Origin of the sequence: Kribbella turkmenica, assembly GCF_004348725.1 — a bacterium.
GTDB classification, from domain to species: Bacteria; Actinomycetota; Actinomycetes; order Propionibacteriales; family Kribbellaceae; genus Kribbella; species Kribbella turkmenica.
The window spans coordinates 1-45,411 of sequence record NZ_SMKR01000039.1 but is presented as its reverse complement, the minus strand read 5'-3'; the positions used below and the strand labels follow the sequence as shown (position 1 = coordinate 45,411).

The window sequence follows — 45,411 nt, the reverse complement described above, 5'->3', positions numbered from 1 at the left end:
GAGGACGCCGGAGCGGCCGAGCCAGCGGAGGGCCCGTTCGCGGTCGATCTCCGACTGGGTCGGCGGCGTGCTGAGGCGACCGGTGCGGTAGCCGAGGTTGCGGACGTCGGCCGCGACGGACGGTTCGGCGAAGGCCCTGAGGGCGAACGCCAGTGCGGCCGGCGTGACGTCGTACCGGCGTTCGAGGTCGAGGGCCAGCTGGACGGCGGCCAGGTCGCGGTCGTCGTACTGGCGCTGGCTGGCGTGCCCGGCGCGCGAGCGCGGGAGCAGGCCGAGGGCCTCCCGGTAGCGCAGCATGCGCGGGGTGGTTCCCAGGTGGCGAGCGGCCTCGGTGATGCGCATGAGGCTAATCTTGACATTTCAGTGTCAGAAACACCTACCAGGCGATCAAACCCGTGGGTTCGGCGCTCTAGGCTCTGGCAGGCAGGATGCAATCACAGTCTTCAGGGGAGCGGGAAGCGGATGACGTTCGACTACAAGGTGGCGGACCTCGGGCTGGCCGAGTTCGGCCGCAAGGAGATCCGGCTGGCCGAGCACGAGATGCCCGGCCTGATGGCGATGCGCAAGCAGTACGGCGACAGCAAGCCGCTGGCCGGGGCCAGGATCGCCGGCTCGCTGCACATGACCGTGCAGACCGCCGTACTGATCGAGACGCTGGTCGCCCTCGGTGCCGAGGTGCGCTGGGCGAGCTGCAACATCTTCTCCACCCAGGACCACGCGGCCGCCGCGGTCGTCGTCGGCCCGGAGGGTACGGTCGACAACCCGGCCGGCGTCCCGGTGTTCGCCTGGAAGGGCGAGACCCTGGAGGAGTACTGGGCCTGCACCGAGCAGATCCTCACCTGGCCGGGCGGCCCAGGATCTGACGCTGGCCCGAACATGATCCTGGACGACGGCGGTGACGCCACCATGCTCGTCCACAAGGGCACCGAGTTCGAGAAGGCCGGCGCCGTGCCGGACCCGTCGACGGCGGAGTCCGAGGAGTACGGCGTCGTCCTCAAGCTGCTGACCCGCTCGCTGGCGGAGTCCACGTCGAAGTGGACCACCATCGGCCAGGGCATCAAGGGTGTCACCGAGGAGACCACCACCGGCGTGCACCGGCTGTACGAGATGCACAGGGCCGGGTCGCTGCTGTTCCCGGCGATCAACGTGAACGACTCGGTGACGAAGTCGAAGTTCGACAACAAGTACGGCTGCCGGCACTCGCTGATCGACGGCATCAACCGGGCCACCGACGTACTCATCGGCGGCAAGGTCGCGGTCGTCTGCGGGTACGGCGACGTCGGCAAGGGCTGCGCGGAGTCGCTGCGCGGTCAGGGTGCCCGGGTGATCGTCACCGAGATCGACCCGATCTGCGCGTTGCAGGCCGCGATGGACGGCTACCAGGTCAGCACCGTCGACGAGGTCGTCGGGATCGCGGACATCTTCGTCACCGCGACCGGCTCGAAGGACGTGATCACCGCCGACCACATGGCGGCGATGAAGCACCAGGCGATCGTCGGCAACATCGGCCACTTCGACAACGAGATCGACATGGCCGGGCTGTACAAGCGGTCCGACGTCGAGCGGGTGAACATCAAGCCGCAGGTGGACGAGTTCCGGTTCCCGGACGGCCACACGGTGATCATCCTGTCCGAGGGCCGGCTGCTGAACCTGGGCAACGCGACCGGGCACCCGTCGTTCGTGATGTCGAACTCGTTCACCAACCAGGTGCTGGCCCAGATCGAGCTGTTCGTGAAGACGGCCGACTACCCGACCGATGTGTACGTCCTGCCCAAGCACCTCGACGAGATGGTCGCCCGCCTCCACCTCGACGCCCTCGGCGTCAAGCTCACCGAGCTCACCAAGGAACAGGCCAACTACCTCGGCGTCCCGGTTGAGGGCCCCTACAAGTCGGACCACTACCGCTACTGATCCCCACAAGGACGCCCCACCGACCCCCGGTGGGGCGTCTTGTGGTGTCAGCGCCCAGATGTGCGGCTCGGTACTACGGCTGCCGCCAGCGCTTGTACACCAGCGCCGCTCGGCAGCCGCGTCGCCGTCGAAGTCGCTGCCGACCTCGCCCGTCGCGCTGCTGACCACGAGACTCGCGAGGGACGGCTCGTTCCGGCGGAAGCAGTCCTCGGAGAGCAGGTCGAGCAGGCGCCCGAGGCCGCGCGGCAGGTAAGGCAGACCCACCTCGGCCTGCAGTCCGCCGTAGGTGATCGTTCCGCGCGCCTGCGCGACGTCGACCAGATGGCCGCGGACCGGGGGGAGCCACTCGGCGGCGGTGGGAGTCACCGTCAGCAGGCGGCCCTTCACCGGGATTATCTCGCCGGCTCGCAGCATGAGGTCCATCTGTCGATGGACGGCTGTCCGTCCGAACCACCAGGGTGTCAGCGGATGGCGGTGAGGAGGTGTTGTCGGCTACCTGGGCGAGGACGGCTACTTCGGTGAAGCCGGCTTTGCGGAAGGACTCGACGGCGTCGGTGAAGGTGATGTCGCGGCCCTTGGGGCGGTCGGCGAAGCGGTGGTTGCGCTCGGCGAGGAGGTCGGTGAAGGCGGGTTCCCGGGCGGCGGCGTCCCACCACATCTGCCAGTCCTCGACGCCGGCGGCGTGCGAGTCGGACCAGATCTGGTTGCGCAGGTCGACGGCGAGCGCGTCGAGGCGGGGGACCTCGGTCGGGCCGAGGCGCATCGTGTCGGCGTTCAGGAAGACACCACCGGGGCGGATCCGGTGTGCGAGCGTCTGCGCCAGTGTCGCAGGTCCGCGGGGTCGAGCCAGTGAGCCAGTGCAGAGCCGTGGCCGAGCAGACCGCGTCCACCTGCCCATCACCCGGTACGGCGTCCCACCCCGCGGCCCGCAGATCCGCCTCGGCGAACCGTGCTCCGGTGACCGCGTGCCGCGCGATCTCCAGCAGGAACGGGTCGAGGTCCACCCCGATGATCTCCGCCGACGGGAACCGCTGAACTGCCCGCGCCGAGATCGACCCCGGCCCGCACGCGAGATCGACGAACCGCGCCGGCTCACCGGCCAGCCGGCCCACGATCTCCAGCATCTGCGCGAACTGCTCTTCCCGATCCGGCAGGTACCCGGCCTGCTGCTCGTCCCACCGCTCCAGCCACCCGGCCCAATCCGCTATTGCGACATGGTCGCAAGACTAGGACCACTGCCCGGCTTCGTTGCTGCCAGGTGCCGCCCAACCCTGGGGATTCACCACAGCAGGCCGGTACGGCGCCGGCGGAGCCGCCGCAGGGAACGGGCCGGCCGGGACCGAAGCACCCGCCGCGGGGAAGCCGCTCGCCGGACCAGGCGCGCCCGGAGCCGGACCGACAGGCGCCTGAGCGCCGTACGGGCTGGGTGGGGCGGAGGGACCGGCAGGCACGGCATACGGGTTCGGCGGGCCGAACGGGCCGGTGTGCGCCGGCCGAGCGGTGGCCAGCCGGGTGAGCTCACGCCGCCGGCGTTCGGCCAGTACGGCGGACAGGAAGGCCGGAGCCACGATCGGCGCCGGCTGCGCCGGTGCGGTCACCTCGCTGACTCGGTAAGCCAATGCGTCCCCAAGCGCCGCGCGAGCGTCCGGGAGCAGTTCGGTGTACCGCGCCAGGTACTCGCGGGCTGCGTTGGCGAGCTCGTCCGACAGCCGCGACAGTTCGAGCGACTGCGCCCACTGCACCAGGTGACCCGGCACGAACAGCGGCGGCGACGCCATCGGCTGGTGGCGCTCGCGGATGACCACCGTGCCGGCGACCATGTCGCCGATGCGCTTGCCCTGCTTGTTCATCAGGCTCGCGACGATTCCCGGGCTGGCCGCGAACCACGGCGCGAAGTCGACGAAGAACCAGAACAGCGTCCGCACCAGCGCGTGCCGGAACCGGATCGAGCTGCCGTCGTCGCGGACCACCTTGAGGCCGAGCACCATCTTGCCGAGCGTCCGGCCGCGGGTGAGCGTCTCCATCACCACCCGATAGCCGACCACGACGACCAGGACGGTGACGAAGATCAGCGCCACCGCGAGTGCCTCACTCGCGTCGCCGCCGATCAGGAACCCGGCCAGCAGCCCGATCAGCACCCCGAGCACGATGGCCTGCAGGATCACGTCGATCGCACACGCCAGCGCCCGGGTGGGCATCCGGGCGATCCGCACCTGGAGGACGACTGCCTCGCCCGTGACCAGCTGGGACACTGGGTCGCCCCCTCCTGCCGAGACACTGCGTCCGGCTAGTCTGCCAGCGCGGGGAGCCAGAACCGGGAGGAGGGCCACTGTGGACGTCGAGGCGTTCGTGTCGGTGCATCAGCCGCAGTGGGACCGGTTGGCGTACCTGACCCGTCGGCAGCGCCGCCTGAGCGGCGCGGAGGCCGAGGAGCTCGTCACCCTTTACCAGCGCGTGGGCACGCACCTGGCCGCACTGCGGGCCGCCGGGGCGGACCCGGTGTCGATTGGACGGCTGTCCGGTCTGATCGCGGACGCACGCGGCGCCGTGACGGGTGCGCAGGCGCCGGTTTGGCGTGACATCTCGAAGTACTTCCTGGTGAGTTTCCCGGCCGCGTTGTACGCGTCCAGACGCTGGTGGCTGACGATCGGGCTGCTCTTCTACCTGGTCGCGGCCTGGGCCGCCTGGCGGATCATCGCGCATCCGGAGGTGGTGGGTTCGTTCGCCACGGCCGCGGCGGTGCAGGAGTTGGTCGACAAGGACTTCGCCGCCTACTACTCGGAGAACCCGGCCCAGGACTTCGCGTTCCGGGTCTGGATCAACAACGCCACCATCAGCGCCGCGGTACTCGCTCTCGGCATCCTGCTGGTGCCGTCGGTCTTCATCCTCTGGGACAACGCGCTCAACCTGGGTGTCAACGCCGGGCTGATGATCGGTCACGACCGGGCGGAGGTGTTCTTCGGCCTGATCACGCCGCACGGCCTGCTCGAGCTGACCGCGGTCTTCGTCGCGTCCGCCGCCGGTCTGCGGCTCGGCTGGGCTTGGATCGTCCCCGGGCCGCGGACGCGTCTGCAGGCGCTCGCACAGACCGGCCGCGCCACCGTCGGCATGGCCATCGGCCTGGCCGCGATCCTCCTGGTCACCGGCGTGATCGAGGCGTTCGTCACGCCGTCCGCACTGCCGACCGCAGTCCGTGTCGGCATCGGCGTACTGGCCGAGATCGGGTTCGTCGTCTACGTCTGGACACTCGGCCGCCGGGCCTTCCGGACCGGCGAGTACGGCGATATCGACGAGGCCGACCGCGAGGCCGCCGCACCCGTGTCCGCCTGAGCTCTGTTTGTCTCCTGGGTATAGGAGAGCAATGAGGACCGCCCAGGAAGTACGCACGAGTCGCTGGTACGACTACGCGATCACCGTGGGTTTGATCGGGTACGGCGTCGTGCATCTGCTGATCGCGTGGATCGCCCTGCAACTCGCGTGGGGCAAGTCCTCGCAAGAGGCGTCACAGCAGGGTGCGCTCGAGGAGCTGGCCGGCAAACCGCTCGGCGGCGTCCTGTTGTGGACGATCGCGATCGGCCTGTTCGCGCTGGTGATCTGGCGTGCGCTCGAGCTGACGTACGGCGGCCTGGACACCGAGAAGAAGGTGTCGTCGGCCGGCCGGGGCGTGGTCTACCTGGTCCTCGGCATCAGTGCGGTGAAGGTCGCGACCGGGTCCGGTGGCTCCAGCAGTGGCGGTCAGCGCACGTTGAGTGCCCGGCTGATGGAGCACGGCGCCGGCCGGGCGCTGATCGTCGTGGTCGGCCTGGTGATCGTCGGGATCGGGGTCCGGCAGATCTCCAAGTCGGTGACCAAGAAGTTCACCGAGGACCTGGTCGGCGGCGTCTCCGAGGTCACCATCCTGCTCGGCCGGATCGGGTACGCCGCCAAGGGGGTCGCGTTCATCGTCGCCGGAGCCTTGTTCTGCTGGGCCGCGATCGGCTACGACCCGGAGAAGGCGGGCGGACTGGACACCGCTTTGCGCACGATCAAGGAGCAGCCGTTCGGCTCGGTGCTGCTGACCGTGCTGGCCCTCGGCATCGCCGCGTTCGGCGTGTACGCGTTCGCCTGGTCGCGCAACGCCAAGCACTGATCAGCGACCGGTCGTCGTACGATTCAAAAATTTATCACCGTCGTTGGAAACGGTCGTGTGACAAATTTCCGCAAGTCGTTGACAGGAGAGCGCTCGCTGGTGTGGTTTCTTCCCCAATACACATGACTGGGCGGAAGGTGTGTGGGGCGGATGAGGAAGGTCCTGGCGGCGCTGGCTGCCATCGCACTACTGGCACTACCGGGGACGGCGGCCGTCGCGGCCGAGCCCTCCGAGAAGGTCATCCGGGTCGGCGTCACCCAGTCGGTGGACTCGATGAACCCGTTCCTGGCCGTCCGGCTGGTGTCCGGATCGCTGCAGCGCTGGATGTACGGGTTCCTGACCGTGCCCGACTCCAAGACGCTCCAGCCGAGCGCCGACCTGGCCGAGTCCTGGACGACGTCGCCCGACGGCCTCACCTGGACCTTCAAGATCCGGGAGACGAAGTGGTCGGACGGGCAGCCGGTGACCGCCGCCGACGCGGCCTGGACGTTCAACAAGATGATGACCGACGACGGCGCCAAGACCGGCAACGGCCCGGCGGTGGAGAACTTCGCCAGCGTGAGCGCGAACGGCCAGGAGCTGACCATCAAGCTCAAGAGCCCGCAGGCGTCGATGCTGGACAACCCGGTGCCGATCATGCCCAAGCACGTCTGGGAGAAGGTCCCCGACATCTCGAAGTACGAGGCGGACGTGTACCCGACCGTGGGCAGCGGCCCGTACATCGCGGTGGAGAGCAAGAAGGACCAGTACGTCAAGCTCGAGGCGAACCCGAACTACTGGCGCGGCGCCCCGAAGATCGACGAGCTGCAGATGATCTTCTACGACAACCCGGCGGCCGCGATCGTCGGGCTGAAGAAGGGTGACATCGACCTGATCGGCCGGCTCGCACCGCCGGACTTCGAGTCGCTGAAGGGTGACGAGAACATCGTCCAGTGGAACACCGACGGGCGGCGGGCGACGTACTTGCAGATCAACCACGGCGCGACGACCAGCGACAACAAGCCGATCGGTGACGGTCACCCGGCACTGAAGGACCAGCGGGTCCGGCAGGCGCTGCACTACGCGATCGACAAGCAGAAGCTGGTCGACGAGGTGCAGAACGGCCTGGCCAGGCCGGCCGACGGCTCGATCATCCCGCCGATGTACAAGGACTTCTTCTGGGAGGCGAGCGGCGACCAGAAGGTCACGCACGACCTTGCCAGGGCCAACAAGATCCTGGACGACGCCGGGTACACGAAGGGTGCCGACGGCATCCGGACGATGCCGGACGGGTCGAAGAAGCTGGCGTTCCGGTTCAGCATCCACACCGACGCCCCGATCGAGGACAAGCTGGCCGAGTACCTGACCGGCTGGTTCAAGGAGATCGGCATCCAGCTGTCCACCAAGCGGCTCGACTCCAGCAAGTTCAGCGAGGAGACCGGGACGACCGCGCTGTTCGACATCGCGATCAGCGGCTGGTCGGTGAATCCGGACCCGGAGGAGGTGCTGGCCACGCACCTGTGCAGCCGGCGGCCGACCGCGTCCGGCGAGGGCGGCGGCACCGAGTCGTTCTACTGCGACCCGCAGTACGAGGACCTCTACAAGCAGCAGCAGAAGGAGCTCGACCGGCCGAAGCGCGCCGAGATCATCAAGAAGATGGAGGAGCGGCTCTACACCGACGCGCCGGTGATCGCGCTGTACTACCCGAACAACCTCGAGGGCTACCGCAAGGACCGGATCGCCAGTGTCACCCCGATCCCGGAGGACAAGGGCATCCTGTACGGCGGCAGCGGCTACTGGCCGTTCTACACCCTCGAGGCGGTGACCACCGAGACGGCCGCGGCCGAGGGTGGGTCGAACACCGGTGTCATCGCGGGGGTCGCGGGCGGCGTCGCCGTACTGGCGATCGCCGGGTTCTTCGTGCTGCGGCGTCGTCAGGGTGCCGCCGACGAGCGCGAATGACAGCAACACCGCCGGTCAGCCAACCGGCTGTCGAGGCGCTGGAGGAGACCCGGGCCCGCCACGGTCTGCTGCGGTACGCGGCGACCAAGGCGGGCGGGGCCCTGGTCAGCATCGCGATGGTGATCGTCGCGACGTTCTTCCTGTTCCGGCTACTGCCGGGTGACCCGGTGCGGGCGCTCGCGCAGGGCCGGAACATGACGCCGGAGCAGCTCGATCTCGAACGGGCCCGGCTCGGGCTGGACAAGTCCCTGCCGGAGCAGTTCGTGCAGTTCGTCAAGCAGACGCTGCAGTTCGACCTCGGGACGTCGTACGAGTACAAGCGGCCGGTGCTGGACCTGATCGGTGAGCGGATCGGGTCCACGCTGCTGCTCACCGGGACCGCGCTGGTGATGGCGGTCAGCCTCGGGATCTGGCAGGGCGCGCGGGCGGGCTGGAAGCCGGGCAGCCGGTTCGACAAGTTCTCGACCGCGATCTCACTGGTGCTGTGGTCGGTGCCGACGTTCTGGCTCGGGCTGCTCCTGCTGATGGTGTTCGCGGCCGGCGTCGGGCCGATCCCCGGCGTCTTCCCGACCCGCGGAATCTCGAGCGTGGACGCGCCCGAAGGTTTCGCCTATGTTCTGGACGTCGCGCAGCACATGGTGTTGCCGTGTCTGACCATGGTCGCCGTCGTCTACGCGCAGTACCTGCTGGTGATGCGGTCGTCGGTGCTGGACGAGGTGGGGCAGGACTACATCACCACGGCGCGGGCGAAGGGTCTGCGGGACGACGACATCCGGCGTAGGCACGCCGTACCGAACGCGCTGCTGCCGACCGTGACGCTGGTGTTCATGCGGATCGGGTTCGTCGTCGGCGGTGCGGTCACGGTCGAGGCGATCTTCAGCTGGCCGGGGCTCGGGCAGCTGTTCTACGAGGCGATCCGGGTGCCGGACTTCACCTTGATGCAGGGCACGTTCCTGTTGATCACGGCGTCGGTGATCGTGATGAACACGCTCGCCGACGTCGTCTACCACCTTCTGGATCCGCGCGTGAGGTCGGCATGAGCAATGTGTCGTGGATACGGCGTCGGCGGGCCGGTGCCCGTTTCTGGGGTAAGTTCCGGACCCGTACGGCTGGGATGGCGGGCCTCGTCATCCTCGTGCTGGCGGTGGGGCTGGCGCTGATCGCGCCGCTGTTCATCGACTCCAGCGTGACGAACGTCGTCAGCGGGACCAGCGAGAAGATGGCGCCGCCCAGCCTGGACGACCCGCTGGGCACCGACGAGTCCGGGCGCTCGGTGCTGGAGATGGTCTGGTGGGGTTCGCGGACCTCGCTGCTGATCGGGTTCCTCGCGGCCCTGCTGAGCATGGTGATCGGCACCGTGCTCGGGATCGCGGCCGGGCACTTCCGCGGCTGGCTCGGTGCGATCATCCTGCGGATCACCGACTGGTTCCTGGTGCTGCCGTCGCTGGTCACCGCCCTCGTGCTGGCCGCGATCCTCGGCGGCAGCACGGCGACCATCATCGTCGCGATCGGCGTGACCTCGTGGCCGTCGACGGCCCGGCTGATCCGGGCGCAGACGCTCGCTGTCGAAGCACGCCCGTACATCGAACGGTCGCTCGCCCTCGGCGCCGGCCACTGGCACATCACCACCCGGCACGTGCTGCCGAACGTCGCACCGTTGCTGTTGGCAAGTACGACGCTCGAGGTGGCGAGCGCGATCGTCACCGAGTCGACGCTCGCGTTCCTCGGCGTGAGTGCGAACAAGACTTCCTGGGGGACGATGTTGCGCGGTTCCTACGACTGGGGCGCGGCCACCGCCGGTGCGTGGTGGTACATCCTCGTGCCGGGTCTGTGCATCGTGATCGTGGTGCTGGCGTTCACGTTGTGCGGCCGGGCGCTGGAGACCGTGCTCAATCCCCGGCTGCGGACGAGGGCGGCGTGATGAGTCTGCTCGAGGTGGACGACCTGTCCGTCACCTACCGGATCGCGGCCGGCGACGTTCCCGCCGTACGCGGGGTTTCGCTGTCGCTGGACGCCGGTGAGGCGCTCGGGCTGGCCGGGGAGTCGGGGTCCGGGAAGTCGTCGGTCGCGATGGCGTTGCTGCGGCTGCTGCCGCGGTCGGCACGCTTGGACGGGCGGGTGCTGCTCGACGGTGAAGACGTGCTGGCGATGAAGTGGGGCCGGCTGCGCGCGGTCCGGTGGTCGGCGGCGTCGATCGTGTTTCAGGGCGCGCAGCACGGGCTGAACCCGGTGCAGCGGATCGGGGACCAGATCGCCGAACCGCTCCTCGTGCACCGGTTGGCCTCCGGCGCGCAGGCTTCCGCGCGGGTGCGGGAGTTGCTGGAGCAGGTCGGGTTGCCGACCTGGCGGGCACGGAGCTACCCGCACGAGCTGAGTGGTGGCCAACGGCAACGAGTGATGATCGCGATGGCGCTGGCGTGCTCGCCGCGCCTGATCATCGCGGACGAACCGACGACCGCGCTCGACCTGATGGTGCAGGCGCAGGTGCTCACGCTGATCCGGCGGTTGATCGCCGAGCACGACATCTCGCTGCTGATGATCTCGCACGACCTGTCGGTGCTCGCCGACGTATGCGACCGGCTGGCGGTGATGTACGCCGGCCGGCTGGTCGAGGCGGGTCCGTCGTCCGGTGAGTTCCGGCACCCGTACAGTCAGGCGCTCGCGGCCGCCTTCCCGACGGTCGGCGACCCGGCCTCGCGGCTGGCTCCGCGCGGGCTGGCCGGCGATCCGCCGGATCCGCAGCAACTGCCGGGCGGCTGTGCCTTCCACCCGCGCTGCCCGGTGGCGCTGGAGTCGTGTTCGAGTACGCCGGTCGACCTGCGACCAGCGGGTGAGCGCCGTACCGCGGCCTGTGTTCTGGTGGGGGAGGATCGTGCTCGAGGCAACTGAGGTCGCAGTCGAGTTCGCGTCGCGCGGGCGGCGTGCCCGGGCGGTGGACGGGGTCAACCTGTCCATCGGCGCCGGTGAGATCGTCGCGCTGGTCGGCGAGTCCGGGTGCGGCAAGACCACGCTGGCCCGGACGTTGCTCGGTCTCGAACGGCCGACGTCCGGGCAGGTCTCGTACGACGGGACGCCGCTGAGCTACACGGGCCGACGGCTGCGGGCCTTCCGCCGGCAGGTCCAGTTGGTGCTGCAGGACCCGATGGGCTCGCTCAATCCGCGACAGACCGTCTACGAGGCGGTCGCCGAAGGACCGCGGATCCACGGGTTGCCGGACGAGGAGGAGGTGGTCGCGTCAGCGCTGTCCCGCGCCGGGCTGCGCCCACCTGAGCGGTTCTTCCTGCGGTACCCGCACGAGTTGTCGGGCGGTCAGCGGCAGCGGGTCGTGATCGCGGGGGCTCTGGCCCTGAGCCCTAAGCTGCTGATCGCCGACGAACCGGTCGCGTCGCTGGACGCGTCCGTGCGGGGGGAGATCCTGGCGTTGCTGCTCCGGTTGCGCGACGAGCTCGGCCTGGCGGCGCTGGTGGTGACGCACGATCTCGGGCTGGCCTGGAACATCGCGGACCGGGTCGCGGTCATGTACCTGGGCCGGATCGTCGAGTCCGGGTCGACCGAGGAGGTGCTGACGAACCCGCAGCATCCGTACACGCAGGCGTTGCTGTCGGTGCTGCCCGAGTCCCCGCAGCGGATCGTGCTGAGCGGCGAGCCACCGGACCCGACCCGCATCCCGACGGGCTGCCGGTTCCATCCCCGCTGCCAACTGGTCGCCGCGGGCAAGGGCGCCGACGCCTGCCACACCACGCCACTTCCGGTGCTCCCGCCAACCACCACCGGCTCCGAGGTCGCCTGCCACCTGGCCCAGGTACCCACACCCCGTTGACCCCGCCGCCCACGCCGTACCCGAAACCGCACCCCGAGTGGCATTCGAACGGATAACCCCTGGGGTTGCCGGTTCTCCCCCGATGACACGAGGGGAGAACCGGCAAGTCGCGCGGATAACCCTTGATGTTGCGGGGTGGGTCAGACCTCGGCGGTGCCGGCTTCCGGTGCTTCCTCGGCGTCGGCGAGGGACCACTTCAGCTGGAACTCGACTTCTTCCTCGTCCTCGCTGCGCTCGTGCTCGACGCTGATCCTCGCATTCCGCGGAACGGTGAACCGCTCGCCGGCGATCTGGATCCGGAACGGCTTGCCCGTCTCCAGGGCGTCCGCGAGCCGCCGCAGCTTGGCCGCGAAGTCGGCGACCGAGTAGTCCTTCTCGACATCTCTCTCACTCATGCCGCCCATCCAACCACCGGACGAGGCCGACGAAGACTGTCTGCGGAGGTGGAAGGTGCTTCCAGCCATTGACAACAGTTAATGAAACCTAGAACTATTGCGGCATGGTGGAAGATCAGGTCGACCGGTTCTTCGAGGTACTGGCTGATCCGACCCGGCGGCAGGTCGTCCGGTTGCTCGGCGAAGGACCGCAGCGTGCCGGTCAGCTCGCCGCGGCGACCGGTTCGTCGTCCCCCGCGATGAGCCGGCACCTGCGCATCCTGCTGTCCGCCGGTCTGGTCGCCGACGAGCGCGGCCCGGACGACGCGCGGGTGCGGATCTTCCGGCTGAATCCCGAGCCCGTGGTCGCCGTGCAGGCCTGGCTGGACCAGGTCCAGGCGCACTGGCGCGACCAGTTGGGCTCGTTCAAGCGACACGTCGAGCAAAAGGAGTCGTCATGACGCAGGAGCCATTGCCGCGATCGGCCACGGCGTCGGTTGAGGTCGACGTCGATCCGGCGACCGCGTTCCGCATCTTCACCGAGGAGATCGACCTGTGGTGGGTGCGTGGCCCGATCAACTTCTGGGACTCCGCCCGGGTGGTCGAGGTGCGGATCGAGCCGGGGGTCGGCGGCCGCTATCTGGAGGTGTATGCGACGCCCCCGGGGGATGCCCTGGAGCGGGGCCGGATCACGGTCTGGGAGCCGGGTGCGGTGTTCGCCTACCGCAGCTCGGTCGACGACACCGAGACCCGGATCACCTTCGACCCGGTCGACGGCGGCACCCGTGTCACCGTCGTGGAATCCCTGGTCGAGGGCGGCACCAAGGCCGTCTACGCCTGGCCGAACGTCTTGCACTGGTTCCCCGCCTGGGTCAGCCGGCGCGATTCCGCACCCCGGACCCCCCGCGAGCTCGACAGACTAGCGATCGCCTTGCACTACGGAGATCCCGCGGCCGCGGCCCGCTGGCTGCACACAGTCTTCGGCCTCGACTCGTGGGACAAGATCCCGGCCGAGGGCCAGAACCCGTCCTGGATCGAGCTGCACGTCGGCTCGGCCGCGATTCTGCTGTTCAAGCGCACCGAGAACCGCTCCGTCGGCCTGGACCACGAGACCTGGGTGTACGTCGACGACCTCGACGCCCATTTCGCCCGCAGTACGTCCAGCGGCGCCAAGATCCTCTCCGAGATCCACCAGCACGGTTACCGCCGGTACGAGGCCGAAGACCACGAAGGTCACCGCTGGGTCTTCGCCCAGGCCCGCCCGGGGCAGTGAGCACAGCGCTGACCGGCGGCCGGCTGACGAAGGGCGTCGTCCGGGTCGGCGACACCGTCCGCCGACCCGCGTCGCCGTTCACCGGGGACCTCCTGAAGCTGCTCGAGGAGCGAGGACTCCACATCGTCCCTCGCCACCTCGGGCAGGACGAGGAGGGCCGGGACATCCTCACGTACCTGGACGGCTGGGTCCCCACCAAGTTCCAGCCCTGGGCCGACGAACAGGTCGCCGCCGCCGGCCGGCTGCTGCGGGCCTTTCACGACACCACCCGCGGCAGCCGACTCGCCGGCCACCGTGAGGTGGTCTGCCACCACGACCCGGGTCCGAACAACTTCGTCTTCCGCGACGGTCAACCGGTTGCGATGATCGACTTCGACCTGGCCGAGCCTGGTGACGCGCTGGAGGACATCGGGTACGCCGCCTGGACGTGGTGCATCGCGTCGAAGCGTCCGCTGGAATCTCAGCCTGCACAGGTGAACGTGCTCGTCGACGCCTACGGCCTCACCGGTCCACCACGCCACGCAGTCGTCGACGCGATCCTCGAACGTCAACTCCGCAACGCCCGCTTCTGGACCTCGACCACGGTCGAGGTGACCGACGACCAACGAGCCGGCCGCGTCACCTGGTCCCGCAGCGAACACGCCTTCACCGCAGCCAACCGCGAGGCCTTCGAGCGGGTTCTGCTCCAGAGCTCGCGGGCTTAGGTGTCGACAATCCACTCAAGCGTCGATCGCGCGGTGGCAGCCGGTTGCACGGGCGACAAGCCTGAACGAGAGCCGGGTGGGCGGGACCGCGTGGCACGCGTGGTTCGTGCTGAGGGGTTAGAGGCGACCGGCCCTTTTGAGGGCAAGGTAGGTGTCGGCGAGGGCGGGGGCGATCTGGTCGGGGTTTTCGTCGACCACGGTGACGCCGGCTCGGGTGAGGATGGCGGTCACGCGTTCGCGGTCGAGGCGGGTGCGGGCGGCGGAGGCGGCGCCGTAGACCTCGATCAGGTCGGATCTCGTGGACTCGAGCTCGGTCAACCGCGGGTCGGCGACGGAGGCGAGCACGATGACGTGCCGGCGCAGCAGCGGGCCGATGACCGGGAGCAGCGACTCCTCGATCACGGCCGGGTCGAGGCCGGTCAGCAGTACGACGAGCGACCGCTGACCGAGACGTTCGAGGACTTGGGACACAACGACCCGGAAGTCCGTCTGCACCAACTCGGCTTCGACGTTCGCCAGCGCGTTGACGAACGACGGCAACACGTCCTCCGGCGCAGGTCGCCGTACGTCGGCCCGCACCGCGGAATCGCAGGCCAGCAAGGAAACCCGGTCACCCGCACGAGTGGCCAACGCGGCCAGCAGCAACGCCGCGTCCATCGCATGGTCAAGACGCGGAGCGTCGCCGACGCGTCCGGCAGACATCCGCCCGGAGTCGATCACGATGGCGACCTGGCGATCGCGTTCGGGCCGCCACGTCCGCAGTACGACGTTGCCGCGCCGGGCCGTCGCCCGCCAGTCGATGCTCCGCACGTCGTCACCGGGCACGTAGTCCCGCAGCGAGTCGAACTCGGTGCCCTGGCCCCTCACCAGCAACGCAGTCCGCCCGTCCAGCTCCCGCAACCGGGCCAGCCGCGACGGCAAGTGTTTGCGACTCTTGAACGGCGGCAGCGCCCGGACAGTCCACGGCACCCGGTGCGACCCCTGCCGCCCAGCGAAGCCGAGCGGACCGATCGACCGGATCGTCACGCGGTCAGCCTGCCGGTCACCACGCCGCGTGGGCAGCAGATGCGTCGTCAGCCGCCGACGCTCCCCGTGGGGCAGATCCAGCTTGTGCGGCGGGTCCTGTACGCCGGCCGACGGTGGCCACGCGTCACGCAGCAGCCCTTTGACCCGCCGACCCGGGTTGGCGACCAGCAACTGCACTACAGCCGGCTCACCCAGCCGTACGGCGTTGTCACCCACGCGACTGAGCTGTAGCCGCCGGGGAGATCCTGCCAGCAGCATGTCGACCAGGCAGACCATCAGCACGACCGCGACGACGATGCCGACTCCAGCCCAGCGCGGCGTCACCACAGCGACGAAAACGACGCCGACCGCGGCCAGCAGCCCGGCACGACCTGTGAGCACCATCAGCCGGACGCGATCATCGGGGCACCGGCACCGTCGCCAGCACGCTCTCGAGTACGGCGTCCGCGCTCACGCCCTCGAGCTCGGCCTCCGGACGCACCTGCACTCGATGCCGGAGGCATGGACGCGCCATTGCCTTCACGTCGTCCGGGATGACGTAGTCGCGTCCGGACAGCCAGGCCCACGCACGGGACACCGCCAGCAAGGCCGTCGCCCCTCGCGGCGACACCCCGAGCTGCAACGACGGCGACTGCCGCGTGGCCCGGCACAGGTCGACGACGTACGCCAGCACGTCCTCCCGCACGGCCACCCGACGTACTGCGGACTGCGCGGCCAGCAGGTCCTCGGGCCCGGCCACTGGACGCAGGCCGGCGGCGGCGAGGTCCCGCGGGTCGAAGCCCTGCGCGTGCCGGGCCAGTACGGCGATCTCGGCGTCGCGCGGCGGGATGTCGAGCGTGACCTTGAGCAGGAACCGGTCGAGCTGGGCCTCAGGCAACGGATAGGTGCCTTCGTACTCGATCGGGTTCTGGGTCGCGGCGACCACGAACGGGACCGGGAGCTTGCGCGGCTCGCCGTCGATGGTGACCTGCCGTTCCTCCATGGCCTCCAGCAGCGCGGCCTGGGTCTTCGGCGGTGTCCGGTTGATCTCGTCGGCCAGCAGGATGTTGGTGAACACCGGGCCCGGCCGAAATTCGAACTCGCTCGACTTGGCGTCGTACACGAGCGAGCCGGTGACGTCACCGGGCATCAGGTCCGGGGTGAACTGCACCCGCTTGGTGTCCAGCCGCATGGCCATCGACAGTGCGCGCACCATCAGCGTCTTCGCGGTCCCGGGGACGCCTTCGAGCAGCACGTGGCCGCGGCAGAGCAGGGCGAGCACCAGGGCGGTCACCGCGGTGTCCTGGCCGACCACCGCCTTGCCGATCTCGGTCCGCAGCGCAACCAGCGCCTGCCTCGCCTGGTCGGCGCTGATCTCGGTGCTGGTCACGGGGCCTCCCGGCGTGGACTGACGAGTGGAGGGAGCGCGGCCGTGGCGCCTCCCTGCCTGGGCTGAGGAGCGGAGGGGACGAAGCGAGTGGAGCGACGAGGGAAGACCGGGAGCAACAACCCCATGGGCTGGCGCGCCGGAGGCGCGGCACGGTGCACAGTCATGGGTGTCGTACCTCCTGCGTCAGTACGTCGAGTTCATGGGACAAGGACATCAGGGCGGCGTCGCTGAGCGGCGGGAGGCCGTACAGCAGTTCGTACAGCATGGCCGGGTCGCGGCCGGTGCGTGCGGCAACGGTCGCGACGACCGCGGACGGCTCGGCCCGGCGGGGGATGCCGTGCGCCTTGTGGAGCTTGCCGAGCGCGGACTCTCTGAGCGCGGCGGCGGCCCGCTCGCGCGCACGTGATCGGCGGTAGAGCCGCGCCCGGCCCTCCGTGGTCTCGGCGGCGTGCACGATGACCGGCAGCCGCTCGGCAACCACCGGCCCGAGCCGGCGTCCTCTCCACAGCGCCACGACGAGTACGGCGAACGCGAGCGCCCAGCCGATGTAGCGGACGCTCGGCGGGATCAGCGGGGGCGCGTCCTCGTCGGGACCGTCGTACCCGCTGGACTCCCACTGCGGCAGGTACCAAGTGAGGTCCTGGTGGGTGCCTATCAGGTTGAGCGCGAGCGCCGCGTTGCCGTCGTCCGCGAGTTGGGCGTTGGTGAACGAGCGCTGCGACCCCACGACGTCGATGATCCGGCCTCCGGTCTCCAGGCGGATCACCGTGTTGGTGATGCCGTCGCCGTAGCAGGCCTGGGCGTCCGGCGGCGCGGAGTAGGTGGAACCGCTGACGGTCGCCGTGCCGGCCTTCACCGCGGCCGGGAGGTCGCAGTCCGGGGCACGGCTGCCGTTGGACAGCGCCTGCCCGTTGTCCCGGACACCGGGTGCGAGCGCCTCCAAGGCGCGGGCGCCGGGCCGGACGAGAACGATGTGGCTCCACCCCGCGTCGGCGATCCGCTCCCAGTCCGAGCGATCCAGTTGGCCCATCGGACCGATGAGCAAGGTCTTGCCTGCTCCGGGCGCGAGAGCGTCGTTCAGATCCTCAGTGCCTCGCACGGTGACGTTGTGGTTCTCCAGCAGCGTGGCCAACGCCCGTGCACCGGTCGGCTCGCTGGAATCCGGACTGAACGGTCCCGACGTCCGGGCCGCGGTCGCAATCATGATGACGATCGCACCCAGCACGATCAGCCCGGTGACGAACAGTGGTGTCCTCAAGGTCCGCCAGCTCTCGCCGGCACCCCGACCGACCGCAGTACTCATTCACGTCCTCGCTTCGATCCGAGCGCGGACGAGGCAAGATACGTTCCACCGGACGGCGATCTCGCTCCGCACGTTCACGGACGCACCAGCACCCGGGCGGTCCGAGCCGCGTCGTCTGCAGCGACCACGACGGCGTAGCGCTCCGGAGTTCCCGGACGGTTGCCGTAGACAACCTCAGTGAACGCGAGCGCAGCCGGCTGCAGGGGTTCCCGCAGCCCCGGTACGGCGTGGGCCGCGTCGGCCACCACCTCGTACGCCGTCCGGCCGGCCCGCTCGTCCAGAATCGTCCGCTCGGCCAGTTCGGCGACACACGCCCGGAACCGGCTGCGGACGGCAAGCGCATAGTCGCCGGTCGCGGCCTCCTGCTCCGACTGGGTTCGGTACTCCGCCGCACTCCGCGGCCGCGCGGTGTCGAACACCGCCTGCTTCCCCTGCCGATGGCTGGTCCGCAGCACACCGGCCCGCCAGAGCACCACGACGGCGATGAGGATGATCAGCCCGATCAGCAGGTAGAGACCGGCGTGGCCGCTGGGAGAGGCCCCGCTCAGGCTGTCCAGCAGGTCGGCGATCCATTCCACCACTGTGCCGATCGCCCGCTCGATCAGCGAGTCACCCGACTGCCGGTACGCCGACTTGGTCAACTCCTCGGCCGCCTCGGCAGCGGCTTCGTCCCGGCCGATGTCGACCGGCGGTTCCAGGATGATCACCGTCCGCCCCCAGCTCGCAGTGCCGGCCGCATCCACAGGTCGAGGCCTTCCCGCCGTACCCGCAGGTCGAGGTAGATCAGGGCCTGCACGGCGGACATGAACGCAAGGCTGGCGATCAGGGTCAGCGCCGTCGCCAGGCCGGCGGCGACGCCGAGCACCACCGCTGCGATCGTCGCGCTGCTGCTGTCGCCGGCGTCGGCCCACGAACCGACCGTCATCACCAGCGTGGTGACCCCGAACTGCAACGCGTAGCTGACGATGTTCACCACCAGCCCCGCGAACAGCAGGATCCCGAACACCCGCCAGAACTTGCCCTTCACCAGCTGCCAGGACCGCTTCAGCGCACCCCAGATCCCCACCCTGGCGGGGATGTGCAGACCGATGTCCGGCGCGTGCCGGCCCTCCATCAGGACGACGGTCCCGGCCAGCACCAGCCGGATGCCGAAGATCAGCACCAGCACCGCACCGGCCAGCACCATCACGATCGCGACCGCACCGGCCACGTCGGACGACACCGCCGACTCGGCCCCGGAGCCGATGCCGAACACGGCCAGCCCCCAGCCGCCGATCAGGATCATGAAGGACAGCGACTGCGCCAGGCCGACCGCAGCCAGCGCGGGCAGCGCGGGCCGCACCAGCCGCAGCAGCTCCCGTGAGCCGACCCGGTGGGCCAGCTGACTCCGGACGGCGGCCAGCGCGATGATCCCGGCCAGCATGCTCGACACCACGGTGAACAGCACGAGCTGGACGCCGTACGTCAGCAGGAGCGCCGCACCGGCCTGCTGGAACGGGTCGTCCGCCCCGAAGAACCCACTGATCCCACCCGGTACGGCGACCTCGGTCAGCGCGGCCTGGACGGCGAGCAGGGCGATCGCGGCCAGCACCGGGAGGCCGAGCATGATCGTCTTGTTGTCGGAGATGGTCCGGGCCGCGTTGTCGAGCAGGTCGGCGGGCAGCCACGGGCGCAGCGGCTCCGCGGCCGGGTCCTCGTGCAGACCGATCCCGTCCACTGGCCACCTCCCGTCTGTCGAACCGCCGGCCGGTCCGGGCCGTGTACCGGATGAGTTGGCCGACACGTTGTCCCCGAGTTGTCCGCGGCCCGGGGTGTGCACCATGATCACAGCCCAAGTCGGGGTCACTCGGCGATCCGGCGTGTGCACTACCCGGGGAATGGGACACTATCCGTAGTGCGTACGGTCAGCATCCGCTGGGCGCACAACGATCGGACGGCAAGGAGCAGGGCGTGGCAGAAGGTAACCGGACGATGAGGGGACGCGTCCTCATCGTCGACGACGACACAGCGTTGTCGGAGATGCTCAGCATCGTGCTGCGCAACGAGGGCTACGACACCTATCTGTGCGCAACCGGTGACAAAGCGGTACCGGCGTTCCGGGAGTTCAAGCCGGACCTGCTGCTGCTCGACCTGATGCTGCCGGGTATGGACGGGATCGACGTCTGCCGGGCGATCCGGGCCGAGTCCGGCGTACCGATCGTGATGCTGACGGCCAAGAGCGACACCGTGGACGTCGTGCTGGGCCTGGAGTCCGGCGCGGACGACTACGTGGTGAAGCCGTTCAAGCCGAAGGAACTGGTGGCCCGGATCCGCGCCCGGTTGCGCCGGATGGACGAGCCGGGCCCCGAATCGCTGACCATCGGGGACCTCACCATCGACGTGGCCGGGCACTCGGTGAAGCGGGCCGGCGAGACCATCCAGCTGACCCCGCTGGAGTTCGACCTGCTGGTCTGCCTGGCCTCCAAGCCCTGGCAGGTGTTCACCCGCGAGGTGCTGCTGGAGCAGGTCTGGGGCTACCGGCACGCGGCCGACACCCGGCTGGTGAACGTGCACGTGCAGCGCCTGCGCTCCAAGATCGAGAAGGACCCTGAGCACCCCGAGATCGTGGTCACGGTCCGCGGTGTCGGCTACAAGGCGGGTGCGGACTGATCGAGTACGGACGCGACCACGAGTCGCAGGCGGCCGCCGACGCCCCGGCCGCCGCGGCCGGGACCGAGCAGCAGCAGGCCCCGGCCGAGCAGGAGCCGGCCGAGAGCCGCGGGACTGAGCTGGAGCTGACCACCGCCGCGGCGGACTGGCCTGCCTACCCGCAGCCGCTGTGGCGGACGCACCCGAAACACTGGCCGGACATCTGGCGCCGGTCCATCCAGGCCCGGATCGTCACCGGCACCCTGCTGATGTCCACCGTCGTCCTCCTCCTGGTCGGCTGGGTGATGATGAGCCAGGTCACCGACGGCGTGCTCGAGTCCCGCCGGAGCAGTGCCCAGGCGGAGGCAGTCGCGCAGCTGGCCTCGCTGTCCAACACGATCGACGCCGCCGACCCGAACACGATCAACCAGCGCCTGTCCGAGCTGGTGCTCGGCACCAACCGGCCCGGCCTGTACGACGTCCTCCTGGTGCCGACCGACTCGTCGACCACCAACGCGATCCGCTACACCGGTCTGGTCGACAGCGACTCGATCCCGACCGAGCTGGCGTCGTCGGTGATGAGCGACGACACCAAGCTGTGGGACACCTACACGGTCATCCACTACCGCGACGGGCCCAGCGTGCCCGGCCTGGTGATCGGCTCCCAGCTGCGGGTCACATCGGCGCCGGTCGAGCGGTACGCGGTGTACTTCCTGTTCCCGCTCACCCCGCAGCAGGAGACCTTGGACGTCGTCCAGCGGGCCCTGGTGACCGCGGGGCTGCTGCTGGTCGTCCTGCTCGGTGCGGTGGCCTGGCTGGTCACCCGCCAGGTGGTCACCCCGGTCCGGATGGCGCGGCGGATCGCGGAGCGGCTGGCGGCCGGCAAGCTCGAGGAGCGCATGCAGGTCCGCGGCACCGACGACCTGGCCCGGCTGGCGGTCTCGTTCAACAAGATGGCCGGCAACCTGCAGCGGCAGATCCGCCGGCTGGAGGAGTTGTCCCGGCTGCAGCGCCGGTTCGTCTCCGACGTCTCGCACGAGCTGCGGACGCCGCTGACCACGGTCCGGATGGCGGCCGACCTGCTGCACGAGAGCCGCGACCAGTTCGACCCGATCAGCCGGCGCTCGGTCGAGCTGCTCCAGAACGAGCTCAACCGGTTCGAGGAGCTGCTCGCCGACCTGCTCGAGATCAGCCGGTTCGACGCCGGCGCGGCCGCCCTCGACCTGGAGGACGTGGACCTGCGCGACATCGTCAACCGCGTGCTGGAGAACCACGAGGCCCTGCTGGAACGCAAGGGCTGCGAGGTCCGGCTGGACATGCCCGAGCCGTGCCGCGCCCAGGTGGACGCGCGCCGGATTGAGCGGATCCTGCGGAACCTGATCGGCAACGCGATCGAGCACAGCGAGGGCCTGCCGATCCGGATCAGTACGGCGTACGACGACGACGCGGCCGCGGTCGCGGTCCGGGACCACGGGATCGGGTTCCGGCCCGAGGAGGCCGAGATGGTGTTCAGCCGGTTCTGGCGGGCGGACCCGGCCCGGGCACGGACCACCGGCGGTACCGGGCTCGGCTTGTCCATCGCGCTGGAGGACGCCCGGCTGCACGGCGGCCGGCTGGACGCCTGGGGTGCGCCGGGCGACGGCGCCTACTTCCGGCTGACGCTGCCGCGGCGGCCGGACGTCACGCTGTCCGGCTCGCCGCTGCCGGCCCGTCCGGCGGACGCGAGCCGGGTGGTGCCGGAGAAGTCGCTCGTCGACGTCGGAGCGCCGTACCAGAAGCTGACCGGCGGTGAGGACCAGTGAGGCGGAGACTGCTCGCGGCCGTCCTGGCGATCCTGCTGCTGGCGACCGGCTGCGCGACCGTGCCGACCAAGGGCAACATCCGCAACGGCAGCCGGGAAGGCCTGGCGCCGGACTTCGGCGGTGTCGGCGTGGAGGCGAAGCCGCCGCGGGACGACATCGGCCAGGTCGCGCTGGTGAACGGGTTCCTGGAGGCGATGTCGGACTCGCGCGCGTTCGACGTGGCCCGGGAGTACATGACCCCGGAGGCGGCAGCGGCCTGGAAGCCGGAGTCGCAGACAGTGGTGTACGAGCAGCAGCCCGACGCCGTCACGCTGCTCGCCAACGACCAGGTCCAGCTGAAGGCCCGCCAGATCGCGACCATCGACGACCGCGGGTCGTGGATCCCGGCGACACCCGGCAACGAGTTCACCTTCCCCTTCAAGCTGGTCAAGCTGGACGGCCAGTGGCGGGTCGCGTCGGTGCCGCCGGGCGTGTACCTCGGCAGCAACCAGCTGGACCCGAAGCTTGCCACCCGCAACCTCTACTTCTTCACGCCGAGCCGGGACCTGCTGGTCCCCGACCCGGTCTACCTGCCGGTGAACCTGTCGTCCGGCCAGGCGGCCACCCAGCTGGTGCAGGAACTGCTCAGGGGCCCGACCCGCCGGCTCGGCAACGGGGTGGTCTCGCTCGCGCCGCCGGGCACCGAGGTCCAGGTGTCCGTCCCGGTCGAGCTCGGCGTCGCGACGGTCGCGCTGAACGACGCGGCCGCGCCGCTGCGGGACGCCGAACGCCGGTTGCTCGCGGCGCAGATCGTCTGGACCCTGAACCAGATCAACCTCCGGGTGAAGATCACCGTCAGCGGTGCTCCGCTGCTGCCGGACGATCCCGAGGTGCTGCCGTTCTCGAACTTCACCCAGTACGACCCGGCGGTGGCCTCCGGCGCACTGACCGAGCTGTTCGCCCTCCGCTCCGGCAAGGTGCAGCGGATCGAGGGCCTGGACGGCGCGTCCGACATCGCGGCGCGGCCGCTGCGGAACAGCCTGCTCTACGACTACAACGCCAAGTCGTTCGCGGTGAACCTGCGCGCCGACTCGGGCGCGATCGTGACCGAGTCCGAGGGCGACCAGCGGGTCGTGTACGGCTGGCTGGACTCCACCGACAAACCCGACAAGGAGCAGGAGTTCCCGGTCGAGGGCACGGTCGTGCCGCCGAGCTACGACAACCACGACAACCTGTGGGTCCTGGACCGGGCCGACCGGCCCACGCCGCGGCTGCGGGTGCGGGACCGGGACGGCAAGCTCCGCGCCGTCAGCGTGAACTTCCGCGGCGACACCCCGCTGGCCCTGCGGATGGCGCCGGACGGTGTCCGCGCGCTCCTGCTGATGCGGTCCAAGTCCGGGGGCGGCACCTACGTGCAGACCGGGACGATCCAGGGCACCACCGGCGGCGGCCTCGTGCTCGGGCAGTTCCGCAACCTGCACCTGCCGCTCGCCCGCATCACCGACGTGGCCTGGAGCTACAAGGGCGTCCTGGTCGCCGGTACGTCGACGACGGGCAACCAGTCACCCTGGCTGGTCAACACCGACGGCTCCGGCCGGCAACTGCTCCCCGGCGCCTCCTCGGTCGGGTTCGCCACCGACAGGCTGGCCTCGAACCTGAACAAGGACACCCTGCCGGTGATCGAGGACGTGCAGGGCAAGCTGCACTGGCAGACCCGCGATCTGGCCTGGGTCGACATGGAGGACGAGGGCGGGCCCATCCGCCCGGTCTACCCTGGGTGAGTTGTCCACAGCCGGCGTGAATGCCGGTTGCGGCCGGCCCGGATGTCGCGGATCGTTGAGCGGTGCCGGTGCGGGACGCGTTCGTGGATCTCGTGCTGGGTGGCCGGTGTGCGGGCTGCGAGCGGCCGGGCGTGACTCTGTGTGTTCGTTGCCGGGAGCTACTGACCGCGGTGACTCCGTTCAGTGCCTGGCCGGACCCGCGTCCCGCCGGACTGGCGCCGACGACAGCGAGTGCGCCGTACGCCGGCGAGTTGCGCAAGCTGATCGTGGCCCACAAGGAGGAGGCCCGGTACGCGCTCGCTCGTCCACTCGGCGCGGTGCTGGCGGCCGCCGTACGCGAGGCTCTGGGGTCGTGCGGGCCGGTGTGGTTGTGCCCGGTCCCGTCCGCGCGATCGACGGTCCGGCAGCGTGGACACGACCCGCTGCGGCGGATCACCCGGGCCGCTCTGCGGGTGCTGCGGCGGCAGGGGATCGACGCCCGGCCGGCGTCCGCGCTGATTGTCGTCCGGCGTCCGGACGACCAGGCCGGGCTGCCGGCGGAACGCCGTACGGCCAACCTGGCCGGGGCTTTCGCGGCTCGTTCGCGCTGGGCTGAAAGGCTGACTGATCAGCCGGTCCTGGTGGTCGACGACGTGATCACCACCGGATCCACGCTCGCCGAGGCGTGCCGGGCCTTGGAATCCGGGGGAATTCCGGTGCTGGGCTGTGCGGTGCTCGCCGCGACCCGCCGGCGGCGGCCGTCTGGTTCATGAGAACTTCCCTACCGGTTTCCGCCGAAGCCGACTAGCGTTGGCCTATGACACCCGCTAGGGCTTGTCGGGCAGGGATGTGGTGCAGGACCGGATCAGCCGGAATCCGCATCACGGAGTCCGACGGGTTCCACAGCGGGTGTTCTCGTTTCGGGCACCGTCACGAGAGGTACGGGGGTCCGAAGACGTAAAAAGAAGTCGCCGATCGATGGAGGTTTCCGTGGACGTCGTTGTCAAGGGTCATCACTGCGAGGTCAGTGACCGCTTCCGGCAGTACGTCGAGGAAAAGCTCGAGCGGATCGAGAAGGTCGATCACCGGGTACTGCGGTGCGAGGTAGAAGTCAGCCAGGAGAAGAACCCGCGACAGCACGATCGGGCGATGCGTGTCGAGCTCACCATGTACACCAAGGGTCCGGTGGTCCGGGCCGAAGCAACCGGCGAGACCAAGCAGGCGGCCTTCGACGTCTGTTTGGACCGGCTGCGGGCGCAGGTCCGCAAGGCGGCCGACCGCCGCCGGGTGCACCGCGGTGAGCGGACGCCGGAGGGCCTGCGGCACGTGAACGCGAAACAGCCGCTCAACGGCACAGCACCAGCAGTGGAGGAGACAGCCGCCGAGGACGAGGTGGCGACGCACAAGTACGGATCGCTCGTGGTGACCGGTGACGGGCCGCTGGTGATGCGCGAGAAGACCCACACCGCCAAGCCGATGACCCTGGACCAGGCGCTCTACGAGCTCGAACTGGTCGGGCACGACTTCTATCTGTTCGTCGACGCCGACGAGAACCAGCCGAGTGTCGTCTACCGCCGTCGCGGCTACGACTACGGCGTGATCCGTCTGGCCGTCTGACACAGACTCCGCGAGGAGCGCGGAAAGAGGGGCCGGGCGGTGCGCCCGGCCCCTTCTCCTTCCCCTGTGAAGGTCTGTACGGGCTAGCTGTCGATCTGGGCCTGCAGGTCGGCGGCGTACGTGGCCACCTCGGCGTAGACGCCCGGGTTGCCGGCGTCGGCGCAGCCCACGCCCCACGAGACGACGCCGAAGAGCCGCCCGTCGAGCACCAGCGGCCCGCCGGAGTCGCCCTGGCAGGAGTCCTTACCGCCTTCGTCGTACCCGGCGCAGATCTCGCCGTCGGCGGTGTAGCCCTCGCTCGCGTACGCCTTCTGGCAGTAGGCGTCGCCCAGCACCGGGACGTCGACCTTCTGGAAGGTGTTCGCCGGACCGGTGCCCTCGGTCTCGCCCCAGCCGTAGACGACCGACGCCGCCCCGGCCGCGTCCGCCGCCTTGTCGGTCTCCAGCGTCAGCGTCGGTACGCCGTCGAACGGCGTCGCCAGCGTCATCACCGCGACGTCGTGCCCGGGCGCCTTCCCGTACTGCGGGTCGACCCAGATGCTGCTGATCGCCGACTCCTTGCCGGTGGACGGGTCACTCAGGGCGTCCCGGCCCTGGATCGCGGTGTACGTCGACGCCGGCTCCTGGGAGCAGTGCGCGGCGGTGACGATCTTGTTCGCCGCGACCAGTGTGGCGCCACACCACTCGCCGGTCGGGTCGGGGGAGCCGGTGTTCGACAGCTGGATGGCCCAGGGCGTGTCCACGGTGTGGGCGATGGTGCCGCCGACGATCCGGGTCTTCGGTCCATCGGGTGCCTGCGCGGCCGTCGCGGAGCCGGCTACGGCCACCGCACCGAGGGACGCCACGGTCAGCACACCGGCCGCCAGGGCGGCCCGGACCAGCTGCTTTCTTCCTGTCATGCCTCACTCCAGGTGGATAGGGGCCGCACGGGCGGCGCGGCCTCCTTGGAGCGTCCCCCGAACACCGTCCGTAGCGCACCTCCCACTTGCGGTAACTCTCGGGTTATGGCCACCGGCCGGCACCCTGTCCGGCGGTAACCGGTCAGAGGCCCATCGGCTTGCCGTCGAGCACCTGGCTCTTGGCGGGCGCCTTCGGCGTCGGAGCCTTGCCGTAGGCGCTGAAGGTGAACCGGTTCTTGCCTTCGGTCATCCGGATCAGCCGGCCGGTCCGGATGTCGATCCAGAGCGCGGCACCGTCATCGGTGAGCCCGACGCAGCGGACACCGTCGACCATCCGCGCCGCCACCTTGCGGGGGAGGGCGGCGGTGGCCGTGTCGTCCTGACCGAAGACCGTGCCGAAGAACCGGCCAGGCGTGACCAGGTCGACCATCTGCTGGGTGTCCTGGTCGATCTTCGACAGCTTGATCCACTTGTTCTTCAGCATGCTGAGGACCTGCGCGGTCTCGGCCTGGCTGCTCCCGTCGGCCTTCGCCTGGGCGCGGATCGCGGACTCGGACAACTGCAGGTAGACGGTCCGGCCGATCGCCCGGACGGAGTACGACGCCCCCGCGACCGTGAAGGTGCCCTCGCCGCCGCCCTCGGTCAGGACGATGTCGAAGGTCATCGGGCCGTCGGTGTCGTCGATGCTGCCGCGCATCCGTAGGTTGGTCGCCTTCAGCGAGGCCTCCCGGGTCTTCCGCATGATCGTCCGGACCGGCAGGTCCTCCAGACTCGTGGCAGGCGGTGACGTGGCCGGAGTGCCGGCCGGAGTACTGGGACGTGCCGTCGCCGAGGTGGTGACGGCGGGCTCGTTCTCGCCGGCAGAGTCGGCGCCCGCGCCGCAACCGGTCGTGACCAGCGCGATCGTGGCGACCGCCGCGGCGGTGCGGATCCAGGGGAAGGACATGTCTCGGACTCACCTTTCGGTACGCCGGCGCGGTGGCCGGTGCCTGTTCTCGTGCTTGGTCCATGACTCTGGATCGGCGCGCTGCCGTCTCCCTGCCGTCGTACTGCGTCCGACTGCGCTCCTACTGCCGCTCGCCTGCCGGCCCGCTGCCGCCGGCGACTGCCAGAGCGCCGGGACGGCCCTTGAGCGCGGATAGACTGCCGTCGGCCGAATGAGATTCGGTCTCGGTGGATCGGGAGGGGTGCGGACCAGTGACAGGGGCGGCCGACGACTCCGTCCGGTTCTTCCTGCTCGGATCCCTGCGAGCCCGTCGTGGTGCGCGCGAGCTGGATCTCGGTCCGGCCAAGCAGCGTGCCGTCCTGGCGAGCCTCCTGCTCTCGGCGAACCGGCCGGTCCCGCCGAACCGGATCGTCGACGTCGTCTGGGGTGACGACCCTCCGGAGAACGGACCGAACGTCGTCCAGAAGTACGTCGCCGGACTGCGCCGCGTGCTCGAGCCGGAGCGGGCACCGAGATCGTCCGGCCGGCTGCTGACCCTCACCGAGGGCGGCTACCGGCTCGCCGTCGCGCCGGGCGACATCGACCTCGACGTGTTCACCGAGCACGTCCGCGCCGCCGGCGGGCTGCGGGCGGGGGGCCAGGTGGCGGAAGCCGCCGCGGAGCTCCGGACTGCTCTGTCGTTATGGCAGGCGGAGCCGCTGGCCGGTCTGACCGGCTCGTACTTCGAGGCCACCCGCGCCCGGCTCGCGGACGACCGCGCCGCGGCTGTGGAGGAGTGGGCCGAGGTGGAGCTCGAACAGGGCCACGAGCAGAACCTGTTGCCGGAGCTGTCGCGCCTGGTGGTGGAGTTCCCCCTGCGCGAGCGACTGCGCGGCGTCCAGATGCTGGCGCTCCACCGCGTCGGCCGGCAAGCCGAAGCCCTGGCCGCCTACCGCGAGATTCGTGCCCAGCTGGTGGAGACCCACGGCGTGGATCCGAGCCGCCATCTGCAGGATCTCCACCAGCGGATCCTCCAGGACGACCCGGCGCTCACCCCGGCGACCGCCACCGTCACGTCACCCCCGGCCGCCGCCACCGTTACGTCAGCCCCGTCCGCCGCCACCGTTACGTCACCCCCGTCCGCGCCCGCGCCGGCCGTTCCGGCCGCGGCCCCGTCCGCTCCGCCCGCCGCAGCCGCGCCGCCACCGGCTCCACCCACTTCACCGGCGGCGCACGGGGACCGCATGCGGTACTGGGCGCTGAAGTTCCTGGTCGCGGCGGTTCCGGTGCTCTCGGTAGGGATGCTGGGCGGTCCGGCGATGGGCGTCGTCGCGGTCCGGCGCCGCAGTGCCCGCCTCGGCCTGGCGGCCGCGGTGTATCTGGTCGCGACGATCGGCGGCGCCCTGATGGTCGACACGAGCAGCGACGAGATCACCGGTGCCTGGGATGGTCTCGGCGTCCTGCTGGTGATCGCCTCCGCATTGGTGTGTGCCGTGCACCTGGGGGTGCTCGTGCCGGGGCGGACCGGTCAGGCTTCCGGCGACGAGACGCGCCGGCAGTATGCGCGTCAGCTCGCGGCCGAGCATCCGTTGATCGCCCGGCAGCTCGGGATCGGGCGTCCGGACCTGCCGACCCAGTTCGAGGACGGCGGGCTGATCGACGTCAACGACGCGCCCGAAACGGTCCTGCGGACGCTGCCCGGCGTGTCCGCCGAGCAGGCCGCGCTGATCGTCGCCGACCGGGCCCACCGCGGTCCGTTCCGCTCCTTGGAGGATCTGTCCGCTCGCGGTCTGTTCCCGTGGCCGATTCCGCCGCAGGTGGCCGAGGTCCTGCTGATCATCCGGCTCCAGGACACCGTCGACGGCGACCGCCCGTAAGTGTCGGTGGGGTCCGGCAGAATCGCGGACGTGACTACGCAGGAGTTGTCGACGGCGCAGGCTCGGCGGGTGGCGCTGGCCGCGCAGGGCTTCATGGACCCGCGGCCGAAGGGTGTGCCCGACGCCCGGGCGCTGGCGCGCGTGCTCGGCCGGATCGGCCTGATCCAGATCGACTCGGTGAACGTGCTCACCCGGGCGCAGTACCTGCCGCTCTACTCCCGCCTGGGTCCGTATCCGCGCGACCTGCTCGACCGCGCCTCCGGGAAGGCGCCGCGCCGCCTGGTGGAGTACTGGGCGCACGAGGCCTCGCTGATCCCGGTGGGCACGCACCCGTTGATGCGCTGGCGGATGGCCCGGGCCACCACCGAGGCGTGGGGCGGGCCGCGGTCGATCGCCAAGGAGCGCCCGGACCTGCTCAAGCAGGTGCTCGCCGACGTCCGCGCGCACGGTCCGCTGACGGCGCGCGAGATCGACGACGACGTCGAGCGGTCGAAGGAGAACTGGGGCTGGAACTGGTCCGACGTGAAGCGGGCGCTGGAGTTCCTCTTCTTCGCCGGCGAGATCACAGTGGCCCGGCGCAACCAGCAGTTCGAGCGGATGTACGACGTACCCGAGCGCGTGCTGCCCAGCGCCGTACTGGAGACGCCGACGCCGTCGGAGGCCGAGGCGCATCGCGGGCTGGTGTCGATCGCGGCGCGGGCGCACGGCGTGGCGACCGCGCAGTGCCTGCGGGACTACGTCCGGACGGCGCCGCAGCCGACGCTGCAGGCGATCCAGGAGCTCGTCGAGGACGGTGAGCTGATCCCGGTCGGGATCGAGGGCTGGAAGCGGCCGGCGTACCTGCACCGCGACGCCCGGCTGCCGCGGCGGGTGAACACGCGGGCCCTGGTCAGCCCGTTCGACTCGCTGGTGTTCGAGCGGACCCGGACGGAGATGCTGTTCGACTTCCGGTACCGGATCGAGATCTACGTCCCGGCCGAGAAGCGGATCCACGGGTACTACGTGCTCCCTTTCCTGCTCGGGGACCGGCTGGTCGCCCGGGTGGACCTCAAGTCGGACCGGTCCGCCGGGGTGCTGCTGGTCCAGTCGGCGCACGCGGAGCCGAAGGCGCCGGTGGAGACCGCGGACGAGCTCGCCGCCGAGCTGATCCAGCTGGCCGGATTCCTCGGGCTGGACCAGGTCCGGGTGGTCGGTGGCGGTGACCTGTCGCCAGCTCTGAGTGACGCCCTGCGCGGTTCCTGACCGCGCAGACGGAACTTTTTCCGCGCCTGGATCGTGGGTCGGTTGGGCCTCGTGGCACGCATCGGGCGTGGCTTGGCACACCCGGCCCCGTACCATGGGTGACGCGCGCCTGCCCACGGGTGGATCGTGCCCTGTCGGCGTCGGCCGCACCAAGGCTTCAGCAGCAAGGAGAGAACTCCCCACCATGAAGGTGATCGACAAGGTCCTGCGGATCGGCGAGGGCAAGATCCTGCGCCAGCTCCAGGGCATCGCGAAGATGGTCAACTCGATCGAGGACGACTTCGTCGGCATGTCCGACGAGGAACTCCGCGGTCAGACCGCGGAGTTCAAGCAGCGGCACGAGAACGGGGAGTCGCTCGACGCCCTGCTGCCGGAGGCGTTCGCGGTCGTCCGGGAGGCGGCCAAGCGGACCCTGCACCAGCGGCCCTACGACGTCCAGATCATGGGTGGCGCCGCGCTGCACCTGGGCAACATCGCCGAGATGAAGACCGGTGAGGGCAAGACCCTGGTCGCCACCATGCCGGTGTACCTGAACGCACTGTCCGGCAAGGGCGTGCACGTGGTCACCGTGAACGACTACCTGGCGAAGTACCAGGCCGAGTGGATGGGCCGGGTGTACCACTTCCTCGGACTGGACTACGGCGTGATCCTGCCGGAGATGTCGCCGGCCGAGCGCCGGATCGCCTACGCCAAGGACATCACCTACGGCACCAACAACGAGTTCGGCTTCGACTACCTGCGCGACAACATGGCGCAGAGCATCGAGGACTGCGTGCAGCGCGAGCACAACTTCGCGGTCGTGGACGAGGTGGACTCGATCCTGGTCGACGAAGCCCGGACCCCGCTGATCATCTCCGGCCCGGCCGAGGACTCGCAGCGCTGGTACGTCGAGATGGCGAAGATCGCGAACACGCTGAAGCCGCGGATCGCCGACGACAAGGTGCCGGAGGAGCAGCGCCCGGTCGCCGACTACGAGGTGGACGAGAAGAAGCGCACGGTCGCCATCCTCGAGCGCGGGATCGAGAAGGTCGAGGACCGGCTCGGGATCGACAACCTGTACGAGTCGGCCAACACGCCGCTGATCAGCTACCTGAACAACGCGCTGAAGGCCAAGGACCTGTTCCGCAAGGACAAGGACTACGTGGTCGTCGACAACGAGGTGCTGATCGTCGACGAGCACACCGGCCGCACGCTGCACGGCCGCCGCTACAACGAGGGGCTCCACCAGGCGATCGAGGCCAAGGAAGGCGTCGAGATCAAGGAGGAGTACCAGACCCTCGCGACCATCACTCTGCAGAACTACTTCCGCCTCTACGAGAAGCTGGCCGGCATGACCGGTACGGCGATGACCGAGGCGGCCGAGTTCCAGAAGATCTACGGCCTGGGCGTCGTCCCGATCCCGACCAACAAGCCGATGATCCGCGCCGACGAGCGCGACCTGATCTTCCGCACCGAGGACGCCAAGTTCGACTCGGTGGTCAAGGACATCGTCGAGGTGCACAGCACCGGGCAGCCGATCCTGGTCGGTACCACCAGCGTGGAGAAGTCCGAGCGACTGTCCGCGCAGCTGCGCAAGGAGAACATCCCGCACGAGGTGCTGAACGCGAAGCAGCACGCGCGCGAGGCGGCGATCGTCGCCGAGGCCGGCCGCAAGGGTGCGGTCACGGTGGCCACCAATATGGCCGGCCGTGGTACCGACATCATCCTCGGCGGCAACCCCGAGTTCCTCGCGGACAAGGACCTGCGCGCCCGCGGGATCGACCCGGCGGAGTCCCCGGAGGAGTACGAGGCGCAGTACCCGTCGGTCCTGGAGCGGTTCGAGAAGCAGGTGAAGGACGAGCAGGAGGAGGTCCGCGAGGTGGGCGGCCTGTACGTGCTCGGCACCGAGCGGCACGAGTCCCGCCGGATCGACAACCAGCTGCGCGGCCGGTCCGGCCGTCAGGGCGACCCGGGCAAGTCCCGGTTCTACCTGTCGCTGGAGGACGACCTGATGCGGCTGTTCAAGCGCGAGATGGTCGACTGGGCGATGGCGCGCAACAACGACGACAGCCAGCCGCTGGAGAACAAGGTCGTCACCAAGGCGATCGCGTCGGCGCAGTCCCAGGTCGAGGCGCAGAACTTCGAGACCCGGAAGAACATCCTCAAGTACGACGACGTGATGAACCGGCAGCGGCACGTCGTGTACGACGAGCGCCGCCGGGTGCTCGAGGGCGCCGACCTGCGCGAGCAGGTGAGCGACATGCTCGAGGAGACCGTCACCGGCTACGTCCAGGGGGCGACCGCGGAAGGGTTCGCAGAGGACTGGGACCTGGACGCGCTGTTCACCGCGATGAAGACGCTGTACTCGACCGAGCTGACCGAGGAGCAGCTGGTCGAGGAGGCCGGCGGCGACCGGGCCGGCCTGACGCAGGACTTCCTGATCGAGGCGTTCATCGCCGACGCCAAGGCGGCGTACGACCAGCGCGAGGAGTACCTCGGCGCGGACGCGATGCGCGAGCTGGAGCGCCGGGTGGTGCTCAGCGTGCTGGACCGCAAGTGGCGTGAGCACCTGTACGAGATGGACTACCTGCGCGAGGGCATCGGCCTGCGTGCGATGGCGCAGCGCGACCCGCTGGTGGAGTACCAGCGCGAGGGCTACGACATGTTCGCCGCGATGATGGAGTCGATCAAGGAAGAGTCGGTCGCCTTCATCTTCAATGTCGAGGTCGACGTCGAGGCGATGCGGGCCGAGATGGAGCTCGCCGCGGAGGCCGCCGACGCGGACAGCATCGAGGGCCGCCGGATCGAGGACATCCTCACCCCGAACGCGCCGGTGGCGGAGTTCCCGGGACGGGTCCAGGACGAGGAGCGGCCGCAGGACACGCCGCGCCCGCGGGACACCCCGCGGCTGCGCGCCAAGGGCCTGACCGGTGACAGTCGTCCGCAGCGGCTGTCGTACTCGGCGCCGACGATCGACGGCGACGAGGAGGTCGCGGTCCGCCAGGACGGCGCCGGCGACGAGGACGGCCTGATGTACGCCGGTACGCCGCGCAACGTCGCCTGCCCGTGCGGCTCGGGCAAGAAGTACAAGCGCTGCCACGGCGACCCGCAGTCGGACGTCTACAAGTTCTGAGCGACACACGCGAACGGCCGGTCCGAGAGGGGCCGGCCGTTCTCGTGTGTCCGGCCTCATGGCGGTCGGTGGACCCGGTGTGGTGCCCTGGACCCATGTGGCTGACGGAGAAGTTCGGGGTGTCCGTGCCGGTGGTGGGTGCACCGATGGCGCACGTGAGCGGCGGCAGGCTGACCGCGGCGATCTCGGCGGCCGGGGGATTGGGCATGCTCGGCGCCGGTTCCGCGGTCAGTGCCGACTGGATCCGGACCGAGGGCGCGGTCGCCGCGGCCGGCGGCCGACCGTACGGCGTCGGCCTGATGGCGTGGTCCGTCCAGGACCGTCCCGAGCACCTCGACGCCGTCCTCGAGCTCAAGCCGGCCCTGGTCTCGCTCAGCTTCGGCGACTACGCGCCGTACGTCGGGAGGCTGCAGAAGGAAGGCATCGTCGTCGCGATGCAAGCGGGGACGGTCGCCGACGCTCGTGAGGCGATCGACAGCGGCGTGGACCTGATCGTCGCCCGCGGCGCCGAGGCCGGTGGCCACGGTCGCAACGCGGTCGCCACGCTCCCGCTGCTGCAGGCGATCCTCGACCTCACCGACCTGCCGGTGATGGCGGCCGGGGGGATCTCCGGTCCGCGCGGCCTGGCCGCCGTACTGGCCGCCGGCGCGGTCGGCGGCTGGATCGGTACGGCGTTCCTGACCTGTGCCGAGGCGATGACGCCCGAGCCGGTGCTCCGGCGGGTGATCGAGGCCGACGAGACCGACACCGTGTACGGCACGGTCTTCGACGCCGCGTCCCGCGCCGGCTGGCCGGACGAGTTCGGTGGCCGCGCGCTGCGGAACGCGTTCTTCGACACCTGGGAAGGTCACGAGGAGGAGTTGAAGACGAAGGACGACGCGCACGCCGACTACCTGGAAGGCGTCCGCACCGCCGACCCGGCCCGGACGTCGATCTATGCGGGGCAGGGCGTCGGCGCCCTCACGAGCCGATCGACCGCCGCCGAGGTGCTCGGCAGCTTCGCCGCCTACCGCACCTACCTCCAGGCCGCCGTCGAGCAGTAGGTCAGCTGCCCGCCCGGCGCCGGGTAGTGGCCGTGGCGACGACCAGACCGCGCCGAGGTCCCAGATCCGTTCGACCGGCCGGGCCGCATCGACCATCACAGCCTGCGGACCTCCGACGCCTGCGGCAGATACTGCGCCACGTACTCGGACGAGTGCCCACTCGTCGGTGCCCCAGGTCTTGACGCGCGAGGTTTGAACCGGTTTAGATGGCGTTTAAACCGGTTCAAAAGGCAAAGCGAGGTCTGTGTGAGTAAGCAGCGGCCGACGATCGCCGACGTGGCGCACCGGGCCGGCGTCTCCAAGGGATCGGTGTCATTCGCCTTGAACGGGCGCCCCGGCCTGGCCCAGTCGACCGTCGACAAGATCCTGGCCGCGGCCGACGAGCTGGGCTGGCGGCCGAGCAACCGGGCCCGGTCGCTGTCGGTCTCCAAGGCGTTCGCCCTCGGCCTGGTGATCACCAGGGACCCGGCGGTGCTGTCGTCCGACCCGTTCTTCCCGGCTTTCATCGCCGGGGTCGAAAGCGTCCTCTCCGCCCGCGGGCAGGCCCTGGTCCTGCAGGTCGTCACCGCCGGCGAGGACGAGGAGGCCGGCTACCGGCGGCTCGCGCAGGACGCCCGGGTCGACGGAGTGTTCCTGTCCGACCTCCGGCACGACGACCCCCGGATCGGCCTGCTGGTCGAGCTCGGCCTGCCCGCGGTCACGCTGAACCGGCCGGACGGTACGTCGCCGTTCCCGGCGGTCACGCTGGACGACCGTCCCGGCACGATCGCCGTCGTCGAGCACCTGATCGAGCTCGGCCACACCCGGATCGCCCAGGTCGCGGGCCCGCCCGACTTCGTCCACGCGACCGCACGGTCGACGGCGTTCGAGTCGGCCGTGTCCGCCGCCGGTCTGCGGCCGGTCGCGGTCGAGGCCGGCGACTTCACCGCCGCCGGCGGGATCGAGGCGACCCGGCGGCTGCTCGCGCTGCCCGAGCCGCCGACCGCGATCGTCTACGCCAACGACCGGATGGCGATCGCCGGTCTCGGTGCCGCCCAGGCGGCCGGGCTGACCGTCCCGGACGACCTGAGCATCGCCGGCTTCGACGACAGCGAACTGGCCGAGTACGTCCACCCCGGCCTGACCACCGTGCGCGCCGACCCGTTCCGCTTCGGCGAGGCGGCCGCCCAGACCCTCAACCAGCTCGTCGACGGGGCGACCGACGTACCCGATGTCGAGCTCCCACCAGCGCAGCTGGTCGTCCGCCGGTCCACCGGCGCGGCTCCTGCGTAGTGCTCCCCTGGAGGAAAGATGAAACTGCAAGCTGGACTGCTGGCTGTCGTACTGGCCGGATCACTCGCCGCGTGCGGTGGCAGCGACGGCGCTGGTGACGCCGACGCAGCGGCCAAGGCCACCGGCCCGATCACCGTCTGGTACTCGAACAACCCCGAGGAAGTCGCTTGGGGCAAGCAGATGGTGGCGGCCTGGAACGCGGCGCACGCGGACCAGAAGGTCACCGCGCAGGAGATCCCGACCGGGAAGAGCTCCGAGGAGGTGATCGGGGCGGCGATCACGGCGGGCAACGCGCCGTGCCTGATCTTCAACACGTCGCCGGCGTCGGTGTCGCAGTTCCAGAAGCAGGGTGGGCTGGTGCCGCTGGACGGTTTCGACGGTGGTACGGCGTACATCGAGGACCGGTCCGGGGACGTGGCCAAGCAGTACAAGTCGACCGACGGCAAGTACTACCAGCTGCCGTGGAAGTCGAACCCGGTGATGATCTTCTACAACAAGAAGGCGTTCGCCAAGGCCGGGCTGGACCCGGAGAAGCCGGCGCTGGGGACGTACGACGAGGTCCTCGCCACCTCGCGGAAGCTGGTCTCGTCGAAGGCCGCCAAGTTCGCCATCTACCCGGCGCCGAGCAACGAGTTCTTCCAGTCGTGGTTCGACTTCTACCCGTTGTACGCGGCCGAGACCGGCGGCAAGCAGCTGGTCGAGGACGGCAAGGCGACGTTCGCGTCCGACGAGGGCAGGAAGGTCGCGCAGTTCTGGCGGACGATGTACGCGGACAAGCTGGCGTCGCAGGAGAAGTACACCGGTGACGCCTTCGTGGACGGGACCGCCGCGATGGCTGTGGTGGGTCCGTGGGCGATCGCGACGTACGAGCGCAAGATCGACTGGGGTGTCGTCCCGGTGCCGACCTCGTCCGGCAAGCCGGCGAACGAGATCCACACGTTCTCGGACGCGAAGAACGTGGCGATGTACTCGGCGTGCAAGAACCGTGGCACGGCGTGGGAGGTGCTGAAGTTCGCGACCAGCCAGGAGCAGGACGGCAAGTTCCTCGAGCTGACCGGGCAGATGCCGCTGCGTCAGGACGTCGCGACGACGTACGCGGACTACTTCACCAAGAACGCGGACTACAAGACCTTCGCCGACCAGGCCGCGCGCACGGTCGAGGTGCCGAACGTGCCGAACTCGATCACCATCTGGCAGACCTTCCGCGACGCCTACTCCAAGTCCGTGATCTTCGGCCAGGAGGATACGGGTGCGGCCCTCGACGGCGCGGCACAGAAGGTCGATCAGCTCGCCGCCCAGTCATGAGCCGACTGGCCGTGTCAGGATCGGGCCGGCGACCAGGTGTCGTCGGCCGGATCCTGGGTGAGCACCCGGCGGGAACGGCGTTCGTCACCCCGTACGTCGTGTTCCTGGCGGCGGTGTTCGCGTATCCGCTCGGGTTCGCGGTCTACATGTCGTTCCACGACTACTTCTTCACCGCGCCCGGTGCGATCGTGGAGCGGCCGTTCGTGGGCTTCGACAACTACGTGACGGTGTTGTCGGATCCCGCGGTCCGGCGGGCGTTCGGGAACGTGCTGGTGTTCCTGGTGATCAACGTGCCGCTGACCGTCGTACTGTCGATCGGTCTCGCGACGGCGCTGAACTCGGCGATCCGGTGGCGGACGTTCTTCCGGGTCAGCTACTACGTTCCCTACGTGACCGCCAGCGTCGCGGTCGTGGGTGTGTGGCTGTTCCTGTTCAACGCGAACGGCCTGGTGAACTCCGTGCTCGGCCCGCTCGCACCGGATCCGTCCTGGCTGGTGAACTCGACGCTGGCGATGCCGACGGTCGCGATCTACGTGACCTGGAAGCAGCTCGGGTTCTTCATCCTGCTGTACCTGGCCGCGTTGCAGAACGTGTCCAAGGATCTCTACGAGGCCGCGTCGATGGACGGTGCGGGACGGTGGAAGTCGTTCCTGAACGTCACGGTCCCCGGCGTGCGGCCGGCGACGACGCTCGTGGTGCTGCTGGCGACCGTGACCGGGGCGAACCTGTTCACCGAGCCGTACCTGCTGACCGGAGGCGGCGGGCCCGACGGTGCGTCGGCGTCGCCGGTGCTGGTGATGTACCAGAAGGGCATCGAGCAGGGGAACCCGGACATCGGGTCCGCGATCGGCGTCCTGCTGGTGGTCGGCGTCCTGATGCTGGCGCTGGCCGAACGGCGGTTCGTCGGGAGGGAAGACTGATGCGGTTGCGTTTCATCGCCTTGCTGGTCGGCGCGTTCGTGTTCCTGTTCCCGTTCTACTACATGCTGGTCGGCTCGCTGCAGGCCGAGCCGGACCCGTCGGTGACCGGCGCCTTCCCGTCGCCGGACAACGTCACCGGGCAGAACTACGTCGAGATCAACAAGGCCATCGCCCTCGGCCGCTCCTTGATCAACTCCGGGATCTTCACCGGCGGGGTCATCCTCGGCACGCTGGTGTTCGGCGTGCTCGCGGGGTATGCGCTGGCGCGGTTGCACTTCCGGGGTCGCGGGCTGGTGTTCAACCTGATGCTGCTGGTCCAGGTGGTGCCGTTCCAGTTGCTGACGATTCCGCTGTACGTGCTGATCGTCCGCAGCTACGGCCTGGCCGACTCCTACCTCGGGATGATCCTGCCGTTCGCGATCAACTCGACCGTGGTGTTCATCTTCCGGCAGTACTTCCTGCAGTTGCCGGCCGAGTTGTTCGACGCGGCCCGGATCGACGGTGCCGGTGAGCTGAGCATCCTGTGGCGGATCGCGGTGCCGTTGGTGAAGCCGGCTCTGCTGACCGGTGTCCTGGTGACCTTCATCGGGCCGTGGAACGAGTTCCTCTGGCCGTTCCTGATCACCAAGCAGCAGGACCTCCAGCCGCTGGCGGTCTCGCTGTCGAACTACCTGACCACGGTGGCGGCCCGGGCGGCGAACCCGTTCGGCGCCGTGCTCGCCGGGGCGTGTGTGCTGGCCGCGCCCGCGGTGACGCTGTTCCTGATCTTCCAGCGCCGCTTCATCGCCACGAACCTCGAATCCGGGGTCAAGGGCTGACTCGTCCATTCTGGAAAGGCTGTTTGCTGTGACTGTTCCTTACACCCTGACGCGTGTCGGCGTGCTGATGACGCCCGAGCCGGGCGACGACCTCGAGGCCGAGGGCGTGCTGAACCCGGCCACCGGCCACACCCCGGACGGCACGCTCTACCTGCTGCCGCGGCTGGTGGCCGCGGGCAACGTGTCCCGGGTCGGCCTGGCCGAGGTCGAACTGAAAGACGGCGTACCGGTCGGCGTCCGCCGCGAAGGCGTCGTGCTCGCCCCGGACGAGGGCTGGGAACGCGGGCTGAACAACGCCGGCGTCGAAGATCCCCGGGTCACCTGGATCCCGGCGCTGAACACCCACGTGATGACCTACGTCGCCTACGGCCCGCTGGGCCCCAAACCCGCGCTCGCGGTGTCGCGGGACCTGCGGGACTGGCAACGGCTCGGTCCGCTGCACTTCGAGTACCAGCCCGGCCTGGACACCGACCTGAACCTGTTCCCGAACAAGGACACCGTGTTCTTCCCCGAACCGGTCACCGGCCCCGACGGTCGGCCGGCGTACGCGATGCTGCACCGGCCGATGTGGGACCTGGGCTGGTTCCGCGAAGGCGAGGGCGTGCATCTGCCGGCCGGGGTCACCGACGACCGGCCGGGGATCTGGGTGTCGTTCGTCCCGGTCGCCGACGTCGAGCGCGACCTGCGGAACCTGGTCCACCTGCGCCACCACCGGCTGGTGGCGATGTCGCAGTACCCGTTCGAGGAGCTGAAGATCGGCGCCGGACCCGCGCCGCTGCGCGTGCCCGAGGGCTGGCTGGTGATCCACCACGGCGTCACCGGCGAACAACCCAAGGGCTTCGACCCGACCACCCAGAAGGTCAGCTACGCCGCCGGCGCGCTGCTGCTGGACGCGAGCGACGTCACCAAGGTGATCGCCCGGACCACCGAACCACTACTCGTACCCGAGACCGAGGAAGAGCGCGTCGGAACGGTCGGCAACGTCGTCTTCCCGACCGCGATCGAGGAAGTCGACGGCGTCCGCTACGTCTTCTACGGCATGGCCGACGCGGCCATCGGCGTCGCCCGGTTGGACAGGCTGTCATGAGGGTCGCCCGCCGTACCGTCCTTGGCGGAGCACTCGCCGCGGGCGCCGCGTCCACAGTGCCTCTGCCTGCCGCTGCCTCGTCGCGGCGGCTGACCAACCTCGACCACCTCGACTACCTGCGGACGACGGTCACGCCGCCCGCTCAAGTGGGGCACAGCACCTACGGCCCCGGGCCGCTGGGCGTGCTCTGGACGTACGCCGACCGTCAGCCCGACGGCTCGTACAAGCGGATCGGCGGCGGCACCTACGACCCGGTCACCGACACCTACGGCCAAGGCGCCTTCAACGCGGACGACATCTCGCGTGCCGCGGTCGTCTACCTTCGGGCCGGCCGGCTGTCGGTCGCGCGGGACCTGCTGCGCGGACTCACCTACCTGCAGTCGCCGAACGGGAACGTCGTTCTCTGGATGCAGCCGGACGGGACGCTGAACCCGAGCGCCGAGCCGGTCGAGCTGCCCGATCCGTCCGACTCCGGGCCGTCGTACTGGCTCGCCCGTACCGTGTGGGCCCTGGGGGAGGGGTACGCCGCCTTCCGGCAGGTCGACCGCCGGTTCGCCGAGTTCCTGCGGGATCGGCTCGAGTTGGCGCTGGCCGCACTCGAACGGCAGGTCCTGGTCCGCTACGGGCAGTGGAACGTCGTCGACGGCAGGCGAGTGCCCGCCTGGCTGATCGTGAACGGCGCCGACGCCACCTCCGAGGCGGTTCTCGGGCTGGCGGCGTACGTCGGGGCCGGCGGGTCAGCGAGGGCTCGGCGGGCGCTCGCGCAGTTCGCCGAGGGCATCGCTGCGATGAGCGCGGGGACGAGCAGGTCGTGGCCGTTCCGGGCGCTGCTGCCGTGGGCGGAGTCGATCGCGGTGTGGCATGCGTGGGGTGCGCAGATGCCCTCCGCTCTCGCCGCAGCCTCGTCCGTACTACGCACGTCGATCGGCCCGGCCATCGAAGACACGGCCGGATTCACCCCACTTCTGATGACTGCGGGTGGCCCGGACAACGGCTGGCTCCCGGCGCCGATCGACCGTACCCAGATCGCGTACGGCGTCGACGCACGTCTTCAGGGCCTACTGGCGGTCGGACTGCCCGGGCTGAAGCAGCTGGCCGCCTTCGTGGCCGCCTGGTACTTCGGCGCCAACCGGGCCGGGCAAGCCATGTACGACGCCACGTCCGGCCGCACGTACGACGGCATCTCCGGCGACGGTGTGATCAACCGCAACTCCGGCGCCGAGTCGACGATCCACGGCCTGCTTTCCATGCTCGCCCTCGACGCTCGGCCGCGGCTTGCGCGGCTGGCGCAGGAACTGGCCGGCGCGGTGACCCCTGCGGGGCTTCAGGTGGTCGAGGGCGAGTCCGCGACCGGCGGCCAGGTGGTGACCCCGCCATCCGCCTGGACGGGTGAGTCCCAGTGGAGCAGCGGCGCCTACGTCGCCTTGTCCGCCGGGTCCACCGCTGAGTGGACTGTGCCTGCGTCCGCCCAGCCCCGGCTCGTCCTTCCGGTCGTCAACCTTCTCGGTCCGGGGCGGACGACCTGGTCCGGCGGCGGCCGCACGCTCGGCACGATCGACCACGCGGCTCCTGGGCCTCAGGGGATCTCGGCAGCACCCGGCGTGCTCCAGCCGATCACGCTCGGAACGCCGCTTCCGCCGTACGCGACGAGGATCAAGGCCGAGGCGACCGCAGGGACGGCACAGATCGACGCACTGCTGCTGATCCCGAGCATCAGCACGCTGTCGGCCGGCAACGCCGTTCTGCTGTCGAGCGTCGATGCCCGTGCGAGGACCTACCCGGTTCGCACCGGGACTGTTGCCTACAGCTACACCGCGAACGGCGTACTGCACTCGCGGCGCCGGCTGACGGGCGGGACCTCGCACGTCCTGGTCCAGCCCGGGGGATTCACGATCGTGCTCTGAGCGCCTGTGCACACCAATCGGCGACGAACATCAGCGCCTGCCCGCGCTGGTGGAAGAGGAAGCGGCTGTCGGCCTGCTGGTGGTAGGCGTTGTGGGAGGAGTCGGACGCGCGGGCGAGGAGGCCGGGGAGCAGCCAGGCGTACTTGACGCCGGACGCCATCACGGCGAGGCGGATGTCGTCGGGTTCGCCTCGCCACCCGGCCTCACGCAGGCCGTCGAGGTAGTTGTCGATGCACGTCTCGGCCAGTTCAGGCAGCCGCTCGGCCGGCCAGAACAGGTCGAACACGGCGTCGGGGACGTGGTTGCCGATGTCCTCGCCGAGCGCGCCGTCACCGGTGAACGCCCAGTCGAGCAGCGCGAGCTCGCCGGTCGGCCGCTGGATCACGTTCGACACCCAGAAGTCGAGATGGCACCTCGCCCGCGGCAGCCGGGCCATCAGGTCGAGCAGGTCATTGCGATGGGCAACCAGCGTCGTCCAGGCCGCGCGCAGCCCCGGCGGCCAGGTCTCCACCACCAGCGGCTGCCGCCAGGCCGTGTCGTCGTCCACCAGGTCCCACGGCACGTCCCGGGTTGTCGAGTAGTCACGCAGGAACCCGGTCGAGGTCCACGAACGGTCACCCGCCGGCCGCGCCTGCCACCGTCCACACGCCCGCGCCAGCGCCGCGTGCTCGGCCAGGGAGAACTCGGTCCCGGGAGCTCCGTGGATGTCCTCCATCGTGATCGTGGCGCCGTCCGCGTGCTCGACCACGCCGGCGGCCGGCAGCACCAGTCCGGCGTCCGCGAGTTGTTTGCGCAGTTCGTCGTCCCGGTAGACCTCGACCTCGCGGCGCCAGTAGTTCCAGTGCCTCGGCTCCTCGGACGCGGCCCACGGACCGGTCGAGCTCACGGGCTTCTGCAGTACCTTCCGGACCAGCGTGCGGCCGTCGGCGTACGTCACCCGCTCGACGGTCGCCGTCACCGCGTTGAGCGGGTTGTGCCGCAGGGTCGCCGTACCGATCTCGCCACTCACAAACAGCCATAGTGGCAGGTACGGCGGCCGGCCGCCTGGGCGGCGGACTGTCGGTGGTGGGTTGGAGACTGGTGGGGTGAGCGAGTTCGAACCGTATCGTGAGCGGCCGGCGCGAGTGCCGGGCGCCGTGCTGTGGACGCGGACCGCGCAGGGCGGCGACTACCGGGTGCTCCCGGACGGGTGCATGGATCTGCTGCTGGTGGGCGACGAGCTGGTCATCGCCGGCCCGGACAACCGCGCGTGGATCGGCACCGCCCCCGCCGGGACCAGGTACGCCGGGATCCGGTTCGGCCCCGGGACCGCGCCGCGCTTCCTCGGCGTACCGGCGCACGAGCTTCTCAATGAGCGCGTCCCGCTGAGCGACCTCTGGTCGCCCGCTCGCAGCCGGCGACTGGCCGACCAGATCCGCTCGGCGGCCAACCCCGCGCTTGCCCTCGAGCAGGTGGTCACGACACTGACCGAGGAGCCCGACCGTTTGATCACGCAGGTGCTCCGCGCGGTGCGGAGCGGGATGCTTCGCGGCGGGGCCGGCGTCATGTCGCTGGCGACCAGTGTCGGGTTGAGCGAACGGCAGCTGCACCGGCGGTGCCTGAACGCCTTCGGCTACGGCCCGAAGATGCTCGACCGAGTCCTGACGATGAACACCGCGCTCGACCACGCCCGCACCGGCCTGGCTCTCGCCGACGTAGCCGCCCTGACCGGCTACGCCGACCAGGCCCACCTGACCCGCGACATCAAAGCCCTGACCGGCCTCCCTCCCCGGCAGCTCCTGAGCTGACCTGACCTGGCGCTGACCTCGCGCTGGCTCGGCCGGCTCTGGCTGCAACCTGATCGTGGGTTTCTCGTCATCTGGCCGGTGGACGGCGCGGCGTAGCGTGAGCGGAATCGGTCGATGGATCGGGTTCGTCGTTCGGGGACCGAAGGCTTCAGAACCCACGCCCCCGGCTGGCCGGCGTCCACTGGGGTGCCGCCGGCTCAGCCGCCCCCAGGCAACAGCCCAACGCGCCGCCACCGAGCCTCCGCCCGGCCAGCGCGCCTCCGTCCCGCGTGAGCGAGCGTCAGTCGCCGATCGCCTCCGCGACGGACCGCGGCGCCCGCACCTTGTTGAACTGGACGTTGCCCGCCGGCATCATCCACGTCATCACGTTGACCGCCAACCGCCCGATCCGCACCGCCGGATCGGCCTCGGCGTACCCCCGTGCCGTCTCCGCATCCACCGACCAGACAGAGAACCCCCGGTACCGCTCGTCGTCCTGATCCACCAGCGGCCCCCGAGCCAGCACCAGCCCCCGCTCCTGCATCTCCGCCCCATGCGCCAGATGCCGATCCTGAAGCGCTGCCGCCTCAGCCTCCCCCAACTGCGGCGCATCCCCCCGCAACGTCAACAAGATCACCGTGTACCGGTCGAACTCCATCAACCGAACCTACTCCCGAACACCCACACCACACAGGATCCGCGGCACCGGCGCCGCCCGCCATCAGCGGGCCTCAAGCGCGCCGCGGCCTCGAACTCCGCGCGCAGAATCGCGTGGGTGTCGTCCGGTGTCAGCCGAGTTCGAGGGCGGTGCAGACCCAGCGGTTGCGGCGGACTTCGAGGCGGAACGCGATCGCGCGGGAGCGGTCGCCGTGGCGGACGTGAGCGGCCACCTCGACGACCTCCTGCGCCGAGGTGCAGATGCGGATCGACCGGACGGCGCTGCGTTCCTTGGCGCCGCGGGTGGTGGCGGTGGTGCTCATCCCGAGCACCCTGACGCGCCGGTTGAGATCGGCGAACACCGCCTCGTCCGTGAACCGCACCAACTGCGAGATCGGCCGATCACCAGCCAGCACCTCCGTCAACGCCTGCGCCAACCGCCGTCCCCAAGCCCGAGCATCCGGCAACCCAGGCCCGACAGCCGCCCTCCGAGCTACCCCATCCGTTGACTCGTCACCACCCGCCGGCCGCTCAGCCGGCTCGGGCACCACAGCAAGCCCGCGCCGTGAGCCCGCCGCGCCCGACACCGCCGCCGACACGGCAACACGATCCGGCGCCCCGGCAACACCATCCGCTGAGGAAGCCACACTGCCCGCCGACGCTCCCGCACCGCTCATCGACGCAGCCGCCGACCGGGCTGCACCGTTCTCCGACGTGGGGGTTGATGCGAGAGCGTCTGGTGGGTCGAGGGTCAGAGCTGGGGGTGCGGCTTTGGGTGCTTCGGGGTCCGGGGTCACGCCGAGGCGGTGGAGCGCTTGGTGGCGGAGGGAGAGGATTGTGGGGGTCATGGTGCCGGCGTGGCGGACTGTGGCGGGGATGGTGTGGGGAGGTTGGGCGGTGACCGCGCGGAGGCGTGGAGTCGTGAGTTCGGATTGGTCGATTGGGGTC

General features: G+C 70.0%; 42 protein-coding genes. 27 read left to right on the top strand and 15 right to left on the bottom strand.

The window, feature by feature from the left end; translation table 11 throughout:
- Positions 1-342, bottom strand: a 342-nt coding sequence (locus E1218_RS11770) for a MerR family transcriptional regulator (protein WP_132319223.1), incomplete at its 3' end; no start/stop codon positions are given.
- 120 nt (positions 343-462) lie between these two features.
- Between E1218_RS11770 and ahcY the strand changes: the two genes are divergently transcribed.
- The gene (gene ahcY, locus E1218_RS11765) at positions 463-1,911 is read left to right on the top strand and encodes an adenosylhomocysteinase (protein WP_132319221.1); all 1,449 of its coding nucleotides are present in this window, start codon (positions 463-465) and stop codon (positions 1,909-1,911) included.
- A gap of 461 nt (positions 1,912-2,372) precedes the next feature.
- Here ahcY and E1218_RS38185 read toward each other — a convergent pair whose 3' ends face one another.
- On the bottom strand, positions 2,373-3,035 hold the full coding sequence (locus E1218_RS38185; protein WP_132319219.1) for a class I SAM-dependent methyltransferase: 663 nt from the start codon (positions 3,033-3,035) through the stop codon (positions 2,373-2,375).
- 102 nt (positions 3,036-3,137) lie between these two features.
- Positions 3,138-4,163 (bottom strand): RDD family protein, encoded by a 1,026-nt coding sequence (locus E1218_RS11755; RefSeq protein WP_233712176.1) that lies wholly within the window; start codon positions 4,161-4,163, stop codon positions 3,138-3,140.
- 79 nt (positions 4,164-4,242) lie between these two features.
- Between E1218_RS11755 and E1218_RS11750 the strand changes: the two genes are divergently transcribed.
- The 7 genes from E1218_RS11750 (at position 4,243) to E1218_RS11720 (ending at position 11,801) form a co-directional block, all read left to right on the top strand.
- Positions 4,243-5,241, top strand: a complete 999-nt coding sequence (locus E1218_RS11750; RefSeq protein WP_132319217.1) for a stage II sporulation protein M — start codon at positions 4,243-4,245, stop codon at positions 5,239-5,241.
- A gap of 31 nt (positions 5,242-5,272) precedes the next feature.
- Positions 5,273-6,040: a DUF1206 domain-containing protein gene (locus tag E1218_RS11745; protein ID WP_132319215.1), complete on the top strand. Its 768-nt coding sequence runs from the start codon at positions 5,273-5,275 to the stop codon at positions 6,038-6,040.
- Positions 6,041-6,190: 150 nt separating this feature from the next.
- The gene (locus E1218_RS11740) at positions 6,191-7,981 is read left to right on the top strand and encodes an ABC transporter substrate-binding protein (protein ID WP_132319213.1); all 1,791 of its coding nucleotides are present in this window, start codon (positions 6,191-6,193) and stop codon (positions 7,979-7,981) included.
- Positions 7,978-9,021, top strand: coding sequence for an ABC transporter permease (locus tag E1218_RS11735; RefSeq protein ID WP_132319211.1), 1,044 nt, complete (start codon positions 7,978-7,980; stop codon positions 9,019-9,021). The genes E1218_RS11740 and E1218_RS11735 overlap by 4 nt, the downstream gene beginning before the upstream one ends.
- Positions 9,018-9,902: an ABC transporter permease gene (locus E1218_RS11730; protein WP_132319209.1), complete on the top strand. Its 885-nt coding sequence runs from the start codon at positions 9,018-9,020 to the stop codon at positions 9,900-9,902. The genes E1218_RS11735 and E1218_RS11730 overlap by 4 nt, the downstream gene beginning before the upstream one ends.
- Positions 9,902-10,870: an ABC transporter ATP-binding protein gene (locus E1218_RS11725; RefSeq protein WP_132319207.1), complete on the top strand. Its 969-nt coding sequence runs from the start codon at positions 9,902-9,904 to the stop codon at positions 10,868-10,870. Before E1218_RS11730 ends, E1218_RS11725 begins: the two co-directional genes overlap by 1 nt.
- Positions 10,854-11,801 (top strand): ABC transporter ATP-binding protein, encoded by a 948-nt coding sequence (locus E1218_RS11720; protein WP_132319205.1) that lies wholly within the window; start codon positions 10,854-10,856, stop codon positions 11,799-11,801. The genes E1218_RS11725 and E1218_RS11720 overlap by 17 nt, the downstream gene beginning before the upstream one ends.
- A 140-nt stretch (positions 11,802-11,941) precedes the next feature.
- Here E1218_RS11720 and E1218_RS11715 read toward each other — a convergent pair whose 3' ends face one another.
- The gene (locus E1218_RS11715) at positions 11,942-12,196 is read right to left on the bottom strand and encodes an amphi-Trp domain-containing protein (protein WP_202865933.1); all 255 of its coding nucleotides are present in this window, start codon (positions 12,194-12,196) and stop codon (positions 11,942-11,944) included.
- A 104-nt stretch (positions 12,197-12,300) separates the two neighbouring features.
- On the opposite strand from E1218_RS11715, the gene E1218_RS11710 reads away from it, so the two are divergent.
- Genes E1218_RS11710 through E1218_RS11700 form a run of 3 tightly spaced genes read left to right on the top strand, consistent with a single transcriptional unit; the run spans position 12,301 to position 14,152 of the window.
- Entirely contained in the window at positions 12,301-12,636 is a 336-nt protein-coding gene (locus E1218_RS11710) for an ArsR/SmtB family transcription factor (RefSeq protein WP_132215181.1), read from the top strand.
- Positions 12,633-13,448, top strand: a complete 816-nt coding sequence (locus E1218_RS11705; RefSeq protein ID WP_132319201.1) for a VOC family protein — start codon at positions 12,633-12,635, stop codon at positions 13,446-13,448. The genes E1218_RS11710 and E1218_RS11705 overlap by 4 nt, the downstream gene beginning before the upstream one ends.
- Complete coding sequence (locus E1218_RS11700) at positions 13,445-14,152, top strand: phosphotransferase (protein WP_132319199.1); 708 nt, start codon at positions 13,445-13,447, stop codon at positions 14,150-14,152. Before E1218_RS11705 ends, E1218_RS11700 begins: the two co-directional genes overlap by 4 nt.
- Before the next feature lie 117 nt (positions 14,153-14,269).
- Here the strand turns inward: E1218_RS11700 and E1218_RS11695 are convergent, their stop codons facing one another.
- From E1218_RS11695 to E1218_RS11675, 5 genes are all read right to left on the bottom strand, one after another.
- Positions 14,270-15,562: a DUF58 domain-containing protein gene (locus E1218_RS11695; RefSeq protein WP_132319197.1), complete on the bottom strand. Its 1,293-nt coding sequence runs from the start codon at positions 15,560-15,562 to the stop codon at positions 14,270-14,272.
- 13 nt (positions 15,563-15,575) lie between these two features.
- The gene (locus tag E1218_RS11690; RefSeq protein ID WP_132319195.1) at positions 15,576-16,547 is read right to left on the bottom strand and encodes an AAA family ATPase; all 972 of its coding nucleotides are present in this window, start codon (positions 16,545-16,547) and stop codon (positions 15,576-15,578) included.
- A 160-nt stretch (positions 16,548-16,707) separates the two neighbouring features.
- Complete coding sequence (locus tag E1218_RS11685; RefSeq protein WP_132319193.1) at positions 16,708-17,850, bottom strand: DUF4350 domain-containing protein; 1,143 nt, start codon at positions 17,848-17,850, stop codon at positions 16,708-16,710.
- A gap of 74 nt (positions 17,851-17,924) precedes the next feature.
- On the bottom strand, positions 17,925-18,557 hold the full coding sequence (locus E1218_RS11680; RefSeq protein ID WP_132319191.1) for a DUF4129 domain-containing protein: 633 nt from the start codon (positions 18,555-18,557) through the stop codon (positions 17,925-17,927).
- Entirely contained in the window at positions 18,554-19,567 is a 1,014-nt protein-coding gene (locus E1218_RS11675) for a hypothetical protein (protein ID WP_132319189.1), read from the bottom strand. Before E1218_RS11675 ends, E1218_RS11680 begins: the two co-directional genes overlap by 4 nt.
- 254 nt (positions 19,568-19,821) lie before the next feature.
- On the opposite strand from E1218_RS11675, the gene mtrA reads away from it, so the two are divergent.
- Complete coding sequence (gene mtrA / locus E1218_RS11670) at positions 19,822-20,499, top strand: MtrAB system response regulator MtrA (RefSeq protein WP_131345780.1); 678 nt, start codon at positions 19,822-19,824, stop codon at positions 20,497-20,499.
- Here mtrA and E1218_RS11665 read toward each other — a convergent pair.
- Positions 20,478-20,681, bottom strand: coding sequence for a hypothetical protein (locus E1218_RS11665; RefSeq protein WP_132319187.1), 204 nt, complete (start codon positions 20,679-20,681; stop codon positions 20,478-20,480). The genes mtrA and E1218_RS11665 overlap by 22 nt on opposite strands.
- On the opposite strand from E1218_RS11665, the gene mtrB reads away from it, so the two are divergent.
- The 4 genes from mtrB (at position 20,619) to hpf (ending at position 25,636) form a co-directional block, all read left to right on the top strand.
- The gene (mtrB, locus tag E1218_RS11660) at positions 20,619-22,280 is read left to right on the top strand and encodes an MtrAB system histidine kinase MtrB (RefSeq protein WP_325052833.1); all 1,662 of its coding nucleotides are present in this window, start codon (positions 20,619-20,621) and stop codon (positions 22,278-22,280) included. The genes E1218_RS11665 and mtrB overlap by 63 nt on opposite strands.
- Positions 22,277-24,040: an LpqB family beta-propeller domain-containing protein gene (locus E1218_RS11655; protein ID WP_132319183.1), complete on the top strand. Its 1,764-nt coding sequence runs from the start codon at positions 22,277-22,279 to the stop codon at positions 24,038-24,040. The genes mtrB and E1218_RS11655 overlap by 4 nt, the downstream gene beginning before the upstream one ends.
- 170 nt (positions 24,041-24,210) lie before the next feature.
- On the top strand, positions 24,211-24,792 hold the full coding sequence (locus tag E1218_RS11650; RefSeq protein ID WP_233712175.1) for a ComF family protein: 582 nt from the start codon (positions 24,211-24,213) through the stop codon (positions 24,790-24,792).
- A gap of 217 nt (positions 24,793-25,009) precedes the next feature.
- On the top strand, positions 25,010-25,636 hold the full coding sequence (gene hpf, locus E1218_RS11645; RefSeq protein WP_132319181.1) for a ribosome hibernation-promoting factor, HPF/YfiA family: 627 nt from the start codon (positions 25,010-25,012) through the stop codon (positions 25,634-25,636).
- An 83-nt stretch (positions 25,637-25,719) separates the two neighbouring features.
- Here hpf and E1218_RS11640 read toward each other — a convergent pair whose 3' ends face one another.
- Positions 25,720-26,535 (bottom strand): S1 family peptidase, encoded by an 816-nt coding sequence (locus E1218_RS11640; protein WP_132319179.1) that lies wholly within the window; start codon positions 26,533-26,535, stop codon positions 25,720-25,722.
- A gap of 142 nt (positions 26,536-26,677) precedes the next feature.
- On the bottom strand, positions 26,678-27,481 hold the full coding sequence (locus tag E1218_RS11635; RefSeq protein WP_132319177.1) for a hypothetical protein: 804 nt from the start codon (positions 27,479-27,481) through the stop codon (positions 26,678-26,680).
- Between the two features lie 251 nt (positions 27,482-27,732).
- Here E1218_RS11635 and E1218_RS11630 point away from each other — a divergent pair, with 251 nt between their 5' ends.
- The 10 genes from E1218_RS11630 (at position 27,733) to E1218_RS11585 (ending at position 42,040) form a co-directional block, all read left to right on the top strand.
- The gene (locus E1218_RS11630; RefSeq protein ID WP_165949234.1) at positions 27,733-29,337 is read left to right on the top strand and encodes a BTAD domain-containing putative transcriptional regulator; all 1,605 of its coding nucleotides are present in this window, start codon (positions 27,733-27,735) and stop codon (positions 29,335-29,337) included.
- Positions 29,338-29,430: 93 nt separating this feature from the next.
- On the top strand, positions 29,431-30,579 hold the full coding sequence (locus E1218_RS11625; protein WP_132319229.1) for a winged helix-turn-helix domain-containing protein: 1,149 nt from the start codon (positions 29,431-29,433) through the stop codon (positions 30,577-30,579).
- Between the two features lie 184 nt (positions 30,580-30,763).
- A complete protein-coding gene (secA, locus tag E1218_RS11620; RefSeq protein WP_132319173.1) occupies positions 30,764-33,691 on the top strand; it encodes a preprotein translocase subunit SecA in 2,928 nt (975 codons plus the stop codon).
- Positions 33,692-33,786: 95 nt separating this feature from the next.
- Positions 33,787-34,734, top strand: a complete 948-nt coding sequence (locus E1218_RS11615; protein ID WP_132319171.1) for an NAD(P)H-dependent flavin oxidoreductase — start codon at positions 33,787-33,789, stop codon at positions 34,732-34,734.
- Between the two features lie 246 nt (positions 34,735-34,980).
- Positions 34,981-36,006 carry a LacI family DNA-binding transcriptional regulator gene (locus tag E1218_RS11610; protein ID WP_132319169.1) on the top strand — a complete coding sequence of 342 codons (1,026 nt, stop codon included), beginning with the start codon at positions 34,981-34,983 and terminating at the stop codon, positions 36,004-36,006.
- Positions 36,007-36,024: 18 nt separating this feature from the next.
- On the top strand, positions 36,025-37,311 hold the full coding sequence (locus E1218_RS11605) for an extracellular solute-binding protein (RefSeq protein ID WP_132319167.1): 1,287 nt from the start codon (positions 36,025-36,027) through the stop codon (positions 37,309-37,311).
- 11 nt (positions 37,312-37,322) lie between these two features.
- Positions 37,323-38,231, top strand: a complete 909-nt coding sequence (locus E1218_RS11600; protein WP_233712174.1) for a carbohydrate ABC transporter permease — start codon at positions 37,323-37,325, stop codon at positions 38,229-38,231.
- Positions 38,231-39,049 (top strand): carbohydrate ABC transporter permease, encoded by an 819-nt coding sequence (locus E1218_RS11595; protein WP_132319163.1) that lies wholly within the window; start codon positions 38,231-38,233, stop codon positions 39,047-39,049. Before E1218_RS11600 ends, E1218_RS11595 begins: the two co-directional genes overlap by 1 nt.
- A gap of 28 nt (positions 39,050-39,077) precedes the next feature.
- A complete protein-coding gene (locus E1218_RS11590) occupies positions 39,078-40,136 on the top strand; it encodes a glycoside hydrolase family 130 protein (protein WP_233712173.1) in 1,059 nt (352 codons plus the stop codon).
- Positions 40,133-42,040, top strand: coding sequence for a hypothetical protein (locus tag E1218_RS11585; RefSeq protein ID WP_132319161.1), 1,908 nt, complete (start codon positions 40,133-40,135; stop codon positions 42,038-42,040). The genes E1218_RS11590 and E1218_RS11585 overlap by 4 nt, the downstream gene beginning before the upstream one ends.
- Here the strand turns inward: E1218_RS11585 and E1218_RS11580 are convergent.
- Complete coding sequence (locus E1218_RS11580) at positions 42,024-43,049, bottom strand: aminoglycoside phosphotransferase family protein (RefSeq protein WP_233712172.1); 1,026 nt, start codon at positions 43,047-43,049, stop codon at positions 42,024-42,026. The genes E1218_RS11585 and E1218_RS11580 overlap by 17 nt on opposite strands.
- Positions 43,050-43,125: 76 nt before the next feature.
- Here E1218_RS11580 and E1218_RS11575 point away from each other — a divergent pair, with 76 nt between their 5' ends.
- The gene (locus E1218_RS11575) at positions 43,126-43,827 is read left to right on the top strand and encodes a helix-turn-helix domain-containing protein (protein ID WP_233712171.1); all 702 of its coding nucleotides are present in this window, start codon (positions 43,126-43,128) and stop codon (positions 43,825-43,827) included.
- 280 nt (positions 43,828-44,107) lie between these two features.
- Here the strand turns inward: E1218_RS11575 and E1218_RS11570 are convergent, their stop codons facing one another.
- Both E1218_RS11570 and E1218_RS37190 read right to left on the bottom strand, forming a co-directional pair.
- Positions 44,108-44,464, bottom strand: coding sequence for a YciI family protein (locus E1218_RS11570; protein ID WP_132319157.1), 357 nt, complete (start codon positions 44,462-44,464; stop codon positions 44,108-44,110).
- A gap of 130 nt (positions 44,465-44,594) precedes the next feature.
- Positions 44,595-45,140 carry an Rv3235 family protein gene (locus tag E1218_RS37190; protein ID WP_233712170.1) on the bottom strand — a complete coding sequence of 182 codons (546 nt, stop codon included), beginning with the start codon at positions 45,138-45,140 and terminating at the stop codon, positions 44,595-44,597.
- Positions 45,141-45,411 lie beyond the last annotated feature (271 nt).

Coding starts and splice junctions, on each gene's coding strand:
- E1218_RS11640 (WP_132319179.1), bottom strand. CDS start 26,535: ATGACAGGAAGAAAGCAGCTGGTCCGGGCCGCCCTGGCGGCCGGTGTG.
- E1218_RS37190 (WP_233712170.1), bottom strand. CDS start 45,140: ATGAGCGGTGCGGGAGCGTCGGCGGGCAGTGTGGCTTCCTCAGCGGAT.
- E1218_RS11710 (WP_132215181.1), top strand. CDS start 12,301: ATGGTGGAAGATCAGGTCGACCGGTTCTTCGAGGTACTGGCTGATCCG.
- E1218_RS11635 (WP_132319177.1), bottom strand. CDS start 27,481: ATGTCCTTCCCCTGGATCCGCACCGCCGCGGCGGTCGCCACGATCGCG.
- E1218_RS11570 (WP_132319157.1), bottom strand. CDS start 44,464: ATGGAGTTCGACCGGTACACGGTGATCTTGTTGACGTTGCGGGGGGAT.
- E1218_RS11685 (WP_132319193.1), bottom strand. CDS start 17,850: ATGAGTACTGCGGTCGGTCGGGGTGCCGGCGAGAGCTGGCGGACCTTG.
- mtrA (WP_131345780.1), top strand. CDS start 19,822: ATGAGGGGACGCGTCCTCATCGTCGACGACGACACAGCGTTGTCGGAG.
- E1218_RS11605 (WP_132319167.1), top strand. CDS start 36,025: ATGAAACTGCAAGCTGGACTGCTGGCTGTCGTACTGGCCGGATCACTC.
- E1218_RS11595 (WP_132319163.1), top strand. CDS start 38,231: ATGCGGTTGCGTTTCATCGCCTTGCTGGTCGGCGCGTTCGTGTTCCTG.
- E1218_RS11615 (WP_132319171.1), top strand. CDS start 33,787: ATGTGGCTGACGGAGAAGTTCGGGGTGTCCGTGCCGGTGGTGGGTGCA.
- E1218_RS11730 (WP_132319209.1), top strand. CDS start 9,018: ATGAGCAATGTGTCGTGGATACGGCGTCGGCGGGCCGGTGCCCGTTTC.
- E1218_RS11725 (WP_132319207.1), top strand. CDS start 9,902: ATGAGTCTGCTCGAGGTGGACGACCTGTCCGTCACCTACCGGATCGCG.
- E1218_RS11740 (WP_132319213.1), top strand. CDS start 6,191: ATGAGGAAGGTCCTGGCGGCGCTGGCTGCCATCGCACTACTGGCACTA.
- secA (WP_132319173.1), top strand. CDS start 30,764: ATGAAGGTGATCGACAAGGTCCTGCGGATCGGCGAGGGCAAGATCCTG.
- E1218_RS11625 (WP_132319229.1), top strand. CDS start 29,431: ATGGACCCGCGGCCGAAGGGTGTGCCCGACGCCCGGGCGCTGGCGCGC.
- E1218_RS11695 (WP_132319197.1), bottom strand. CDS start 15,562: ATGGTGCTCACAGGTCGTGCCGGGCTGCTGGCCGCGGTCGGCGTCGTT.
- E1218_RS11585 (WP_132319161.1), top strand. CDS start 40,133: ATGAGGGTCGCCCGCCGTACCGTCCTTGGCGGAGCACTCGCCGCGGGC.
- E1218_RS11715 (WP_202865933.1), bottom strand. CDS start 12,196: ATGAGTGAGAGAGATGTCGAGAAGGACTACTCGGTCGCCGACTTCGCG.
- E1218_RS11735 (WP_132319211.1), top strand. CDS start 7,978: ATGACAGCAACACCGCCGGTCAGCCAACCGGCTGTCGAGGCGCTGGAG.
- E1218_RS11745 (WP_132319215.1), top strand. CDS start 5,273: ATGAGGACCGCCCAGGAAGTACGCACGAGTCGCTGGTACGACTACGCG.
- E1218_RS38185 (WP_132319219.1), bottom strand. CDS start 3,035: ATGCTGGAGATCGTGGGCCGGCTGGCCGGTGAGCCGGCGCGGTTCGTC.
- ahcY (WP_132319221.1), top strand. CDS start 463: ATGACGTTCGACTACAAGGTGGCGGACCTCGGGCTGGCCGAGTTCGGC.
- E1218_RS11705 (WP_132319201.1), top strand. CDS start 12,633: ATGACGCAGGAGCCATTGCCGCGATCGGCCACGGCGTCGGTTGAGGTC.